We start from the raw sequence: 57,671 nt of genomic DNA, 5'->3' as shown, positions 1-57,671 counted from the left end.
ATCTGGGATATGAGCCAGTACTTCCAGGTTTGGAACGAGACCAATGAGATAGTTCAGCGAGCCGTGCAGCTGCTGACTACGGGGAAGTAGATTAAGTGAAGAACGAAGAGTGAAGAAACAACGTTCGGCGTCCGAAGGGAAAGCCAATTCAAGTGCTTTGCTCGTGTAACTATAGAAAAAACGGCTGTTAACTGTTAACCTGTTAACCCCGTGAGGTAATGATATAAGAAAAGGTCGTGAGGTTCAATCAGAAATCTCACGACCTTTTTTCGTATTTATCTTTTTCAGAAGTCATTTACTTCTTCTCATGCAGATGGTCCCATTTCAGATAGATTCCTGCAAGGATGGTGCCCGAAATGCTGTGCCAGGCGCAGCTGATGGCGCAAGGCAATACGGCGAGAGGCTGGGCTGCGAAGAAGTTGCCAGCCAGTACCGTGGCAAGACCGGCGTTCTGCATGCCGACCTCAATACTGATGGTACGCTTCTTAGCGGTATTGAATCCGGCACATTTGCCGGCAAGCCAACCGAGAAGATAACCCAGCGTGTTGTGGCAGAAAACCACGGCGAAAGTCCAGAGGAAAAGCGATAAGCCGCGAGCAACGAGGTCATCGTGAACCGTAGAAATCACACCGCCTACGATGATTGCCAGACACGTAACGCTGATGCCCGGCATCAGACTCTGGATGGTAGGGAAGCAGTCTTTCTTGCCGTAAATATAGTTGAGGGCGCAGCCGATGGCTACAGGAATAATCGTTACGATGAGGATGTTGATGAACATTCCCACAGCATCTACATGGATAATCTCGCCTGCCGTAATCTTCATCAGCAGCGGAGTCATCACCGGTGCAAGAATGGTTGAGGCGCAGGTCATTCCTACGGAGAAAGCTACGTCGCCATGACACAGATAACTCATAATGTTGCTCGAAACGCCGCCCGGACAGCAACCTACCAGCAGGATTCCGAGTGCCAGGGCTGGGTCAAGATGCCACACATGAACCAGGGTGTAAGCCACGCCAGGCATGATGATAAACTGGGCACAGGCTCCGATGAAGACATCCAGCGGGCGCTGAGCCAGAATCTTGAAGTCGTTAGTGGTCAAGGTCAGCCCCATGGTGAGCATGATGATGCCGAGAATGACGGTCTGAGTAGTTCCGCGCACCCAGTCGAAGGTATGTGGGAAGAAGAATGTGAACACTGCAACACCTATCACGAAGATAGATGTGTAATTGGCCAGCAGCTTGCTGAGCCCTTGGAATAACTTAAGCATAATTCTATTTCTTTTAAAATCCTGATATTTCTCTCTTATTTATTTCTTTCCTCGCTTTCAATATCGAGTGCAAAAGTACGTCTTTTCTATCGGATAAACAAATTATTCTGCAAGAAAATGATAAATTATAACATTTTTATGGGATAACGCTTACAAATCTGCACGAATCTTTTGGGATTGTGCAAAATCATGGGCAAAATAATTCGGCTTTTCTTCTTTAATTCCGCAACAAATGTGTAACTTTGCACCCATATTATCGATAATAGTCATAGAATGAACGAAGATTTTGATATAAGACAAGAAATGGTTTCGCCTGCCGAAAAGGAATTTGAGAAGGCGCTGCGCCCGCTGAAGTTTTCTGATTTCAGCGGACAGAATGGCGTGGTGGAAAATCTCGAGGTCTTTGTTGAGGCTGCCAAATATCGTGGCGAACCGCTCGACCATACGCTCCTCCATGGTCCACCGGGATTGGGTAAGACCACGCTGAGCAACATCATCGCCAACGAACTGGGCGTAGGATTCAAGATTACATCGGGTCCTGTGCTTGATAAGCCGGGCGATCTGGCGGGAATCCTTACCTCGCTGGAGCCCAACGATGTACTCTTTATCGATGAAATCCACCGTCTTTCGCCTGTCGTAGAGGAATATCTCTATTCGGCGATGGAGGATTACCGCATCGACATCATGATAGATAAGGGTCCTTCGGCTCGCAGCATCCAGATAGACTTGAATCCGTTTACCCTCGTGGGAGCGACAACGAGAAGCGGTCTGCTTACAGCTCCTCTGCGTGCCCGTTTCGGAATCAATCTGCATCTGGAATATTACGACCCGGCTACGCTTCAGAAGATTATCAAGCGAAGTGCGATGCTCCTGAAGGTGCCGATAGAGGATGAGGCGGCAGTGGAAATCTCCCGTCGTTCGCGCGGAACCCCTCGTATCGCCAATTCTCTGCTCAGAAGAATGCGTGATTTTGCCCAGGTAAAGGGCAACGGAACCATCACTTACGATATTGCCCAGATGGCGCTCAAGGCACTCAATATCGACCAGTATGGCTTGGACGAGATAGACAACAAGATTCTCACCACCATCATCGACAAGTTCCGTGGCGGTCCGGTAGGCGTAAGCACCATTGCCACGGCAATAGGCGAGGATGGCGGCACCGTAGAGGAGGTTTACGAGCCGTTCCTCATCATGGAGGGTTTCATCAAGCGCACGCCGCGAGGCAGAATGGCAACGCCGCTTGCCTACGAGCATCTTGGCAGAAATCCGTATACAAGCAATATTATGCAGGGAGACCTGTTCGAGTGAAGAACGAAGAGTGAAGAAAAACATGAAGATAGGAATATTTACAGGTACATTCGACCCATTTACGATAGGACATCAGAACATTGCCGAGCGTGCCTTGCCGATGTTCGACAAGCTCGTGATTGCTGTGGCGGTGAGCAAGCTGAAGCACGCCAGCGAGGAAATCTCGAAGCGTGTGGAGGATATTAAGGCTGTTTTTCCGAAGGAATGTTCGGAGTTGGTGGATGTGGAGGATGCATCTAAGGGTTATCGCCTGGAGGTGGTTTCTTACGATGATCTCACCATCGATTTGGCGCATCGCCTGGGAGCCAGGTTTCTGGTTCGTGGCGTCCGTTCTGCCAAGGATTTCGAGTACGAAAGGGAGCAGGCTGACATCAATAAGCAGTTGGGCGGCGTAGAAACCATCCTGCTGTTTTCGGACCCAAGATACAGCAGCATCAGCTCAACGCTGGTCAGGGAGCTGAGATTCTTCGGAAGAGAAGTAGATGAATTTTTACCAAAAATAAAATAAAAATAGGAGGAAGAAGCGTATGATAACATACAATGTAGACGGCGTGAAAATGCCAAAGATCAAGAAACGTGATACGAGTGCCTGGATTCGCAAGGTAGCAGCCTCTCATGGCCGCAAGGTGGGTGAGATTGGCTATATGTTTGTGGATGACGAGAAGATTCTCGAAGTGAACAACGAGTATCTGGGTCATGATTACTATACCGATGTCATCACCTTCGATTATGATGAGGATGATGTGATTAACGGCGACATCGTGATTTCGTTGGATACGGTCCGCACCAATGCCGAGCAGTTTGGCAAGACCTACGATGATGAGCTTCACCGCGTCATCATCCACGGCATTCTGCACCTCTGCGGAATCAACGACAAGGGTCCGGGAGAGCGTGAAATCATGGAGGAGAACGAGAACAAGGCGCTCGCCCTGCTCGAAGGTGCTTCAATATTGAAGAAGTAATATCCTCCAGTTTTAAGGGAAAAGTATAAAAAAACAGCTGTTAACTGTTAACCTGTTAACTGCGAATAAAAAAGGGAGATTTCAACCATCATCGTTGGAGTCTCCCTTTACTTATCTTATGGTTTCGGCGGATTTGCCATCCGCCGCAAGCAAGTCTAGATTTCTATCGCCTTGATTCTCTCTCGGCATTCTTTCAATATCTCTTTCAATTCCTCCACGGTCGTGGCTCTCAGCATGGCGATTCTCGTCTGGCGAAAATCGGGAATGCCTTTGAAGATAGGGGAGGCAGCAAGGTGACGACGGGTGTGGAGAATGCCTCGGTACTCGTCGATGCGCTCCACGTTGATGCGGAGCTGCTCCTCCAGGAGGTCAATTTTCTCATCCACGGTTAATGGGGCAGCACCCGTATTATCCAGATAATCACGTATTTCCTTGAAAATCCATGGTCTTCCGAAGGTGGCGCGGCCAATCATCACCGCATCTACGCCGTATCTTTCGAAGGCAAGCTTGGCTTCTTCCGGGGTCGTAATGTCGCCGTTGCCGATGATAGGAATATGGATGCGGGGATTGTTCTTCACCTCACCTATGAGGCTCCAGTCGGCTTCTCCGGTGTACATCTGGCTACGGGTTCTGCCGTGAATGGTGAGCGCCTGGATTCCGCAATCCTGCAGCTGCTCGGCAAGGTCGGTGATGATGAGGTTCTCGCAATCCCATCCCAATCGGGTTTTCACAGTTACCGGCACGTTTACCGCCTTTACCACTTCTCTTGTAATATCCAGCATCAATGGGATATTTCGGAGCATTCCGGCTCCTGCACCCTTTCCGGCAACCTTCTTCACCGGACAGCCGAAGTTAATATCAATCACATCCGGCTTCGCCTGTTCCACGATTTTTGCAGCTTCCACCATATCCTCTGTGGTTCTGCCATAAATCTGAATGCCCACAGGGCGCTCTTCATCGCTTATCGTAAGCTTGCTGACAGTACTCTTGATGCTTCTCACCAAGGCTTCCGCCGATACGAACTCAGTATAAACCATGGCGGCTCCGAATCGCTTGCAGAGCATGCGAAAGCCAATATCCGTTACGTCTTCCATCGGAGCGAGGAAGAGGGGCTGAGGCCCAAATTCTATATTTCCTATTTTCATGAGTTTCGAGTGAAATCTTCTTATTCCTATGATGTATATCTTCTTTTTTGCGGCTGCAAAGTTACTGCTTTTTTCTGAAAATAAAGAAAATACTACTTCAAAAGATGATACATTCCCCCTGCAAAGGTCTTGATGACTCCCTTCATCTCCAATGTGAAGAGGAGGGAAGTGAGGCGAGAAATGTCGATATTCGTCTTTACGGAGATGAGATTCACTTGCAGGTCGTTGGTCTTGGAGAGGACTTCTACGATGAGTTGCTCCTCGGGCGATAACTCGGGGAAGAGGTTGCGCTCGATGCCTTGCTGCTTGGCTCGCATCAGGGTGGCGTCATCCTGCCAGCGCATGTCCTTCACAAAGTCCTCGGCACTGGTGATGAGCGTGGCGCCGTTGTTGCGTATCAGGTTGTTGCAGCCTTCGCTGTAGTAATCACCTATTCTGCCCGGGAAGGCAAAGACATCCCTACCGTAGGATTGCGAAATATCGCAGGTGATGAGGCCGCCGCCGTGAGCTGCGCTCTCTATCAGGATGCAGGCATCCGACATTCCCGCTACGATGCGGTTGCGGCGCACGAAGTTTATCTTGTCAGCGTTTGTACGGGTAAGGAATTCGGTGAGCAGTCCGCCCTGTTCTATCATTCTTGCCGCCGTTTCCCGGTGCTGACGGGGATAGAGGTCATCCAGACCGTGAGCTAGCACGCCTATGGTTTCGTAGCCGTGGGCGAGTGCCTGGCGGTGCGCCACGATGTCCACTCCGTAGGCAAGTCCGCTCATGATGAGCACGTTGGGCGAGAGCTGCTTCAGGTCGGTGATGAAGCGGCGGATGAGGTCTTCGCCGTAAGGCGTGCAGTGGCGGGTTCCCACGATGTTGATGACGCGCTGCTGGTTGAGGTTGGCGTTGCCTTTATAGAAGAGGATGAGGGGTGCGTCATCGCAATCCTTGAGGCGTTGCGGATAGCGGTCGTCGTTCATCGGAATGGGTTCTATTCCGTAGCGTATGTCGTACTCCAGTTCTTCCTCAGCGCGTTTTCGAGCTTCTTCGCAGTTCTGGATAGCGCTCACGAGTTTATCCGAGGCATCGGGGAGAATGTCTCTGAGGTTGTTCTTATGCTCCAGGATGAGCGTAGCGGAGCCTACCTTTCTGTATAGCTCCAGCATTCCTGCCAGGCTGAAGTAATTGAGCCTTGTCAGGAGGATGGTGTTCAGTATTTCTTGTTGGTCAGCCATAATTTTTATCTTTTATCTCTTCAAGTATTCGTAACCTATCCTGCACCTCAGGCATTCCTTCCTGTCGCAGTATTCCTTCTTCAGCTGTATAAGCGCCTGGCTATCCCCGGCGTTCTCTACCGGCAGGCCGCATTCCTTCCACATCCTTACTATGTGGTTATTCTCAGCCTTCAGCTCCTCCAGAAAGTCGAAGGCGCGGTCGCAGTATTTCTCCTCGCCCCGGTGCCTGCCATAGGCAAAGAGGATGGGAACCACAGTGTTGATGATGAGCAGATTGAGCGAGAAAGGGGAGAGATGCTTCTCGTTCCGGATGCTCGTGCTGCCGAAGGTATAATGGGTTTCCCAATACTCCGTAACGCTGGTTGAGAGCACCTGCTTCGCCTCCTTCACCGTGCTTGCCTCGAGCAGCTGGCTCAGTCCCGCACGGCGGTTATAATAAAGATTGGCTAACTGCGAGATGCGGATGTGAGGGAAGTTCTGCGGACGCAGGCGCAGGAAGCGCCACTGCTTGTAATCCATCGGCTGCAGCGAGAATTTATGCGAGAGATAGAGATATTCGTTCCTCAATCGGGAGAAATACCCGTCGTTCAGCGCGTCTTTCTGATATCTTTCGGGAATGGTGTTCAGTTCCAGCAGTCCGGCTTGCCCCAGGAAGATGGCTTCTATCTGGAAGAGGTCGTCGCGATGATGGTCTACGGCTCTCAGCGGCAGATGGTAAGCCCACTGCTCGAAGGCGTCGCCGTTGATTCCGAACCCGTAGTTGCGCGCCAGGGTCACGAAGTAGGCGTTCTCCCAATCGCCGTTACATTGCTTTACGCGTGCCTCTATCGCATCGGTTTTCTGCGATAAGCGCTCGGTTTGCAGGGCGCTCATCCAACTGTGCACGGTGAGGCGGGTGAGCGATGGGATAATCTGGTAGCAGGGAGGATACTGGTCGATGTTCAGCAGCTCCTGATAATGTTTCGATACGTTTTCGGGGATGTCGAGCTGCAACTGCACGAGAGGCTCGCCTTTCGAGTTCTTGGCCTCTACATCGATGGTTCCGCAAACGTGCAGGATGACGTTGTCGTAGCGTTCATCCTTATCATGTCCGTGCACATACCAGTCGCTTGCCTTGTCATGAATCTCCACGTTTCCCACCCATAGGGTTCCGTTGAGTTTGATTTTGGCATTGAAGAAATCGGGCCCTGCATTGCGGTTGTGCAGTCCGGGGTCAATTACTTCCACAGCCTGGTGCCAGGTGGTGGTGAGTGGGGTGAGTGGGAAGAGCTTGTGCTTCCACACGTAGTGAAGGAGTTGCTCCATAATTGTTCGGCTTTATTAGGGTTATAAGATTGCCTCTTTCGGAACGCAAGTTCTAATGCTTGACCTTGGCGGATGCAAGTTCTTCGCTCGTGTGCGGAAGGGGGTATTGAAAAATCAGCTGTTAACTGTTAACCTGTTAACCTTGGGATGAGAAATATTTCTCGAATGCCTTGTCGTAGTCTTCGCTGTTGCCCAGCTTTCCGTTGATGAGGCAGACGAGCTCTACGGTTGCCTTGAGGCAGAGTTTCTCGTCCTTGGCACGGAAGATGTCCTGATGGAAAACATATCTCACGCCCTGCTTCTCCAGCCACAGACGCGAGAAGAATTCATCATCGCATTGCAGCGGAACCTTATACTGCAGGTTCATTCTCGCCACCACAGCATCCACGCCCTTGTTGTGCATTTCGGCAAAGCTGAGGCCGCATTCCTTCAGGAAGAGATGGCGGGTATGCTCCATGTAGTGCAGATAGTTGGCGTTGTTCACGATGCCCTCAATATCGCACTCGTAATCCCTCACTTCCATCTTTGTCTCAAATATGTATTTGCTCATCATTTTCTATTTTTTAGTTACTAAATGAGGCTAAAAGCCCTAAATCACTGCAAAAATAACCAAAATTTTCTATTTATTATTATAATAACAAGGATTTTTCAAGGTTTTTCGAAGAAAAATGTGTATTTTTGCATAAAAAAAGCTGCACTCGGCAATTTGAAAGCAAGCTTTCATTGCGCTCATTTGCATTTTTTTTGCCGAATAGAACAAAAAGTAAGAACAAATAAAATTTAGATAAAGATGAAAATAGCTTTGATCGGCTACGGAAAGATGGGACACATGATCGAGGAGATCGCCCTGCAGCGTGGCCACGAAATCGTATGTAAGATTGACGTGAATAACCCTGAGGATATCGACAGTCCGGAGTTCTGCTCTGCCGATGTTGCCATTGAGTTTACCAACCCTACTGCCGCTTACGGCAACTATCTGAAGGCTTTCTCTCACAACGTGAAGGTGGTTTCAGGTTCAACAGGTTGGATGAAAGACCATAAGGAAGACGTGGAGAAACTCTGCGCCGGCGGTAAGCAGACCCTCTTCTGGGCGTCTAACTTCAGCATCGGTGTGGCCATTTTCTCTGCCGTAAACCGCTATCTGGCTAAAATCATGAACGGTTTTCCACAGTACTCAGTATGCATGCAGGAAACCCACCATGTTCATAAGCTCGATGCGCCATCTGGAACAGCCATCACCCTTGCCGAGGAAATCATCGACAACATCGACCGTAAGAAGGATTGGAAGCGTGGCGTTACTTACTGGACTGAGGATGGTCATCACGATGAGGGCGATGCAAACATTACCGATGAGGATTTGGTCATCAACTGCGTACGCGATGGTGAGGTTCCGGGAATCCACGCCGTGATGTATGATTCAGATGCTGATATGATTACCATCGAGCACAGCGCCCACTCACGCAAGGGTTTCGCCCTGGGAGCCGTTCTCGCAGCCGAGTTTACAGCCAACCATTCCGGCTTGCTCACCACATCAGATTTATTTAAGTTCTAAGCAGAAGTTATGATAGATAAAGAGAAACAAAAACTCAATATGAAGGTACAGTGGGCGAAGTTCGCAGTGGTTCTCGCCCTCTATCTCCTCTTTCTGGTTTGGGTAGAAAGCTGGTTGGGACTCATTGTGGTTCCGTTCATCTTCGATGTTTACATCACCAAGAAGATTCACTGGCAGTGGTGGAAGGATGAGGAAGGTCCTATCCGCTTCATCATGAGCTGGGTAGATGCGCTGGTGTTCGCACTCGTAGCGGTTTATTTCATCAACCTCTTCTTCTTCCAGAACTATGTGATTCCGTCTTCCTCTCTCGAAAAGAGTCTCCTTACGGGCGATTATCTCTTTGTGAGCAAGGTAAGCTACGGTCCTCGCATTCCTGAAACTCCGCTCACCATGCCGCTCACCCAGCACACCATGCCGCTGGTCAACGTGAAGAGCTACATAGAGTGGCCTCACTGGGATTACCGCCGCGTAAAGGGTTTGGGCAACGTGAAGCTCAACGACATCGTGGTGTTCAACTATCCTGCAGGCGATACGCTCGTCAATGAGGAGCGCTATCAGGCGAATGATTACTATCAGATGGTTTACAGCATCGGCGACCAGCTGATGCAGCAGAACGGACAGGAAAAGGATGTGCGCGCGATGAACCCATTGCAGCAGCGCCACTATTTTGAGCAGGTTTATGCTACAGGCCGCAACTACATCAGCAGCATGCCGGGCGAATATGGCGACATCATCAGCCGTCCTACCGACCGCCGCGAGAACTATGTAAAGCGCTGCGTGGGCTTGCCTGGACAGACCCTGCAGATCAAGAACCGCATCGTTTATCTGAACGGAAAGGCGAATAAGGAGCCTGATAACGTGCAGTATACTTATAAGATGAAGCTCAAGGGCGAGTTCCCTATCGACCTTGCCGATAAGTTGGGAATCACCAACGAAGACCTGCTGATGTATAATCAGAGCGGCGTGATTCCACTCACAAAGAAGGCTTACATGGCGCTGAAGGCAAACAGAAACCTCGTAGAGAGCATCTCTATCAATACCGATGCAACCTATGGCGACCTCTATCCGCTCAACGCCTATACCGGCTGGACAAGAGATAATTACGGTCCGATTTGGATTCCGAAGAAGGGCGAGAGCATCGCTCTTACGCTGAAGAATCTGCCTGTATACGAGCGCTGCATCAAGGTTTACGAGCACAACGACCTGAAGGTAGACAACGCCGGCCGTATCTTCATCAATGGCAAGCAGGCGAAGAGCTACACCTTCAAGCTCGACTACTACTGGATGATGGGCGACAACCGCCACAACTCAGCCGACAGCCGCTACTGGGGGTTTGTGCCTGAGGACCACATCGTGGGCAAGCCTATCTTCATCTGGTGGAGCCACAGCCCAGATCATCCGGGCTTCTCAGGCATCCGTTGGAACCGCCTCTTCACTTTCGTAGACAATATTAAGTAAGAAAAAAGAAATAAGAATTGAAGACTGCCGTCAAATTCCTGATAGCATTGGTGTTGTCGCTGCTCCTGGCTTGGGCAGTGCGCACCTATGTCTTCACTATCTTCTCGGTGCCTCAGGGTGGGCTTCCGCCCCAGCTGAAGGCAGGCAACCGGGTGATAGTGAACAGGATTGACTGCGAAAATTTCGGGCGTGGCGATGTGGTTGTATTCACCGATACGGTGGTTTACCAGCCCAAGAACCAGCGCCGCAAGCGTGTCTTCGAGTCTCATTTCATAGGCAGGATAGAGAAGCTTCCGGGCGATACGCTGCGCATCGACACCGTGCAGTTCGTCATCCCAACCATCTGCTGCAAGCGCTGCGGCTGCAAGGATTGCCGCTTCTATCTCTTGAAGACGCCAACCGGCCAGCAGCTCGTCCACAAGCACCAGATGATAGGCAAAGCCCATAAGCTGTTCTAGCTTCCTCGCTCCGCTGCCCTCGTTCCGAGCGATTCCCTCGCTCGTCCCCCTCTTCATCATTAACCCTTCATAACAAAGCAGAAATTGAAAGCCCTTCTTTCTTCCACATATTTCGGCCCCATCCAGTGGTACCAGAAGCTGAATCGCTACGATGAATGCCTGATAGAGCGCCACGAGAGCTTTATCAAGCAAACCTATCGTAACCGCATGCTCATCCCTACCACCAACGGTCCTCTTGCGCTCACCATCCCCACCAATCACGATATCTCCCTGTCGATGAAGGACATCCGCATCTCCGACCACGCCAACTGGCGCCACGTGCACTGGAATGCGCTCCTTTCCGCCTATGGCGAGAGCCCTTTCTTCGAGTATTATCAGGACGACATCCGTCCCTTCTACGAGAAGAAATACGAGTTCCTCTTCGATTTCAACATGGAGACAACCGCGAAGATGATAGAACTCCTCGACATCCGTCCAAAGATAAGCGTTACTGACGAATACGTTTTAAGTGAAGAACGAAAAGTGAAGAGTGAAGAATTCAATAGCCCTGAGGCGCAAGCCCAATTCAACATTCAACACTCAACATTCAACACTCAGATAAGTGATTTCCGCGATGCGATTCGCCCCAAGAAACCGCTCCCTGACCCCGAATTCGAGTCGAAGCGCTATTACCAGGTTTACGGGCAGAAACACGGTTTTCTGCCCAATATGAGCATCCTTGACCTCCTTTTTAATGAAGGCAACGAGGCGATATTCTTCCTATAAGAGAAGAGTATCGCCTTGTTGTTTTCCCTCCCGTTAACAAAACTTACTCATAGTTTTCTGCCCCGCAACTCATAGTTTTCCGCTCTAAAAAGCCCTTTTTTCTGCATCGCGATGCATTCCCCGTTCCGTCGCGACGCAATATTTCTTCCCTCGCGATGTATGATCCATCCCCTTCGTGAGCCATCATTTATGCCCTCTTTCTGCCATCATTTATGCCCTCTTCCTGCCATCATTTAAGCCTCGTATCAGTCATCATTTATGCCTCTCTCTAGTCATCATATAAGCCCGTAAAACGGGCTGTAGCAGGGCGTTTGAACTTTTTTCTGCCAAGGCTCAGCCAGCCATCTTTAACAAGCATCGGGAGAGAGCATTCAGATGAAAGAGGGGCGCTCTGAGAGGAAAAGGTTAACAGGTTAACAGTTAACACCCCAAAAATGCATACTTCTATCCACACACTTATATAAAAATAAGTATATATATATATTATTATATAATAAGGTACGCGAGGGGACCATGCAAAAAACAGCTGTTAACTGTTAACCCTGTTAACCCCCTCGGCTTCTCCGCCCCTCTTTTAGGAAATTTAAACAAGAATGCTTGGTGGTTTCACCGAAAAACCTTACTTTTGTAACCTGACTGCAAACAAACGTAAAAACAATAATAACAACATAAAATGAAGAATCTCACATTCCATATCGTAGGACTCACCCATAATGACGTGAAAGGCCATGAGGTAGAGTATGCTAAAGAAGCAGAGGGAAGAACCATCTGCCTCGTGCCCGATGACGCCAACACCTTCGACATGCTGGCGGTGAAAGCTTATGACAAACAGCAGCTAATAGGCTATGTTTCAGCCCTGGAAGGCGAGGACGTACGCGCCCTCATCATCGCCCGCAAGGAGCGGAACCTGCGCACCCGCTGCATAGGCTGCAACAGCAAGAACGAGGGCGATAAGGCTGGATTGCAGCTCATGGTAAGGGCACTCTCTGATGTTTCTGATGAGGAGATGGAGCAGGCGCGCCGCGAAATATATGATGATAAGATTTATGATGACTGGCAATACTCCGGTCCTGTGCTGCCCATCGAACAGCTCACCCGCTTCAGCGACAGCACCATGATGCTCGAAGGCGTCATCAACAGCATCATCCGCCTCCAGAATACGCTCTCTGAAGGCGCTTCGGATAGAAATCCTTCTGCATCCGATAAAACCTCTTCTGAGTCAGAGAACCGTTCTCTTTATGCAGAAACTGAGGCGGTGCTGCGCGAGGAACTTTCTGATTGCCTTTCTGAGGCTAGAGAGCGGCTCAGTAGTTTCCTCGAAATCCAGCGCAGCGATTATTCCCGCGAAATGACGCAGGCCAGAAACCGCATTCTTCATAAACTGGAGCAGATAGACGATGAGGAACTGCAGCGCCTCCGGGCCGTTCTGCTTACCGAGATGGGATTCATCACCAGTTCGGCTTACCGCGAGCGCGCGGCCTATTCTTTCTTCGTAGAGACCCCGAATGCCATCAAAAAGAAGCAGACGGGCACCTATGATTATAAAGACCAGCTGGACGCCATAGAACAGCAGCTGCACGCCTTCCCCCACAATCTTTACCCAACGTTCAAGGCCGACCCTGTAGATTTCCTCCGTCAGGTGTTCTATAAGCGTGTGCCTAGAAAGAAGATGCTCCAGCTGCTCTCGGGCATCGTGCTGATGATTATGAACGGCAGGGTGGACGATGTGAAGCAGTGGGGCAAGCACGGCGATGAGGAGTCGCTGATAGCGATGAAGACTGTGGGGAAGAAACCTGCGATTGGAGAGCATAAGAAGGAACTCATGGCACTAGTGAAAAAGGCAGTCTTGAAGATTGCTGTTTATCAGAAGAGGGGATATTATGGCGTGTTTCTTTCAAAACAGGCCTATTGGTATCCTATTTTCCGCCTGATGGGCGATTGGGAATTACTCCCACCCAAATCTCCTCAATCGTTCTGTACATTCTTGGAAGAGCTATTTGAAGGCAAAAAGATATCCGGTCCGAAAGCTCGTCTCTGCGGTAGGGATGATTTGAGGCAAGCAGGAATCGCTCCCTTTTCCAACCATGAAGCTTTGAAATGGAAAAATCTGGAGCAGAAAGAATTGATTAATACACAAGAGGCAAAATTCAACCGTTATTGTGAGATTGTTGATATTTTTATGAAAATCCTGGGAGAAGAAGCTTTTAAGAAGGGTATTATGTTAGATGATTGGCTAAAAGAATAATGGGCGTTGGCAGCGGATTTGTAATCTGTTGCCAACGCTTTTTTCTTGTAGCCTGTTTCTTTTCTTCTCCCTTGTTTTATACCTCTCTTTATACTTGAATCTAAAAACTTTATCCCTCTTGCCCGATATTTTTATACAGCTTTTACCGGCAGAGGTATAATAATGGAGTTACTTTCTTTTTCCTTATCTTTGCATCGCTTTTCAGAATGGAAGGCGGCAGGTTTCTGCAAAAAGAGCCTGTCTTTTACAACTAAAAAAATATAGATTTATGACACAAAAATCATTAACCTTTGATGAATGCAAGCAGCTCAGCAGTCGCATCATCGCAATGAACCCTAACCGCAGAGCGAACATGGGACAGATTTCATCCCATCTCCTCGATTACTACACCGAGCTTACCAAGCAGCCTTGGCTCGCACAGCTCGTTGGTCAGATCCGTGACCTCACCGCCCAGCAGAACCAGATGATGCAGCAGGAGGAGATGAAGGCAGGCGAAACCTACCAGCAGCTCGACCGGAAGATTTCTGACCTCAAGAAGCAACTGCCTTTCCGCTCACCTCACTACTTCCACTTCCTCGAAGACCATCGCGCCCAGAAGTTCATCGACCCGGAGGCTTTCACCTTCCAGACAACCGTAGACATTGATAATCCTGAGGAGGTTGAGCCAGCGGTGAAGAACGCCCTTCTGCTGAACGGAATGTTTAATGAGCCTACAGAGAAGCTCTTCAGAGAGAAAATCTTCTCAGCCGAAGACATCGAACTCTGGAAAGGAAAGGTGCTCCACATCGAGCGCTCAGCACGCAACAAGGCCCACATCGACATCCGCATCCCGGTAGGAATGACCATCGCTGAGGCTCAGAGCGCCTTCTGCAAACTCATCCACGCCACCGAAGACCCTAGCTGCGTAACCCCGGAGCGTATCATCTTCATCACCGATGCGGCAAGTCAGATTTATACTGCCGACGACTGGTACAAGCGCCTGGATAAGGAAGCCGTGGCTGAATACCGTGAGGCTTACCGCAAGAGAGGACTGGATATTGACGGACGTCCGCTGGATGCATCTTCTGCTCCAACCGTAGACTTCGAACCCATCGAGAGCGAGGAGGAGAAGGCGAGAAGGGCTGCCAATGCCGTGCAGTATGAGCAGACCTACGACGGCGTTCCTTATGAGGAGATTGTGAAGGCGCTGGTAGATCTGATGGGCGGCGCTCCTGTCCATGGCAACCGCAACAACTTCATCTATCGTGAAGCCTGCCTGCTGAGATACATCTGTAATAGTGAGGCGGTTTGGATCAAGCAGGTAATAGAAACCTTCGGAGAAGACGAGGCGAAGGCGTTCGCCACCGTAGAGAATGCCTGCAAGGTGGCGCAATCTACCGCGATTCCGGATTTGGTAAAGCAGGCTGTAGAGACTGCCCGCAAGAATCATCTTGCCAAGCAGGCCACCGAGAAGGCGGGAATCTACGCCGATGTTCCTCCTCAGTTGCCAGCCAAGCTGCCTAAGCTCATCAAGCTGCTCACCAGCAAGGTGCCTGCCGATTTCAAGGCGGCTGTGGCAATGGCGGTATTCCCTGCGCTTGCCGCTCATCTCAAGGGCGTAACCTTCCGCTACACGGATAATCAGGTGCACGAGGCGGCGATGATGAATCTGCTCATTGCAGCCATGTCGTCAGGCAAATCGCTGGTTAACGGACCTATCGACTGCATCATCGAAGACCTGGTTCAGATGGATAAGGTGAACCGCCAGAAGGAGCAGGACTGGAAGGACGAGGTGAACACCATGGGCGACAACAAGAAGAAGCCTGTGCGCCCGGAAGACATCTGCATCCGCATCGTTTCGCCCGACCTTACCCGCGCTGCCTACATCCAGCGTCTCGACGATGTACAGAAGGCTGGAGATGCTTATCTCTACTGCAAGATGGACGAGGTAGACATGCTCAGGAAGTTTAACGACCCTAGCCAGCTGATTCGCCTCTGCTGGGACAATTCAGAGGACGGTCAGGAGCGAGTAGGAACCAAGAGCGTTACAGCCCGCGTAAAGACCCGTTTCAACTGGAATGCTTCGAGCACCATTGCCGTTACGCAGAAGTTCTTCTCGGTTCGTGAGGTGGCTGATGGAGCCGTGAGCCGCCTGTCGCTCGCCACCATCATCCGTCCCGATTTCGCTCCGCGTCCGGAGGTGGGCAGTTATGATGCGCAGTTTAAGTCGCAGCTTTCTCCTTACATCCAGCAGCTGAACGCAGCCAGCGGTTTCAAGGAGTGCCGTAAGGCTCGCCAGCTTATCGAGCGCCTGGAGAATGAGATAATGGAGATGGCTCAGCTGGCTTACAACAAGCCTTACGCCGAGTTTGCCAAGCGTGGTCTGGCGAATGGTTTCCGCCGCGCGATGGTGCTTTATCTGGCGAATGGCGAGAAGTGGGAGAAGGCAATAGAGGATTTCATCGTATGGAGCGTGAAGTATGATCTGTGGTGCAAGATGCGTTTCTTCGGCAATCAGATGCAGGAGGCGATAGATGCAGACAGCCGCTCTGTGTGTCATACTCCCGGTGTGAGCAATCTTCTTCTCTACGTTCATGACACCTTTGACAAGACTGAGATTCAGAACATCTGTCAGGTTCATGGCACCAAGACGAAGCTTGCCATCCTGCTGTGCAACTGGAAGAAGCGTGGCTTCATCATGAAGAACGAGGACGGCACCTTCACCAAGACCGCCCGTTTCATCGCCAAGTATGGGCACTACGGAACGCCAGGAATGGCTGCGTAGAATAGATTAGGCACGGATTACGCGGATTACACGGATGTTCTATGAGATTATGAATGTGTTTTAATTGACATGAGAGACTTAAATCCGTGTAATCCGTGTAATCCGTGTAATTCGTGCCTGATTTGGTAATGAGAATGTAAATGTCCTTGACCTTAATCAAGAAAACAGGGCTTTTTGATACTTTTCTCCTAAAATATTTGTGTGCGCACACAAAAAGTTGTACCTTTGCACCAGAAAAAGAAAAAAGGATAAAAGATTATGGTAATGTTCGGGATAATGACAGTAGCTGTAGTAGCATTCGCAGTAGTTGCTTGCGTAGGTATGAACCTCGGAATGAACTGCGGCAAATAAGCTACGAAGCTAAGAGAGCATAGAAATCCTCCTCCGGGAGGTAAGAAATAAAGAGAGTTAAGATTTTGTTAGGTAAAACTACAAGATTGTATATTTAAGATAACAAATTTAAGAAAGGAAAAGATTATGTTAGTATTAGGAATGATTTTCGCAGTAGTTGTTGTATGTGTAGCTGAAGTTGGTGCTATTAACAACAAGTTGGCTTAATCGGAGATTAGCCATGCGAAGGGCTCCAAAAGAGCCGAGATTAAAAAATGGCTGGCAGCAATGCACAGCTGAGTAACAGTAGGGAGCCAAAGGGGCTTCCGAAATCAGAGAGGAGAGTAAAAACTCCTTTTCATTTGAAATTCATACTGTCCCCTGAGAGTTTTCGTGATAAATTCTGATTGGGGATTTCATATATAGATTGTTAAGAATTCGTTTTAGGTTTTATAGATTTTCATTTTAGGTTTTTAGGTTTAAGTTTTTAGGTTAATTGTTAGTTGTTTTAAGAAAAAAGCAGTTTTAATTCATTAAATTACGAAGGCAACAACGAGGGAAGTCGCATGACGACCCAAGTTGTTGCCTTCTTTATTTTCTTATTACTTGAGCTATTTGTCTGAAAATCAACATTATCTGAAAATCAGCGTGGTGAGCCTGTCTTTATCAAACAACTCCTGAGCTACAGCCTGTATCTGTTCGGCAGTAATCTCATCCACCTGCTCGTAGAGACGGTCTACATTCTTCTCCCAGCCATAGTGAAGGAAGCTCTTGCCGAAGTCGAGGGCAAAGTTCTCGCGGTTGTCGCAAGCCACGCCTACCTGTCCCTTTATCTGCTTCTTGGCGGCCTTGAGCTGCGCCTCGCTCAGCGGTTTCTGCATGAACTTATCCAGTTCCTTGCGAACCAGGCGGAGGCAGCGCTTCACGTCGTGCTCATCGCAGCCGAAATAAATGCTCCAAATGCCCGTATCGCCATAAGCCACCATTGTGCTCTCTACGGTGTAAACCAGTCCGTTGTGCTCGCGCAAGGCTAGGTTCAGCTTGGCGTTCATTCCCGGTCCGCCCAGCATATTGTTGAGCAGATAGAGCGGCATTCTGCGGCTGTCATTCACATCGTAGGCGAGGGTTCCAATCATCACATGAGCCTGATGCGTATTCTTCTGCATCACAATCGTCTGCCCCTCGAAGGAGTGTTGAGTGTTGAATGTTGAGTGTTGAATGTTGAATTGAGCTTGCGCCTCTGGACTATTGAATTGGCTTTCCCTTCGGTCGCCGAACGTTGTTTCTTCACTCTTCACCCTTCGTTCTTCACTTAAAAAGCTCTTCTTCAAGAGTCTTACCAGCTTATTGAAGTCAATGTCTCCGTAAGCGAAGAATATCGCATTATCCGGCCGGTAAAGCTTTCTTGTAAAGCGCAGCGCATCTTCTGTCTTGAACGAGCGAACCTGCTCGGCTGTGCCCAGAATATTGTGGCCCAGCGGCGAACCCTTGAAGATGATATTTTCGAATTCATCATAAATCAGTTCGGCAGGAGAATCGTTGTAACTCTCTATCTCATCGCAGATTACCTCTACCTCCTTGTCGATTTCCGCTTGCGGATAAACCGAATGGAAAACGATGTCGGTGAGCAGATCTACGGCTCTTGCGATGTGCTCCTTGAGGATGGCGGAGTAATAAACCGTGCCCTCCTTGTTGGTGTAGGCGTTCAGATCGCCTCCCACGCTCTCCAGACAGTTGAGAATGTGCCACGCCTTGCGGCGCTCTGTGCCCTTGAAAGTAACGTGCTCGCAGAAGTGGGCAAGTCCTTCTTCGCCCGGCTCCTCGTTTCGGGTGCCGGCGTTAATCTGGTAACCGCAATACACCACCTTGCTGTCTGAAGGCAGGTGGATGATGCGGAGGCCATTATCGAGTATATAAGTATTGTATTTCATTTCAAGGTGCAAAGTTACACTGAAAATGTAATTTATCCGAAAAAAATAGTCATTTATTTTGCATTATCGCCAAAAAGACTTATCTTTGCTCCCAAAAACAAATATAGACATCAAAAAACAATGCGCAAAGTAATAGGAATAGGAGAAACCGTGCTTGATATCATCTTCAAGGGCGGCAAGCCGATAGAGGCAGTACCGGGTGGCTCATCATTCAATGCAGTCATCTCGTTGGGCCGTGCAGGTGTAAATGCTTCGTTTATCAGTGAGGCGGGCAACGACCGCATAGGAGAGTATGTGATTCAGTTTTTGAGAGATAATGGGGTGAATGCTGACAATGTGAGCATCTTTCCGGAATCGAAGTCACCGCTCTCGCTGGCTTTCCTCGACGAGAACAACAATGCCGACTACATCTTCTACAAGGATCATCCTCACGACCAGCTGGAGTTTGCCACACCGGAAATCAATCCTGGCGACATCGTGCTCTTCGGTTCGTTCTTCGCTCTGAATCCTGTGGTCCGTCCTCAGGTTGCCGGCTTCCTGGAGTATGCGAAGGAGCACGGCGCTATTCTTTATTACGACATCAACTTCCGTGCTTCTCATCAGAATGAAATCATGAAGATTACGCCTAATCTGATAGAGAACCTGGAGATGGCTGATTTCGTACGCGGAAGCCACGAGGACTTCGGGATCCTCTACAAGAAACCGGAGGCGGATAAGGTTTATAATGCCGAAATCAGTTTCTACTGCAAGAAGTTTATCTGCACCCAGGGTGCTGAGCCTGTAGAGGTTCGTGCCGAGAACGGCTTTGCCAAGAGTTATCCTTCGGAGAAGATGAAACCGGTGAGCACTATCGGAGCTGGCGATAATTTCAATGCCGGTTTCGTTTTCGGACTGATCAAGGATGGAATCACCCGCGAGGACATCGACCGCGGCTTATCTGAGGCGCAATGGGATAGCCTGCTGAAGAGTGCCCAGGAGTTCTCCACCGAATGCTGCAAGGACATCTACAATTATATTTCCAAGGAATTCGGAGAGCAAAAGAAGAAAGAATTATAAAATATATATAGAGATTATGACTGAGATTACAAACAAGATTTATTACGTAGGTGTTAACGACCGCAACAAGCATCGTTTTGAGGGCCTCTGGCCTTTGCCTAACGGAGTGAGCTACAACTCTTATATCATTGACGATGAGAAGGTAGCGCTGGTAGATACTGTAGAGGTTGATTTCTTCACCCAGTTCCTCGAGAATATTCACGAGGTGATTGGCGACCGAGAAATCGATTACCTCATCATCAACCACATGGAACCTGACCACAGCGGTTCTATCGCCCTCATCAAGAAATATTACCCTAACATCAAGATTGTGGGCAACAAGAAGACGCTGGGAATGCTCGAAGGCTTCTACGGCGTAACAGATGACGTGGTAGAGGTGAAGAATGGCGAAACCCTTTCATTGGGCAACCGCGAGCTGAGCTTCGTTCTCATCCCTATGGTTCACTGGCCAGAGACCATGGTAACGCTCGATGCAAAGAACAAGGTGCTCTTCTCAGGTGATGCGTTCGGCTGCTTCGGTGCGCTGAACGGCGGAATCATCGATACGGAAATCAACTGCGAGACTTTCTGGCTGGAGATGGTTCGCTACTATTCAAACATTGTGGGTAAGTATGGCGTTCCTGTGCAGAATGCATTGAAGAAACTGGCTGGCGTGGAGCTGGACTACATCTGCTCAACCCATGGTCCGGTTTGGCACGAGCATATTGAGAAGGTAATCGGCATGTATGATAAGATGTCGAAGTATGAGACGGAGCCGGGCCTCGTTATCTGCTACGGCACCATGTACGGCAATACCGAGCGCATGGCTGAAATCATCGCCCATGCGGCAAGCAAGGCTGGCGTGAAGAATATCGTAATGTACAACATCTCGAAGACTCACCACAGCTACATCCTGCGCGACATCTTCCGCTACAAGGGCCTTATCGTGGGTGCTCCAACCTACAATGCCGGACTTTATCACGAGATGGAGGTTCTCCTCTCCGAACTTGCCAACAAGGACATCAAGAACCACCTCCTTGGCTGGTACGGTTCTCATTGCTGGGCAAGCAAGGCTGTGGCTAAGATTCAGGAGTGGAACGATACCAAGCTCCACTACGAGGCAGTGGGCGAGCCTGTGGATATGAAGCAGGCGATTACTCCAGAGGTAAAGGCACAGTGCGAGGCTCTGGGTAAGGCAATGGCTGAGAAGCTGCTGGCAGAATAAAGTTTAAGGGCGGAAGAACAGCTGGGGTTAACAGTTAACAGTTGTTTTTCCGCTCTTTCTTTGTTTAAATACCTTAAATATTCCGTGTAAATTACGATAAAACTTGGTGAAGTCGAGTAAAAAGTGTACTTTTGCTGCAAAAATATGTGTCTTGACACTAAAATTTTCAGTGAAATGATGTATTTTGAGCGAAAGGAATATCTAGATAAGCTCATCTCTGCCGAAGGCAATGGGATGATAAAGATTATCACTGGCATCCGCCGATGTGGTAAATCTTTTCTTCTTTTCAACATCTTTTGCAAGTATTTGCTTGAAAGAGGTGTTGCGGAAGACCATATCATACAAGTAAATCTTGAAGACCGTAGAAACAAGAAACTCCGTGACCCGGATGCACTCTTAGAGTATATTGATGCTCAGATGGTAGATAAGGAGAAGTATTACATTCTTCTTGATGAGGTTCAGATGGTAAAGGAGTTTGAGGATGTGCTCAACTCTTATCTCCATGTAGAGAATGCTGAGGTGTACGTAACTGGTTCCAATGCCCGGTTCTTGTCAAAGGATGTAATCACGGAGTTCAGAGGGCGAGGATGGGAAATCCGAATTCATCCATTGAGCTTTTCTGAATACTACGAGGTTGTAGGAGGAGAGGTGCAACAAGCTTTGGAAACCTATTATCTTTATGGTGGATTGCCTGCTGTGGTGCAGATGGAAAGTCCTGAAGCCAAGCAAAACTATCTTCGAGAGATTTATGAGACCGTTTATCTGAAAGATGTATTGGACCGAAATCGCTTGAAGAATCCTGAGGGAATGAAAGAGCTGGTACGTCTCCTTGCATCTACGATAGGTTCTTGTACCAATGTCTTGAAAATCTCCAATACGTTTAAGTCGGCTGGTGGAGTAGAGATAAGTGGCAATACTATCAGCAAGTATTTGGAGAACCTTCAGGATTCCTTCATCATCAGCGAGGCTTTGCGCTATGATGTGAAAGGTCGCAAGTACATAGGTGTTGGTACCAAGTATTACTTCGAGGACTTAGGTATTCGAAATGCTGTGCTTGATTTCCGACAGATAGAATTCACTCATATTATGGAGAACGTTATTTATAACGAGCTTCGCAAACAAGGCTATGGTGTGGATGTCGGTGTAGTGGAGAGCTTCAGGCGGGATGAGAATGGCAAGCTGCAGCGTAGGAATCTTGAGATTGATTTCGTGGTGAACCGTCATGATGAACGCCTCTATATTCAGTCGGCTTACGCCTTGCCGGATAAGGAGAAGGTAGATCAGGAGCAGGCTTCTCTTTTGAATGTAAACGATGGCTTTCGCAAGCTGATTATCCTAGGGGATAGATATCGTTCGGGTTATAATGAAGAAGGCATTCTGATGATGAGCCTCTCCGATTTTCTCTTGGGGAAAGAAAATAAGAGATAGATTGTCTTGAAGAAATATCAAGAGCGGAAGAACACTGGGGTTAACAGAGTTAACAGTTAACAGTTGTTTTTCCGCTCTTTCTCTTTAGTTCAATATTTATGCAAATTAAGCATGTTGAAACATGCTTAATTTGCAAACCTTGTTTTTATTATTGATATTCAGTAAGTTATAAGCGTAAATTAATATAGGAAATGAGAAAATATGAGCATCTTTCTCCTTAAATGCACATTTTAGCCAGCTCTTCCAGGTTATCCGCCACTTCTATCACATCTTGCCAATTGCCACGAATCATGCTTTTCTCTGCCATGTCATCCAATAGGGCGATGGTGGAGTTCCAGAAGCCTTTCATGTTGTAGAGAATCACCATTTTGTGATGGTAGCCGATGGTGTGGGCGGCGGCGATGGTGAAGATTTCATCCAGGGTGCCGACGCCGCCAGGAAGGGCTACGAAGATGTCGCTCTGGGCAAGCATCAGGTCCTTGCGGTCGCTGAGATTATCACACGGAATCTCGATGTCGAGGTCAGAGAAGGTTCTGCCGCCTCGCTCTACAAGCGTAGGAACCACACCGATGGTTCTGCCGCCATTCGCCTTCACTGCCTTGCCGATGCAATCCATCAGACCGGAGTTGCAGCCGCCGAAAACCAGGTCGTGGCCGTTCTCAGCCATCCACTTTCCCATCTCTTCAGTCAGCGTGAAGAAGTCGTGGTCGATATTCTTATTTGCTGAACAAAAAACTGCTATTTTCATATTGCTTTATCTTCTATTTGATGATGTTTTATCTGTTGTTATGAATGTTTTATCCGTTATTTATAAATGTTTTAGGCAAAGGTACGCAAAAATATCGAGATTATTGGGCTCTTTTTGCGGATAATTTCTTAATTTTGCAAACAATAACTAATCTTATAAACAGGAAGAAAGATTTCTAACAAAACAAGACAAGAGAATGAAAAGGATTATCACATATAGTATTATTGCATTGTTGCAGGCGTCGGTGGCGTTTGCTCAGACCTCTCCGAAGCCGAAGCTTCAGAAGCGGGAGAAGTATGAATGGCAGGGAGAGATTCCTACCTATGTAGAAACGCTGAAGAAGGAACTGACCTATCCGATGGCTTGGGGAAACAGTCCTATCAGAAACTTCAAGAAGTGGAAGAAGGCGGCAAGGGCAAAGGTTCTCGAATGCATGATGACGCCTCCGAAGGCGGCTGCGGCTTGGGATATGGAAGTTTTGGGCGAGGAGCAGAGAGACGGATATAAGGCGCAGAAAATCGCCTTCAATATCAATGCCTATTCCCGAATTACGGCTTATCTCCTGATTCCGGATGGCAAGGGACCATTCCCAACAGTCAATGCGCTTCATGATCATGGTGCCCATCTCTTTATCGGAAAGGAGAAGATGATTCGTCCTTTCTTTACTCCGGAAGAACAAGATTCCCCTACGAAGCAGGTACTCTGTCAGGAGATCTTGGATGATGCGGATGCGTGGGCAAGGCAGCTTTATGATAATCAGTACGTGGGCGATTATCTGGCGAAACATGGCTACGTAGTCTTTTCGGCAGATGCTCCGATGTGGGGAGAACGAGGCCGGAAGGAGGGCGTAGATAGAAACAAATACGACCTGATAGCCGGCAACATGATGATGCTGGGTAGAGACCTCTCTGCCTTCATGACTTACGATGATATCGCCAGCACCGAGTTCCTGGCTTCGCTGCCGATGGTGGATGCGAAGCGTATCGGGTGCGTGGGGTGTTCGATGGGAGCCTATCGTTCGTGGATGCTCTCTGCTTTATCGGATAGAATCAAGGCGGGTGCTTCCATCTGCTGGATGATTACCACCGATGCTCAGCTTACCCGGAGATTCGGAAGAAAGGAGAATGGCGGTTTTGCGAATTGCATCCCGGGGTTGAGGCAATATCTCGATTATCCCCACATTGCTTCCCTCGCCTGTCCGAAGCCGATGCTCTTCATCAATGGCACAAAAGATAAGCTCTTCCCTGTGCCTGGTGTAAAAGATGCTTTCGCCGAAATGCACAAGGTTTGGAAGAGTCAGGGAGCAGATAATCTGCTGGATACGGAGCTTTGGGAAATTCCTCATTCCTGCGGATTGAAAGCGCAGGAGAAGATATTGGAGTTCTTGGATAGGAATCTGAAATAAGAAGTAGGTAATTCTTTGGTTGAAGAACAGAGGAAGATATATTCTTAAAAGAGCAGAAAGTAACTGGATTCCAGTTTGCTTTCTGCTCTTTTCATGTTGTCTATTGCTTTTGAAGTGTCATAGTGTAAAGGGTATTATTTTATTGGAATCCATGAATGTGCTGACAATGTGGCTGTTCCATCTTTATGAAAAGTAATGTTTTCATTGTTTTATTATTTTACGAATTATACTTTATAATCAGAAAGACATACAGACATTTACGCCAACTTTACCATCTGCATAGAAAGGTGTGCTTATCGTATGAAAGTTAGAGTGATGGCATTTGGATTTAGTGAATACTTTCGGATAAAGCCAATATGCAAACTTTGTACTGATAATACCAATACAAGCTCCTGCAACAACATCATTGAGATAGTGGCGATTATTGTAGATTCTTAAATATCCAGTAGTAGCTGCAATCAAATAGCCAGAATATCCTATCCACGGCGAAATATCTTTGTACTCTTGGTATAGAAATTCAGCTCCCATGAAGGCTGTTGCTGTATGTCCAGATGGGAATGAATTACGGGCATTGTTGTCAGGACGCTTTTCTTTAAAAGCATATTTCATACCATTTACGATTATTCCCATGGTGGCATACGAAAAGGCAAGAATACCAGTTCTGTCCCAAAATTTATGCTTTCCGTCAATACCTAATAAGTTGAGACCATAGACGGCAAGCATGGAGGAGTACTGCATGTAATTGTCGATTTTTACCTTATGTTTCCCCTTGGCTGATAATTTGTCTTGTATGTTCTCACGTTGTTTGGTCAACCATCCGTTATGAACATAGAAGGCGGAGGTTCCAGTGAGGACAATGGGTACAACTAATGTTTTCAACTTGAGACGATGAGTGTTGTCTGAGACAACAGAATCTGATAGTGTTGTATGGTACAAGCTATCTTGTGCATGTACGGATACAACACCACCAAAGAGGAAGAGTATGGATACAACTCTCCCATCTAATGAATGGAGTCTTTTCATTTTGAAGCGCTAATTGGGCGAAAAACTATCTTAGCGGTGGAATCGTGGGATTTCTTAGGTGGACTATGGAAAAGATAAAATGGCGTGAACGGCAAATTATCTGATTCCAAGGCCCTGAGAAAGCCCACACATACCGATAAGTCCCGTCCACACCAAAGCGCAGACGTTTACAGACTTATTCTTTCGGTAGGTGTTTCTATGAAATTTCTCAGGTTTCAGGAATCAACCGAATAAATAGCAAACGCGATTTCTTATTATGTTATTAAAATGTATTTTCTTATGCTCTTTTATTTTTTAATATTTAATGTCTTGTAAGAAAGGATAGATGCATAGTCTTCCAATCTGTTGCAAAAATACAAAAACTTTTTGAATAACAAGAATGTTTTCTAAAAAACTTTTTATTCTCAAGGAATCATATTGCCTAAGCTTATTGTTGAATATGTGCGATAGATACTGATTAATCTGTCTTAGATTTTAACTTTTTGCCTTTAAATTCCCCAAAAGTATGTTTTTGTTTGAGATTTAGGGATTTTGACGACAAAATATTGTATCTTTGCACAGTTTATTTAACACACATTAATTTAACGGCTGTTACATTATGAAGTTTTATGATCGGAAAAAGGAGATAGAGATACTGCGCAGGAACTGGGAAAAATCGGCTAAGCATTCCCTTTTCACTGTGATGATAGGCAGAAGGCGTATCGGAAAGACGCTTCTCTTGCTCAAGACTGAGCAAGAGCAGAAGTGTTTTGCTTGTGTCTTTATTCCATTACTCCCGATTATGCAGCTTGGTTAATCGAGCGCAGGGATTTTTTTAATTAGTGATTTTGAAATAACTAACTGAGAAAATACTAAAATAAAAAAGAGCGGAAGAACAGCTGGGGTTAACAGAGTTAACAGTTAACAGCTGTTTTGCCGCTCTTTCTTCTCTAAAACTTCTTTTAAATATTAAAAGTCTACTACGCTAACCCCTAAAAAAATGACGTTAGCGTAGTAAACTTTTGCGTTTTTGCTTGTGTTTCCCGAGAAAAAGTTGTATATTTGCACCCAACAAAATATAAAGTTTGCAAGTATGGGTACTTTTAATGGAATTATAGGAAGACAGCGTGAGATAGCTCTGTTGCAGGAGATTTACGAGTCTCCTAGGGCGGAGCTCGTGGCTGTTTATGGCAGAAGACGTATCGGTAAGACCTATCTTATCGACAAGTTCTTTGGTGATAAGTACGACTTTTATATGACGGGTATCTATGAGGGTACTCGTAAGGAGCAGTTGGCAAACTTTGCCCATCAGCTGGAGTTTTATTCTCATAAGGAACAGAAAACTCCAAAAGACTGGATGGAGGCTCTGTTTATGCTTCGCAAGTATCTGGAGACATTAAAAAAGGAAAAATCAGTGCTCTTGTTCTTTGATGAAATGCCTTGGCTGGATACTCGCTATTCTCGCTTTCTCAAGGCTTTCGAACTGTTTTGGAATGAGTGGGCTTCGAAGCAGGACAATCTGAAACTGATAGTTTGTGGTTCGGCAACCACCTGGATGACGAATACTCTGCTGGGCAACAAGGGTGGGTTGCACAATCGTGTAACTCGCTCCATCTATCTCCGTCCGTTCAACCTGGCAGAGACGGAGGAGTTCCTGGCTTCAAGAGGATTCTCGATGGAGCGCTTCCAGATAGCCGAGTTGTATATGGCGATAGGTGGAACACCTTTTTATCTCAATATGCTGAATCGTTCGCTGAGCGTGGCTCAGAATATCGACGAACTCTTCTTCTCATCCAGTGCCCCTTTGAGGAGCGAATATGGCTTTCTCTTTAAATCGCTCTTCAAGGAATCCACGCTCTATAGAAGGGTGGTGGAGGCATTGGCTAAGAAACTGAAGGGAATGACTCGCCCGGAGTTAATAGAGGAGCTGAAGGTGGAGAATTCCGGATATGTTTCTACCGTGCTCTCCGACTTATGCAACTGCGATTTCATCCGCAAGTATTCGGCTTTTGGCAAGACGGATAGGGATTTCATGTATCAGTTGACCGACCTGTATTCGCTTTTCTATCTGAAGTATGTGAAGAACTATCATGGTGAGGATGAGCATTATTGGAGTCATCGCCAGATGGACATTTCCAGTTGGGAGGGCTATGCTTTCGAGCAGGTTTGTCTGCATCATGTTCCTCAAATCAAGAGGAAGTTGGGTATTGATGGTATTCTTTCGAATATCTGCACGTGGTCGTGCCGTGCTTTTACGGATGCAGAGGGTAATAAGCAACCTGGGGCACAGATTGACTTGATAATAGATAGAGGAGACAAGACCATCAATCTCTGTGAGATGAAGTTCGTCAATCATCCTTATTCCATCACTCCCGATTATGCGGCTTGGTTAATCAAGCGCAGGGAGTTGTTCAAGCAAGCTACAGGAACGAAGAAGACCCTCCATCTGACGATGATAACTTCGTATGGTGTGGAGCATAATGCTGGCTGGCAAAACATTCAGAACGAGGTGGTGCTGGATGATTTATTCAAAGTAGAATAACACGATTTTTATGACTGTAGTATTTCTTTATTGCAAGCAATTTTTAAATTAGTGATTTTGAAATAACTAACTGAGAAAATACTAGAATATAAAAGAGCGGAAGAACAGCTGGGGTTAACAGAGTTAACAGTTAACAGCTGATTTTCCGCTCTTTCTTCTATAAATCTGTAAAAGTCTACTACGCTAACCCCTTAAAAAATGGCGTTAGCGTAGTGAACTTTTTGAGTATGCTGAATGCATCTTTACCACAACTCCTTAGGAGACAGGTCTTTATCCTTTCTACCCATCAGGTAGTAATCGGCAAGGAACTGGAGGTTTGCCTGCGTAATCTTCAAGCCTTCTTCCTTTACATATTGGCTTGTAAAGATGTTTGCGTCAGGAATCAGGTTGTTTTCTATCAGTTTGCAGACAATTTCGTAAGGGAATGGGAGACCATTGCCGCTGATAATGCCAAAGCTGTCGGTCTCAGCACGCTCCTGTACATAGTATGGGTTCTCAGGCGATGCGATGCAATGAGCTAGACCGAAACTGATGTTGATGCCTGTATATGGACTTCCGCTTAAGATGATGCCCTTCTCGTATTTCTGAGGAAATCGGATGTCCTTTGGCAACTCGAATTCAATCTCCTTGAGGAATTCCTTCAGCGTCTTCACATCTTCCAGGAAGATGAACTTGTCTTCGTATCCCTTCGCCTTGAGCAGATTGTAGTCGTGAATCGCCTTCTCATGATCCACCTTTTCATATTGCTCAGTAGCCTTCTTTCTGAATTCCTCATCCTCCCAAAGCTTATGGGTAGGCATGTTCCTGCAAATCTTGCAGAGCCATTCGTAAGAAGTGAGCGCCAGAAGATTGTTTCTGCCGACGATGGTCATTTCCATCTGCACAGAATAAGCGAGCGGTTCGGTGAGACCCTGAGGCGAGTTTGCCATCTGCTGGAGGGTAAACTGCAGGCGCTTCTGGTTGCCTACGTTGAAATAGCAACCATAATGGAACCACGCCAGGGTGTCGCGACGGTGAATCTCATCCAACTCCTTGTTCTTCTCGATTTCCTCTTCGGTCGTTTCAGCGTTGCCCTCTATCTCAGGCATTTCGCTGAGATAAGTCAGAAGACGCTCGTTTTCCGGAGCCGTTTCATATTCTCTGTCGAGAATGTTGTAGGCAAGTTTGGCAGCCAGTTCCAGGGTTCCGAAGAGGAAAGGAACGGCTTCCTGTACAAAACTGCTCTGCTGGTAATGGTGCCAGAGCAGGAACTTGACATCAGCGATGTTGATTTCCTCAGGGTCGTAAGCCGGATCATCTTCGTTGAGCGTACTCTTGATGAATTCGCTTTCTTTCTCATAGAAAGGAATGTAGGTGCCGTAGCGCTGTTTGCATTCTTCCGTGAAAGTTTTCCAAATGCCTGTGCCCGAAATCACATCTTCGAAATAACCGGCAATGCTGAGTGCCAGCTGCTTGGCTTCATCCATATTCTTGAAGTTATGGGTGTAGCACGCCTCGTCAAGAGCGTGGTATATTTCGTTGGCGAGTTCTGTATAATACAGATCTGTTTCGTCTGCTTTTTCGTATGGATGCAAAGCAATCCATTCTTGGGTGAAAATAACTTTTTTCATATATTTCAAGTTTTCTTGGTTATCTGTTTGTTGTAACTTTCATGCAAAGGTAATAAAATATTGCAGAAATCTGCAAGAAACTCACATTTTTTTCGTATCTTTGCACCCGAATTTAGGCAATCTTAATAAATGCGTGGGATTGCCGCAAGCGTTTCGGAAGGATTTTGCACCCTAATTCATGGCTGGGAGGGTGAATTCGGCCTTCCATTTAGATTATAATGAATTAAGGTTAAAAAGATTTGAAGACATTTGAAGAATTAGGCGTGAGCGAGGAGATTCGCCGTGCCATTGAAGAGCTTGGATTTGAGAATCCAATGCCAGTTCAGGAAGAAGTTATCCCATATTTGCTTGGTAATAAGAACGACGTGATTGCGTTGGCGCAGACCGGTACGGGTAAGACTGCATCTTACGGTATTCCGGTTATCCAGAAGACTGATGCCGGCAGCAAGCAGACACAGGCTATCATCCTCAGTCCTACACGTGAGCTCTGCCTCCAGATAGCAGACGATTTGAACAGTTTTGCCAAGTACATCGACGGTTTGCATATTGCCGCAGTTTATGGCGGTACCGACATCGGAAGCCAGATTCGCACCCTGAAGCATGGTGTGCAGATTATCGTAGCTACCCCTGGCCGTCTGCTCGATTTGATTAATCGTGGCGTGGCTCAGTTGGAGAACGTGAACAATGTGGTGCTTGATGAGGCTGACGAGATGCTGAATATGGGCTTCTCAGAGAGCATCAATGCCATCTTTGAGAACGTGCCTGAAGATAGAAACACCCTGCTCTTCTCGGCTACCATGAGCAAGGACATCGAGAAGATTGCCCTCAACTACCTGCACGACCACAAGGAAATCGTAGTGGGTTCGCGCAACGAGGGTGCTGAGCATGTAAACCACATCTACTATCTGGTAAATGCCAAGGACAAGTATCTCGCCCTGAAGCGCGTGGTGGATTTCTATCCACGCATCTTTGCAATTATCTTCTGCCGCACCAAGCTGGAGACTCAGGATATTGCGGATAAGCTCATCAAGGATGGTTATAATGCAGAGGCGCTGCACGGCGACTTGAGTCAGCAGCAGCGTGACCTCACCATGCAGAAGTTCCGTAACCATACTGTTCAGTTCCTGGTGGCTACCGATGTGGCTGCCCGCGGTCTGGACGTAGATGATCTGACTCACGTTATCAACTATGGTTTGCCTGATGATGTGGCAAGTTACACCCACCGAAGCGGTCGTACGGGTCGTGCCGGAAAGAAGGGAACATCCATCTCTATCATACATACCAGAGAGAAGTTCAAGGTTCGCCAGATTGAGAAGCAGATTGGCAAGGATTTCGTGGATGGCGTTTTGCCAACTCCAGAGGAAATCTGCAAGAAGCAGCTCTTCAAGACGATGGACGACATCATGAAGACCGATGTGGATGAGGATCAGATTGAACCATACATGGCTGAAATCAACCGCCAGTTTGAGTACATCGACAAGGAGGACATCATCAAGAAGATGGTAACCATCACCTTCGGTAAGTTCCTCGATTACTATAAGAATGCTCCTGAGATTATCAAGCCAGAAACCGGCAAGGGTTCCCGTGGCGGCGAAGGTCGTGGAAGCCGTGGCGAAGGCCGTGGCAAGGTTTCCAATGGTCGCAGAAAGCACGAGACTGAGGCTGGTTTCAAGAGACTGTTCATCAACCTGGGTAAGGCGGATGGTTTCTATCCGGGCGAAATCATGCAGTATCTGAACAAGCATGTGAAGGGTCGCCAGGAGGTGGGTCACATCGACCTGCTGAGTAAGTTTGCCTATATCGAGGTGCCTGAGGAGGATGCGAAGCGCGTGATGAAGGCATTGAACGGTACTGAGTATAAGGGCAGAACCGTAAGATGTAACGATGCTGATGAGGAAGGTCATGGCAGAGCAGCCCGTGGAGGCCGCAGTTCTGAGGGCAGAGGCGGTCGTTCTTCAGAAAGAGGCGGACGCAGCCGCAGAGGTTCTTCTGATGATTCTCGTGGAAAGGGAGGACGTGGAAGCCGTGGCGAATCTCGTGGCGGAAGAAAGTCTCGCCCTCAGGAGGATACAGGCGATTGGCGCCAGTTCTTCCAGAACAACGACAACGTGAAGTTCAAGGGCGAGGAGCCAAACTTCGAGGAAGAAGGCTGGGCTCGTCGCAGACCTAAAAAGAAGTAATTTAGGCAGCGATTTATAATAAGATGAAAGCCTGCATCAAAGGGATGTTTTGATGCAATATCCATATTTTGCGGTAAAAATACAGCAATTTCTTTGGTAAATTGCGGTGTTTTTACCGCATTTTTTGTATATTTGCAGCCGTAAACATCAAATTTATTGTATCTTTATACGCAATTTTAACCCTAAAAGATATTCTGTAATAAGTTAATGAAGAAATCTATTCTTATCGCTTGTCTGGGACTGGTAAGTCTGGGCTTGCAAGCACAGAGCATTTCGCTCGCTGGTGAATGGAATGTGGAGTTGGGAAAGAGCGGTAGTGCTTTTGCCAAGAGTAAGCGTGCCTTCCAGGGTGAGGTGAAGCGTGCCATCCTCCCAGGCACCATCGACACGAACCATCTGGGATTCGCTCCGAAAGATACGATGGAGACTACGCATCTTACGAGACTCTATGCCTATAAAGGAGCTGCAAGATATTCCAGAACCATCAATATCCCGAAGGACTGGAAAAAGAAGCCAGTAGAACTCTTCCTGGAACGTACCCGACCGACATGGGTGTATGTGGATGGAGAACTGGTGGATTCCTGCAACTTCATCTTTACTCCCCAGCGCTATCTTCTGCCAAAGAAGGTGAAGCCGGGCAAGCATCTCCTGGAAATCGTGGTGGATAATGGAAGAGGTGTGCCTGATCAGGTTTACGGCTCCAGCCATGCTTATACAGAAGATACGCAGACCAACTGGAATGGAATTATCGGAAGGATAGAACTCCAGCTAGCCAGCTCTGTAGAGAGCAAATCTGCAGAAACTCTAACAGGAGCAATCCCTAGCCGTTCTGTAGATTCTCCTTCCGCCCTTCAGATGCCTGATTTCGCCAAGGATTTTCATATCAAGGGCGCTCACTTCTACGCCAATGGTCATAGGATATTCCTCCGTGGCAAGCACGATGCGGCTGTATGGCCGCTGACGGGACATGTAGAGATGAGCGTGGAAGGCTGGATGAAGTATCTCGGAACCTGCAAGGAGTATGGAATCAATCATGTGCGCTTTCATTCCTGGTGCCCACCGGAGGCGGCTTTCGTGGCAGCGGACAGTCTGGGAATCTATCTCCAACCGGAACTTCCTTTCTGGGGTTCTTTTGACAAGAAGGATGAAAGGCTGATGGCGTTCCTGCATCAGGAAGGCGAGAACATCCTCAGAGAATACGGTCATCATCCATCTTTCAGAATGATGGCGTTGGGTAATGAACTCTGGGGAGATATTGACAAGATGAAGGAGTTTGTGGATGATTTCCGCAAGATTGCGCCAGATAAATACTATACCTTCGGAAGCAATTACTATCTCGGTTATCAGGGAATAAAAGAAGGAATGGATTACTTCACCACTTGCCGCATCGGAGGCGAGGGATGGGGCAAATACAATACCTATACCCGTGGTTCTTTCTCGTTTGCCGATGCCTACGATGGAGGAATGATCAATCATTTCCATCCTAATTCTACGATGAATTTTGATGAGGCTTGCGATAAGGCAGGAATCCCAATCATCTCTCACGAAACAGGCCAGTTTCAGACCTATCCTGATTATCGGGAAATGAAGAAATACACCGGAGTGCTTCATCCTTATAACTTCGAAGTGTTCCGCCGCAGGCTGGCTGCTGCCGGAATGCTCTCGCAGGCAGATGATTTCCACAAAGCTTCGGGCTTATGGAGCGTGAAACTCTATAAAGCGGATATAGAGATGGATTTGAGGACCCGGAATATGGCGGGCTTCCAATTGCTCGATATTCAGGATTATCCCGGTCAGGGAAGTGCTTTCGTAGGCATCCTGGATGCGTTTATGGAGAGCAAGGGAATCACTACGCCCGAGGAATGGCGCCAGTGGTGTTCGCCTGTGGTTCCTCTGCTGGAGGTGGAGAAGTTCTGCTTCGAGGACGGCGAGAAGATTCAGGCTAAGGTAAAGGTTGCCAACTATGGCGGTTCTTCGCTTTACGGAAAGAAACTGAAGTGGAAGATAGGCGATGCTGAAGGCGTGATGAATATCTTTACTTATGATGAGGGACTGATAGATGTGGGCGTCTTGGACGAGGAAATTTCTGCAGATAAACCAACCAAACTGAATGTTTCGCTGAATATCGAGGAAACAGAGGCAAGAAACTCGTACGAATTTTGGGTTTATCCGAAGAAGGCGTTGGAAAAGAAGGGCGTTATCATAGCCAAGGATTTGAATGAGGAAGTGGTGAAAGTCTTGGAAAATGGCGGAAAGGTGCTTTGGATGCCTACGGCTTCCAGCCATTTCGTGGCTGCCGATGATACGCTTTCGCAGGTAGATAATGCTACGCCTTATACCGTGGGTGGACTCTTCCAAACCGATTACTGGAACTATCGCATGTTCAAGACCATCTGCGAGAACAACAAGAAGAAAGTTTCTCCAGGAACCCTGGGTATTCTGACGAATCCGGAACATCCGATATTCAAGGGATTCCCTACGGAAATGCACACCAACTGGCAATGGTTCCCAGTTATCAAGGAATCGCATCCGCTGGTGCTTGACAACTTCGCCAAGGATTATCGCCCGATTGTTCAGGTGATAGATAATATCGAGCGGAATCATAAGTTGGGTTTGGTGATGGAATGGAAGGTGGGAGCCGGAAAACTCCTCGTCTGTATGAGCAATTTGGAGAAGGCTGCCAGATATCTGGAAGGCAAGGCTTTCTATCAGAGTGTAATTGATTACATGCGCTCTGCCGATTTCAATCCATCTGCAGAAATAACGGTGGATAAATTGAAGAAGAAACTTGCCGAGAAGCCTCGTCAGGTTTCATTGAAGGAGCTGAATAATATCTCGCAATATTAGTTGCGAACCTATAAGAAAAAATAAGAGCGGAAAGCCAGGAGTTAACAGGTTAACAGTTAACAGCTGATTTTCCGCTCTTTTCATATCATTTCTGTTGATTCAGAGATAGAATTTACTTTGCATTGATTTCCTTCAAGAGGCGGTCTGCGTGGCCCCACTTATCCATCAGGTAGAGCACATAGCGGATATCCACACCAATGCAGCGAGCCAGGCGCTTGTCGAAGTTGATGTCAGAGCTGAGGCTGTCCCAGTTGCCATCGAAGGCAAGACCAATCAACTCACCCTTACCATTGAACATAGGGCTACCAGAATTACCACCGGTAATATCGTTGTTGGTGAGGAAGCAGAGCTGCATCTTGCCAGTCGTCTTATCCTGATACTTGCCGAAATCCTTCTCAGAGAGGAGTTCGTGCATGATAGGCTCAGCGTAGTAATCGATTACCTTATCGCCCTTCTTCATCTTCTCAACAAGACTTTCGGCTGTTGTATAGTAGCCTGATGGCTTGCCACCGAGGTCGAAACCGCCTACCTGACCGTAGCTCAATCGCATGGTGAAGTTGGCGTCGCTGTAGTGAGGCATGTCCTCCTCCATACGGAGCTTGGCAGCACAGAGATACTTCTCCTGCTCGGCGATGCTGTCGTTGATGCTGCCCATCTGAGCAGCGAAATCTGCAAATACATCGTTCAAATCCATACCGAAGCTTACGCCTGGATCCTTCTCATATCCCTTCTTGTTGAAATAGAGCTTGGCGCCCTTCTTCATGATGAGCGACTTCTCCCAGAGATAATCCACATACTTGGCGTAGTTGCCGCCAAACTCAGTATCGATAGTCTTGTAGAACTTAGGCAACCACTTGGCATCTACGTGCTCCTTGTAGTTCTTCAGAAGGGTAGCGAGCACCTCCTTGTCGAGCGCCATATCCCATTCTGCAGAGTTATCTTCAAACTCATGATACTGCTTCTTCTTGTTCTTCTCAGGACCCTTCACCTCCATATTGGTCTGGAGCTTGATGGCACGGGTAGAGAACTCAATGTTGCTTCTTCTGGTGAAAGATTCAGAGAAGTTGGTCCAGGCATACTTCACGTCTGCGCTCTCCTTGTAGAGCTTGGCGAGCTTGTCGAAATCTACCTTGTGGGCGAGATCGTTGGCTGCCTTGGCTGTATCCTGCCAAGCACGGAGACGGGTTTCGTACTCACGCTTCAGATTCACGATGCCGATAGAGTCGATACACTTGTTCATACCGATGGCATTCTTCCAGTAGTTCGAAGAGCTGGCGTACTTGCTGTCGTACTTGATGCGGACAGCCTCGTCGGCACGCATGTGCTTCTGCATTACCTCCTGCTTTACGCCACGAACCTGGGCACGAGGCGCATTCTCTGCATCGCGCATGGTCTGGATTCCGTAGCTTGAAAGATAACGCTCTGTGCTGCCTGGGTAACCCATGGTCATCGCATAGTCGCCATCCTTGTAACCCTGGAGAGAAACCTGAGCCCAACGCTTTGGATGATAAGGCACATTGTCCTTACTGTAGGCAGCAGGACCATTGGTCTTAGGGTCGGCATAGATGCGGAATACAGAGAAGTCGCAGGTCTGGCGAGGCCACATCCAGTTGTCTGTATCGCCACCAAATTTACCCATAGACTTTGGTACGGTGAAAACCAAACGTAGGTCGGTGAAGTCGCGGTAAGTAGTAGCGTACCACTTGTTGCCCTCGTAGAAAGGCTGAACGGTGATATGGAGGGTAGAATCGTTCTTCTTCGCCTCTTGGGTCATCTCGTTCTCCAGAGAATCGATGAGTTCATCGCGCTTCTTGTTGTCGAGTTTCTCGTATCCGAGGCTCATCACCTTATCGGTTACATCCTTCTGTTCAACCATAAAGCTGACGAACATATTCTCGTTAGGCAATTCCTCTGCGTAAGATTTAGCAAAGAAACCGTTGAGCATATAGTCGTGCTCCACGGTAGAGTGGCTTCTGATAGCCTCGAAACCGCAATGGTGGTTGGTAAATACCAAACCGTCTGGAGAAACGACTACGCCTGAGCAATAGCCAGAGAAGTTAACCACGGCATTCTTCAAGGCGTTCTCGCCATTGTAGAGCTGGTCGTAAGTCATACTGAAGCCTTCGCGCTGCATCATCTCATATACAGCGTTAGGCAAGTTGTAAATCGTCCACATTCCCTCGTCAGCGTGTGCGGTGTTGATTCCGCAGAACGCCATGATAGAGGTGATAAGGACCGTTGCTTTTTTCTTCATTACTTGTTTTTGTTTTCTATTTTTATTATGATGTTATTTATTCTTTTTCTCATACCATTCTTTCCAAGTCTTTGCCTGTTCTGTCATTCGATATTGCTGGCGTGGATGTCTTGGGGTGTTTGGATATTTCATCTCCAAGGCTCCTTCGGCTAGGGCTGGGGTAATGTATTCCTTTCTAAATCTGGTTCTGTTCTTTAATCCAAACAGGTTCATTATATCGCCGATGGATAGATAATCTTTATTTATACGTATTATGAGTTCTTCTACTTGGGACGAACTTGGGACGAACTTGGGACAAGCTTGGGACGAACTTGGGACATTTTCTTCTCCTTCTTTATTTATGAAGTTGTTTTTCTGTCCACTTCCTGTTTGAGAATTTAAGTTCGGCTGCTCTTTCCAATCATCAGTCGGCCGGATATGCAAATACCTGTTCTTGAGAACCCAACCATCTTTTAGGAGTAAGTTCCTGAAGAAACGAACAAGGTAGATAGGAGAGTAATCTATGCCTTTCTGAATATTGCGATAGTTGGCACGAACCAGGGCATTGCGGAAATACCAGGAGTGTTTGGCAAACATTTCGTTGTTCACTTCATATCCTAACGAACGGAGATATTGGATGGTGAAAATTGCCGTGGTTCGGGTGTTTCCCTCTCTGAATGCGTGGATTTGCCAGATGCCTGAAATGAATTTGGCAATATGCTCAATCTTCTCATCATCCGTCAGACCTTTATATGAGAAGTTCTTCTCCTGCTCAATATCCCAATCCAATGCTCTTCGCAAGTCTTCCCAATTCAGGTAGTTTACGGAATCTCCTTCGAGCACCCATTCTTTCTTGGAAATATCATACTGGCGGATTTCGCCTGCGTGCTTGAATACCCCCTCGAAAATTCTTCGGTGCAGGGAAACATATCCGTTGGTATTGAAGGCAAAGGTCTTGCTGGCGAGAATCTTTGCGATGTTGGCTGAAACCTTATCTGCCTCTTCCTCGTTTTCATCCTTAGGTGTACGGACTGTCTTGCTCTGATAGTAAGAGTCAATCAGTTTTCTGGTTTCATCCAGAGTGATTTCTCCTTCGATGTTTCGTTTAGCCACATCTATGAGATACGCCGACGGTTGCAGCCCATCTACAGCCTGCAATCCGATAGCCGTCTTCCAGTTCTCGGCACTTTCCTTCTGCGAAGGTTCTCCTTGTCGAAGATACTCATCGAAGGATGCGAACTCGTTGATATTATCTTTATTCATAGATGTAATGCTTGATATTTAACTTTGCAAAGTTACGACTATTTCCCGAATTTACCAATGATTTAGGGTAAAATATTAAAGAATTGCCCATTTATAGCTTACTTGTGTGCCTAAACATTAATTTTCTTAGAAAAAACTTATTTAAAATGATGCGATTTTCAGAAATAATCACTACCTTTGCATTCGAGTTGGAGCGGCATGAAAAGACTTGCCGTGATGAAGACTCAATTTTATATAGAGCGTTTTGATATTATCTCCTGTTGAAATCTGGACAATTTCACTCCTTGAGATAATGGCAATACTGCTCACGCTTAGGATTATTGTACCCTTTTCTGAAGGGCGTAATATATCGTATAGGCGTGGGCTATTGCTTCATTACTAAGGAGTGGGCAGTCCAGAGCCTCAACAGAGTAATAAGCAATAGTTCCCACGCTTTTCCTATTATTAACCGCTTACTTCAGGGAAACAGTTGGCAAAAGGCCTAAGGGCATAATCTTATATTTATGAAGAAATTTTTATTGGCAGTACTTTGTGTAATTTTTGTCTTGGTGTGTATTGGCACATGTGGTAGTTTGATGTCTTCAAATTCTGTAAACTCATCTGTCGATTCAGATACTGTTGCAGTTGATACGTCGACATTAATGACAGAAGATCAACATCCTACTACAAAGAAGTCTTGGGACTTGAGCACAAGTCAAGATGATATGGATGATAGTAAGAGCTATTGGTATTCTCTTCAAAGTGATAATTATGCTAATTTTGATTTTCCTTATGAAGGTAATTCTTATTTGACTATTACTGTAAGATGGATGAAAAAATATGGTTATGATGTCCTTTTGGAAATTACAAAAGGTCAAATGGTAGGGAATGAATATAATGGTACAAATTATGTAAGAGTACGTTTTGATGGCGGAAAAGTACAGAAATTTTATTATAATGAGCCTAATGATGGATCTTCTAATCTTGTTTTCTTGAAAAAGGCTCATACATTTATAGAAAAATGTAAAAGTGCAAAGGATATTATTATAGAGCAAGAGTTTTATCAGGAGGGTGTTCATCAATTTAAATTTCATGTAGACGAGCCTCTCCCTAAGAAATTGAAATAATAAATAGCGTTCATAAGAGGTGGCACACTTCTTATGAACGCTATTGTCCTTTCGAATAATTTGGCGAATACTTTTTGTAAGTATCCAAGCCGTTATCGTCTGACAGGAAGATGATGGTGTCTATGAAATAGTAGTTGCCGTCATCTCCAACCAATACATTATTGGGCACGGCATCGAAGATGTCGTGAATGCCATTGGTGAAATATTCTCCATTGTCTTCTGCGTGGAAACCGATGCGCTCAAACTCTGCCTTGATTTCTTCGGGAGTAGCTTCCCTCGCATTTACAACAAGCTGTTGGCGAAGGACAGCACAAATCATGCCGTCTCGATTCTGTGAGAAACCGATGAAATCGTAGGGGCATGCTGTGAAGTATTGGTTGTGAGCCACAATTCGTTCAAAGAAAGGAGTAAGGTTGTCGTCAGAATAACGGAAGTCGTTAAGTTTATAAACGTGTATTCCATCATAGGCCATATAAACCTCGTTCTCTGAACCTCGGTCAGAGAACACACCTAATGATTCCGGATTTTCAATCCAGCAATCATTCTCCTTAGCCCAGTCTTTTAACCTTGCAATTTGGACTCCCTTGCAAGCCGTTGTTCCCGCAAGCGCTTGAATTGAGCTAAGCACTCCTCCAGCGAAAGCGGATGCTCTCGCCAATAAGCCATGCTCTTTTGCATCTGGGCATTGACTTTTTTGTGATAATCGTTCAGTTGTATCTCCATCCATTTATGTATTATATTGTTAGAATATTACGTTTGCAAAGTTACGACTATTTCCCGAATTTTCCAAGGCTTCGCTTGATTTTCTTCATAATTTGCTTTTTTGCCGATAACATTCCTGGTGATAGAACCTCTTGCTCCAGCATATCCAGAGCCATTCTTAACTCTTCGAGGAGTTCGGGATAGTATTTCATCTGCTCGTAGGCGAGCTTCATGCAGTAGCAGCGGATGGCGTAGGGCTGGGAACAGGCAGTAATCTTGGCGATGCAGAAATCGATGAAGTCGGAACGGAGTGATTCTTCCTCGAAAGGCTGACGGAGAAGGAGTTGGAGCATCAGGCGGCGCTTGGTCTCATTCTTCTCTACGAGAACTCGGTCTATTAAGTCATCGTGTTTGGCATAGAGCCACTCGTTGTTCTGCATGTCGAAATGAGTGAATACCCACAGGGCATTTGTGGATATTCGCTCGTCCTCATCAAATGTTAGTTGATAAAGATGAGCTTTTTTACGGTTATTACCATGGGTAAGAATACAAATCTCATAGATGTCATCCATGCAAAGTTTCTTATTCAGTTTCTTCCTCATACTTCTATGGCTTATTTGATGATGAAACTCTTCTCTACCTTGTGTTTAACAAACTCTCTTGCTGCGAATAGTGGTACATTTTCCATCCATTTTTGGTCTTGGAAACCTCGCATGGAGAAACGGATACCTTTGAGATGATAGGAGGCAAAATCGTGAGTGATAAATGCTGCTAGTGATTTTGCCTTTACATTCTCCTCAGCCTTTACTTCTATTGGTAAGATTTCGCTGCCGGCTTGTACTATGAAATCAATTTCTTGGGTAGAGCTTGGCTTACTGTAATAATATATGGGTAAGTAAGGAAGAGATTTCAGCTGTTGAAGCACGAAATTCTCAGTAAACGCCCCCTTGTATTCGCTAAACACGTTGTTGCCAATGAGAATCTGGTCAGGTTGTGCCATTGTGAGTGCTCCCAACAAACCTACATCAAGCACATATAATTTGAAAGCATCCATGTCTGCATAGAATTTTAATGGAGATTTGGCATCTCTTGTTCTTTCTACCTTATGGACGAGTCCTGCGTCAGTGAGCCATTGTATTGCAATCTCGAAATCTTTAGCCCTAGCTCCTTTTCTTATTGCACCATAGATGAACTTCTTGTTCTCGCGAGCCAGTTGGGCTGGGATTGATTGCCATATCATTCTTACTCTTTGTGTCTGTTCTTCGGTGTGTTTGCTGATATCTGCCTCGTATGCATTCAAGATGTTTTGTTGAATTTGCCTTACTTGCATTGGGTTGTGATTTTGTGTAAATTCCAATACTGCTTCGGGCATACCTCCAACAAAGTAGTATCGTCGAAGGTATTCTATGAATTTTGGGGCGAGGCTGTTGATAAGTTCCTTATCTCCGCTTTGCAATAAATCCAAAAGTTGTTTCTCTCCATTGGCAAGTAGAAATTCCTCATAAGTCATGGGGTAGAGGTGCATGATGTCAACTTTACCGACAGGGAAGGATTCTCCTTTCATGTTCATGACACCGAGCAATGATCCTGCTACGATGATATGCAATTCTGGCTTGTCTTCACTGAAATATTTCAGCGAGGACAAAACAGGTGGAATCTCTTGTATCTCATCGAGAAATACAAGGGTCTTGCCAGGAGTGATGTCTTGGTGTGCATAAGCAGCAAGGCCGATGGAAAGTCTTTCTGCATTTGCGTCACCTTGAAAAAGTTGAGCAATGCTTTTGTTTTTGTAACAGTTGATGTAAACCATATTCTCAAATTCGTTGTCGCCAAACTCTTTGATGATATAGGTCTTGCCAACTTGTCTTGCTCCATACATGATGAGTGGCTTCCTGTTACTGGATAATTTCCAGTCTTTCAGATGGTTGTATATGAATCTTTTCATGTTTGCTACACTTTTGTGAGGGAATGATATTTGTGTCTGTACATTTTTGTGAGGGAATAATACCTTATTACCAACACTTTTGTGAGGGAATATTGCTGCAAAGATACTGATTTCTTTTGAAAAACCACAAAAAACGTCCTTAAAAATGTGTAAAACCACAAAAGGTCGTCCTTAAAAGTGTGATATTTTACAACAAGTCGAACTAAAAAGTGCAAAAACAGCTGATATGCAAGTGCGCATACCAGCTGCTTTCTTAGTATGCTCGGCAGACCTGCTGACTGCAGTGAGCAGACCTGCTGACTAGGCTCAGCAGAGCTGCTGAGCCTAGTGGCAACTTTCCAGAAGCAGTCTCCTTGAACTCCATATTCTATCTCTTTGAACCTGATCAGACGTCTTCTTTCACTTGCGCAGTCATATTCTTCAGCTTACGGAGCCGTATCCTTCGGTTAACGGAGCCGTATCCTTCAGCTTGCATAGTCATATCCTTCAAAATACTCAGTCGTCTCGTTTCGTTCACTCAGCCGTTTGCTTTAGCTCTTACAGGGCGCCTTGCTGGCTGCTATTATATCCTGAGTATTGCTCGGGACCAGGAACATTGGGTCCTTTTGTCTATTCTTGAACCGCATGCGAAGGTTCTGTATAATATAAACAAAAGAAGTCCGTGGACTTACACATTGTCCACGGACTTCTTGGAATATAATCTCAATGATTGGAATCTCTTACTTTCTAAAGTATTTTCCCACCACCGGCAGACTCTTCAATGGGAAATCCTTCTTCACGAGATAGGCGGCGAAGATGAGGATGAGCACCGTGTTGATGAGGCAGGCAATTCCACTGGAGAAGTATCTGTTAGCCTCGGTCATTCCTGCGAAGAGGATGAGGGCGAGAACCACATAAATCATAATCTCCTTCACCGGATAGTTGATAGGATACTTCTTCTGACCCACGAAGTAGGAGAGAAGCATGGCTGTTCCATAGCCTATGAAACCAGCCCAGGCACAGGCGATGTAACCATAAACTGGTACGAAGATAACGTTGATGGCAATCAATACCGCACAACCGATGCCCGAGAAGTAAGCACCCCAGATGGTCTTGTCGATGAGCTTGTACCAGAAACTGAGGTTGAAATATACTCCCATCATGATTTCGGCAGCCATTACGATAGGCACTACCTTCAAACCATCCCAGTAGTCGCGACCGATGATGTGGCGCAATACATCCAGATAACCTACTACCACCAGGAAGGCGAGCAGGGTGAAGATAACGAAATATTTCATCGCCGAAGCGTAAGTCTGTCGGTTGTCCTTATCTTTCGCCTTGCCGAATACGAACGGTTCGTAAGCATAGCGGAAAGCCTGGGTAATCATCGCCATGATCATCGCAATCTTGCTGGCTGCTCCGTAGATTCCGAGCTGTGCATGAGCATCGCCCTTCTCATAGATGTAAGGGAAGAGAATCTTATCGGCTGTCTGGTTCAGAATACCGGCAATACCGAGCACGAGGATTGGCCAACTGTAGCCCATCATCTTCCTGACGAGCACCTTACATTCGCTCCAGGAGCATTTCTCGCCCATGAATCCTTCCTTCAGTTCCTTGTAGAAACAGAAGGTGATGGAGCCGGTACAAACCAGGTTGATGTAGAAAGCATAACCCACATCGTGACCATCCATGATGACGTAGTAAACCAGGTTGAGCGCAATGTTCAGACCGATGAAGAGCAACTTGAAGGCAGCAAACTTCAATGGGCGCTTCTTGTATCTGAGGTAAGCGAACGGGATGCACTGGAAGGCATCAATAGCCACGGTTACGAACATGGTCCATACATAAGCCGGATGGTCGGCGTAGCCCATCGCATCGCTCAAAGGCGTAATGAAGAGGAGTACCAGGGCGATGAAGAGCAGGGAGGTGAAGCCCACCATGCTCAAAACCGTGTGATAAACTTTTTCTGAGTTTTCTCCCTCCTTGTTGACAAAACGGAAGAAGGTGGTCTCCATTCCGTAGGTCAGGATAACGAGGAGTAACGCCGTATAGGCGTACATGTTGGTGATGACACCATAACCACCACTTGCGGCGCTGATCTTAGCCGTATAGAGTGGTACAAGCAGATAGTTGAGGAATCTGCCGATGATACTGCTCAAACCATAGATGGCGGTATCCTTTGCTAGTGATTTTAAACTTGCCATTATCTTTCTTAATGTTGAATGTTAAGTATTAAATGTTAAATTGGACTTGCGTCGTCATTCAAAGATTATCTGTGTAAATCTGTGAAATCTGTGGGAGACTCTTATCCGAAGAATAAATATGCAACAGCGATTGCTGCGATGACTCCAGCCAAATCGGCGAGCAAGCCGCAAGCCACGGCGTGGCGGGTATTCCTAATGCTTACGCTTCCGAAATATACTGCCAATATATAGAAGGTGGTGTCGGTGGAACCCTGGAAGATGCAGCTCAATCTGCCCACAAACGAATCAGGACCATAGTTCTTCATCGCCTCCAGCATCATGCCTCGTGCACCACTTCCCGACAGCGGTTTCATGATGGCGGTAGGTAGGGCGCCTACGAAATCGGCGTTCAAGCCGCATTGTTCTACCGACCACGAAATGCCTTGAATCACCATATCCATCGCTCCCGAAGCACGGAACACGCCGATGCCCACAAGGATAGCTACGAGATAAGGGATAATCTTCACCGCAGTAGTAAAACCTTCCTTCGCTCCCTCGATAAATGCATCATATACATTCACCTTCTTCCAGAAACCAGCCAGGATGAAGCAGAGGATGATGCCCAGGAGAATCATGTTAGAAGCCAAGGTGGTAACCGTGTTCATCGTATCCTTGTCCATCTGTCCGAATCCCCAGATGATGATGCCTACGAAGGCGCACATTCCCAACAGAGTAACGAGCAATACCGGCTGCAGGATGTTGATGCGCTGCCAGAGCGAAGTGATGATGATTCCGGCAAGCGTAGCCACGAGCGTAGCCATCAGGATAGGGATGAAGACATCCGTAGGCTGGGCTGCACCATAGGAGGCACGGAAGGCAAGGATGGTGGTAGGGATGATGGTGAGTCCTGAGGTGTTCAGAACCAGGAACATAATCATCGGGTTCGTCGCCGTATCCTTCTTCGTGTTGAGTTCCTGCATCTGCTGCATCGCCTTCAATCCTGTAGGTGTTGCCGCATTATCGAGTCCCAGCATATTCGAAGCGATATTCATGAAGATGCTTCCCATCACCGGATGGTTTTTCGGAATGTCAGGGAAGAGACGGGTGAAGACCGGGCTGAGTGCTCTTGCCAACACATTCACTACTCCCGCCTTCTCTCCAATCTTCATGATGCCAAGCCAGAGGGCGAGCACGCCCGTCAGTCCGAGAGAAATCTTGAAGGCATTCTTGGATGAGTCGAAGGTGGAATCTACAATCTTCTGGAAGATAGTCGTATCTCCCATTGCCAATCCGATGAGTGCGAAGATGAACGCAATCACGAAAAATGCTATCCAAATGTAATTTAAAACCATAATTGTTTCATCTTGCGGTTTTTTCAACCGCTTTTATTGTGATAATGTTCTTGTCACAGAATAATATAATACCTGATATCGGGTGCAAAAGTACAACTTTATCACAAAATTCCAAAGGAATTCGGACTGAAAATCACAAAATTCCTATTGTTTTAAGGCGTTTTATCACAAAATTCCATGCTTTTCTCTCTTCGCTATCACATTATTCCTCATTCGTTATACTTTTTTAATCTCTCTTTTTATCCGATTTCAGAAAAAAGATGTACTTTTGCCGCTCAATTCATGAAAGACAGGAATTTGGTTATACAAAAACATTATTAAGGAAGCAAAGGACTTCTGTTATATTTTATAGTATGGACAAGAATGAGAGAATAAATAACGAGCAAGAGATGCCCGCAGAAACGAAAAAGAATCATTCCGCTGATGCGGATAGAGTAAAGGAAGTATATAAGGTGACGATAGCGGGAAGCATCATCAATGTGGTGCTGCTCGTGCTGAAGTTTGCTGCAGGTATTCTCGGACATTCGGCAGCCATGATAGCGGATGCCATCCACTCGCTTACCGATTTCGCTACCGATGTGGTGGTACTGGTATTCGTAAAACTGGGCAATAAGCCGATAGATAAGGACCATGATTATGGTCATGGCAAATACGAGACGCTTGCCACAGCCATCATCGGCATTTCGCTCTTCGTGGTGGGTGTGATGATCTGTTATTCTGGCGTAACCAAAATTTATCGTGCCATCTGCGGCGAGACACTCCAGCAGCCGGGCGTTGTAGCCTTGATTGCTGCCATCATAAGTATCGTGATGAAGGAATGGGCTTATCAGTTTACGGTTAAAGCCGGAAAGAAATATCATTCTGAGGCTGTAGTGGCGAATGCCTGGCATCATCGCAGCGATGCTTTATCAAGTATCGGAACGATGTTCGGTATTGGTGGGGCCATCATCCTGGGAGAAAAGTGGGCGGTGCTCGATCCGCTGGCTGCCATCATCGTGAGTGCCTTCATCATCAAGGCTGCCTGGGGACTGGTGATGCAGTCTGTGAAAGAACTGACGGATGCCAGTCTTCCGGAAATGGAGGAAGATGAAATTCTGAAGATTGCGAACGAAGAGCAGGGAGTAGGAGAGATTCATAACCTGCGTACCCGTCGCATCGGAAACAAGATTGCGATAGAAATGCACGTTCGCCTTCCGGGTTCTCTTTCGCTTTATGAGGCGCATGAGCATGCTACTCATATAGAAACAAAACTGAAGCAGCACTTCGGTGCAGATACCCATGTGGGAATCCATCTCGAACCGATAAAAGTGAACGGAAAATATCAGAAACCGGAATAACTGAAATAAAAGGAAATAGCCGGAATAAAAGGAAACGAGCCTTGACGGAAGGAAGAAACCTCCATCAAGGCTCGTTTTTTATTTGATATCCGAATCGTGTTTCGGATATTTATCATCTTTTGGGATGATTATTATCTGATTATATTATCGGCCGAGATTTACGCTGGCTCCTGCCATAATCCACAAACCTGGCTGCTTAACAGCTGTGAGGTCGTAGTAGCGGTGGCAAGTGATATTGTCGGCCTTCACGAAGATATTGTATTTCTTCTCGTCCCACATCAGTTTGCAATCTACCTTGGTGTATGGATGATAGCCATTCATTCTCTGCTGCCATCTTACGCTCCAGGAAGCTGAAAGCTTGCTCCAGATCTGATGATCCAGTCCGAACACAGCCTTGTGCTTCAGATACTCCAATGCATAGAGTGATTTCAGGATGTTGGTCTCGGTCTTATGATCCTGATAGATGTAAGCATAACCCAACTTGATGCGAGTAATGAAACTGTTTGGTACCAACTCTCTCATGTAGATAGTAGCATCTACGTTGTAGCCCATGTTGTTGAGCTTTCCGATGTTCATCACGTGGTACTTGCTGTCATTCTGCTCGGTCACGGATGTCTGAACCCAGTCAATCATGTTGGTGCCGTGTGCGTAGAATCCGCTAACGGTTGCTGCAAAACCAGTCTGGCGATATTGAGTTCCCACCTTGAAGGTTGAGTTCTTCTCCGGGTTCAGGGTGAGGTCGCCCTGTTGCACCGCATTACTAATGTATAAGTCGGTGTAGGTAGGCATTCTCAATGCCTTGTTCCAGGAAGCGTAGAACTTCCAGTTGTCGTTAGGACGATAACTCATATCCACACCAGGATAGAAGCGGAAGTCGTTGTCCAAACCTGTATTCTTGTTAGCCAAGACACCTGCCGACAAGGTGAAGCCGCCGAAGATGAAGTTGTGCTCCAACATGATGTTGGTGTTGGTGCGCTCACCCTTTCGGGTATATTGACGGTCAGAACCCGAGATGTTCTTATAGTCTTTCTCTGCGAGTTCCTCGCCCAATGCAGTAGAGTAGATGCGCTCCTTGCTGAGGTCGAAACCTACAGCAGTCTTACCCAAAGCCCAAGCCACGTTGGCATTCAGTCCACCACCATAAACATCGAGGTCGTGATAGTTTTCGCCTGCTGCTGCTCCAGCCTTTCCACGAATCAGCTGATAGTGATCCTTGAATTTGTTATAATAGAATTGAGGCGCAATCTCCCAGGTCTTCTCCTGGTTGTGCAGACTCAGATTGAGCGAAGCCAGACCGTGGTCTGTCTTCTCATATTGGTTGTTGTATTTGGCGCTGTAGAAAGTATTGGCACCATAGCTCTGGCTAGCAATACCCAACTGGGCGTTGATGTCGAAACGCTGGTCGTAAGAGAAAGAGAGATTGCCGTAGCCCTGTCCTTTCTCGAAGTCGCTGTTGTCTGTTCCGCCATCCGAGCGCTTGTAGCCTCCGCTTACAGAATAAGCATGAGTCCACTTGCCTGTCTCAAAAGCCGTCTGCACACGTCCCTGTGCTCCGAAGCTTCCAAAGCTTCCGCCTTCTACACTTGCAGATACCCCCTCACTCTTAGCTTTCTTGGTTACGATGTTGATGGCACCATTGAAGGCTGAAGTTCCGAATAAGCGCGATGCTGCCCCCTCGAGCACTTCGATGTGGTCGATGTCAGCAAGAGCTACAGGAAAATCAGAAGCATTGTGACCAGTCTGAGGATTGGAAATGTTGACGCCATTCAAGAGAATGGTAATCTGGTCGAAGGTTCCACCATTGATGGAGATATCCGTCTGAACACCAAAGCCACCACGCTGACGGACATCCACGCCGGTAGCTAATTTCAATACATCGTTGATAGTCTGCGCAGCCGCACGATGAATATCGTCGCGGGTAATGACAGACACAATCTTAGGTGACTGCTCTACAGTCATCGGCGCACGAGATCCGGTAACGCTCACCGCATCCAACTCGTAAGCCTTTCCGCCCTTGTAGAGGGTAGAATCAACCTTGGCTCCCTCTGTGCTTACGCCTGCTGCTTTAGCATGGCTCAGGGTAGCAACGCTGAGTGCACCAACAAGTACCTCTCTTCCCAAAACTGCGAAGAGTGAGTAGTTCTTGTTAGAGAATCGGTTGAACTTCAGGCTGTTGCGCTTGTTGAAAATTGTTTTGTACATTAAATTAAATGTTTATAAATGAATAATAAATCGAAGCCTTCCGCCTTCCCGGCTTTCGGCATTCGGGGTGCAAAGGTACTGACTTTTGGGCAACTGACAAAATAAAATGTGAATTATTTTTTCAACTGCTGATGCAAAGTTAATGTAAATCAAGGTCGGTTTCCTACCTCACAAATCGTATTCAATTCAGCCTTCTTGTGGCATAAAAAAGTATTAATTAGGCATAATCCTCAATAGAGTGATGCGATTTTCTTAAAGAAACATTCGCTTTTTCAGATTATTCTTGTATCTTTGCAGTTGATATGGGCAGCATTCAGCAATCAGAATACTGCTGTTGCAATTTTATGGTAATTAGAAATTAAAAAGAAAGGAACAGATAAGATGGAAAAGATCAACGTAAAAGAACTGAATGACAACGTCTTCGAGACTATTGGTAAGGAGTGGATGCTGGTATGTGCCGGCAACAAGGAACATTTCAATATGATGACCGCCTCTTGGGGCTGTTTGGGATGGCTTTGGAACAAGCCGGTGGCTGTGGTCTTTATCCGTCCGGAGCGTTTCACCCACGGCATCATCGAGGAGAATGAATTCATGACTCTCTCTTTCCTCGGCAACAGCGAGGAGGCTCGGAAGATTTATAACTTCTGCGGCTCTAAGAGCGGACGCGATTTGGATAAGGCGAAGGAAACAGGACTGATTCCTGTAGAAACAGATAACGGTAGCATCGCCTTCGAGCAGTCACGACTCACCCTGGAATGCCGCAAACTTTATAAGGACAGTATGACCGCCGAGAAGTTCCTCGACAAGGACCTGCTCCAGTGGTATGGTGCCAAGGGTGGATTCCACGATGTTTATGTTGTGGAGATTACCAATGCTTATAAAAAGTAAGAATTAAAATATGGCTCAAGAACAAACAGCAATTCGTGAACGCCAGAAAACCAGGCTCAAGGAGCCGGGGCGTTACGTGGTAATGATGTTCAACGACGACTTCACACCGATGGACTTCGTGGTAGAAATCCTCGAATCCATCTTCTTCAAGTCGCAGGCTGAGGCTGAAGCAATCATGCTCAAGGTTCATCACGAAGAGAAAGCCGTGGTGGGCACCTACAGCTATGACATCGCCAAGAGTAAAGTGGAGAAAGCGATGGAGAAAGCCCGTACGCAGAAGTTTCCGCTTAAACTCACTTATATGCCGGAATAGGCGTTGATTTCGGGGAAATATCCCCAATATATGCTAAGGAAAAGAAAGGAAAAAATAGAATGGACAGTATGGGATTGACCCGATATATGAGTGTTCTGATGGACGATGCCATGAAGCAAGCCCGGTTCTTCGACCACGAGTTCGTGATGCCCGAGCACATGCTGCTGGCGTTGCTCAGGCAGTATGCATTCTGTCAGGCGCTGCAGGAAGAAGGCGTAGACAGCCTCAAGATGCACGAAGACTTGGTGGGATGGCTCGCCAAGCAGGAGCGTGTGCCTGAAACCATCAAGTATCTGCCAGAGCCGTCATCGCTCTTCAAAAACATGTTTGGAACGGCGTGCGCCCTGGCTGCTGCTGCCGACAGACAGCTGGTGAATGTACCCCATTTTGTGCAGGCGATGTTTGGCTTGCAGAATTCAGAAGCCGCCTTCCTGCTGTGCAAGAATGTGGGCGACCGGCAGGGCGAGTTCCTGGCGAGCGTTGACAGTTATTATCCTATTGGAGAAGATACTGGAGAGGCTGGCATGGGCATGGGAGCAGACTTTGATGATGACGATTATGTCAACGAGTATGACGACGACGAGGAAGAAGGCAGAAGACAGGTTGTACAGGATTGGCATCAGCTGGTTACCTGTATTTCTGACAAGGTAGAAGAGCACAATCCGCTCATCGGAAGAGAACAGGAACTGGACAGAACCATCCAGGTGCTCTGCCGTGCCGAGAAGAACAATCCGCTCCACATCGGAGAAGCTGGAGTCGGCAAGACAGCTCTGGTCTATGGTCTCGCCAAACTCATCAACGAAAACCTGGTTCCTGAACGCCTCAAGGGGGCTCGCATCTACGGCATGGATATGGGACAGATGCTTGCCGGTGCCCAATATCGCGGCGACTTCGAGAAACGCATCAAGATGGTGATGGAGGGAGCCGTGAAGGAAGGCAATACCATTATCTACATCGATGAGATTCATAATATGATAGGTGCCGGTCGTGGCTCAGATGGCGGACCTGATGCATCCAATATGCTGAAGCAATATCTGGAGGCAGGCGATATCCGTTTCATCGGCTCTACCACCTACGAGGAATATAACCGTTACATGGCTCAGAGCAAGGGCATCGTGCGCCGGTTCCAGCAGATAGATATCAAGGAACCTACCGAGGAGGAGGCTATCAAGATATTGGAGGGCTTGCAGTATAAATACAACAAGTTCCACAATGTAACCTATCGCAAGGACGCCCTGGAATATGCCGTCCGTGCCAGTGCCAAATATATCAGCAACCGCTGTCTGCCAGACAAGGCCATCGACCTGATGGATGAGGCGGGTGCTTATCTGGAGGTGCATCCGGTAGAATCTCGCCAGCGCTCTTATGTTACCAAGTCTATCATCCAGCAGATTCTGATTAAAGTCTGCAAGATTGATGCGGCTGCGATGAAAGATGAGAATAACGATGCTTTGGCCACGCTCCGCCAGCGCATACTCGACAAGATTTACGGTCAGGACAAGGCTGTAGACAAGGTGGTTGAGGCTGTGATGATGGCAAAGGCGGGATTGACAGATGATGACAAACCATTGGCTTCGCTCCTCTTCGTGGGACCTACTGGAGTAGGAAAAACCGAGGTGGCACGACAGTTGGCCAAGGAACTCGGCATCGAACTGGTACGCTTCGATATGAGTGAATATACCGAGAAGCATACCGTGGCAAAACTTATCGGTTCGCCAGCCGGATACGTGGGTTATGAGGATGGAGGACTTTTGACCGATGCCATCCGCAAAACGCCAAACTGTGTACTCCTGCTCGATGAGATAGAGAAGGCGCATAGCGATATCTACAACATCCTGCTCCAGGTAATGGACTATGCCCGTCTGACTGATAACAAGGGCCAGAAGGCTGATTTCCGTAACGTGATTCTCATCATGACCTCAAATGCCGGAGCGCAATATGCTTCACGGGCTAGCGTAGGTTTCAATGGAAACGTAAGTCGTGGCGAAGCGATGCTGGCACAGGTGAAGAAGACTTTCAAGCCTGAGTTTATCAACCGACTTTCCGACATGGTGGTGTTCAACGATATGGATAAGCACATGGCAGAACTGATTCTTGCCAAGAAACTTCGTCAACTCGATGCGAAACTGGCAGCAAAGGGAGTTACCGTAACGTTAACCGATGCTGCGCGTGAACAGTTGCTGAAATGGGGCTTTACCAAGGAATATGGTGCCCGCGAGATGGACCGTGTCATCGGTAACCGCCTGAAACCGATCCTGATGAAGGCGCTGCTCTTCGGCAAACTCAAGAAGGGTAGCAAGGCGCATGTCGACTTTGACGGAAAGGAACTGGTGATTAATTATTAGAATGAAAGTCTAGTCAAGAATATTCTTGATAAAAGATAAGCGTATGATATTACAGATAGATGATACTGCGGACGAGATTTACTTTCCCGATCCGCATTATGGCGATGAGGATGGATGCTTTGCGATTGGTGGCGATTTGAGTATCGACCGCCTGTTGCTGGCTTATAGCAATGGCATCTTTCCCTGGTATAGTTTCCGTGACCAGCCTGAAATACTCTGGTTCTGTCCGATGAAGCGTTTCGTCATCTTCCCTGATGAAATCCACATCAGTCATTCCATGCGTACCCTGATGAGAAAGAACCGATACAGCGTAGGAATCAACGAAGATTTCGATGGCGTGATACGGGGATGCAGTAAGACCAACGGACGGTATTGGGAAGATGGCGCATGGCTGGGCGAGAACATCATCCAGGCATTTACTGCCCTCCATAAGCAGGGCTTTGCGGCGAGCGTAGAGGTATGGGATAATGAAACAGATGAACTGGTGGGTGGACTTTATGGTGTCACCATCGGTAAGGTTTTTATAGGGGAAAGCATGTTCTCCAGGGTTCCGTCAGCTTCTAAGATTGCCCTCATCTTCCTTGCCAGATACTTGCAGGAGCATGGTGGCAAGATGATAGATTGTCAGTTGGAGACTCCTCATCTCAAATCGATGGGTGGCAGATATATTTCTTACGAGGAATATATGAAGATTATGAACGAAGAATAAGAGATGTTCTTCTCGGAATAGAAAAACATCTTCTTTTGAATAAAAAAATAAAGGCTAGGTTTCCAGAATTGTGAACCTAGCCTTTGTTATTATCTGGCTTTTTGCTTTTTATTAGAATATCGGTGTGCCGATGCAACCGTTAGGTGCTTGGATATGCAACATCGCACATACGGTAGCGGCTATATCTGTCATATAGTGAGGCTGGGCACTCTCGCCGTGCTGGATGCCCCAACCCATAAACAGGCAAGGAATATGGATATCGTATGGATTCCATGCTCCGTGGGTAGTTCCCTTGCTGCTGTAATAATCGTAGTGGCCTGGTTTCAGTACAATTTGAACACCTCCGCTGCGCTCGCGGTTATAACCGTTAATGGCGCGGAACTTCAGCTCTTCAGGGATGCTCTCGATAGAGGTCTTCTCCATGTCGAAGGCATAGTGCACGTCCTTGTCCTTCTTCAGTCTGTCTACTACCACCTGCTTGATGGCTGTATAATCCAAACCGAGTTCCTCGATGGTATCTGTGTTGAAGAACACCTGGTAGTTCATGATGGTTTTCACGAGATCCTTGTCGGTATTGAACTTAGCCTTCAGAATCTGATTCAGCTCTTCTACCAATCCCTTTTTGTTCCAGATGCCGGCAGGGATTCGCTGATCCTGCAGGAAGGTGGCGTTGTTTACACCTCCATGGTCGGCGGTGAGGAAGGTGAGATAATTTCCCTTGCCTACGGTCTGGTCGAGATAAGCGAAGAAATCTGCCAATGCCTTATCTAATCTGAGATAGCAATCCTCTGTTTCGATGGCGTTCACGCCCACCTGATGACCGATGTAATCGGTGCTTGAACAGCTGATGGCCAGCACGTCAGTATCTGTGTTCCTACCCAGGTTCTCACCCTCGATGGCAGCCTTGGCAATATCGAAAGTCAGGTTGCAGCCGAATGGGGTGTTGCGGAGAATCTTGTAACCATACTTTTTATATAAGGTAGGCAGATCGAGTGGCAATACTGCCTTTTCGCCTTCAACAATTCCATTCTCGTAGTTGTTGTCATCGCTGGTGCTCTCCTTGTAGGAATCGATAGGGTAGAGCGTCTCCCATTTCTTGGAAAGATACTTGTTTGGGAGTTTCTGCTTGTTGAACTTGTTCACCCACTCTGGCAACTTATCCATATAGAAAGTACTGGTGATGAACTTGCCCGACTTGTCATCAAACCAGAAAGCGCCATTGGCGTGATGGCCCGCAGGGAGGATGGATGCTCTGTCTTTCAAGGCTACACCAATCACCTTAGAGCGGTTGTTGGTAGCCAGACGGAGTTCATCGCCGATGGTGGTTACCCACAGATTGCGAGGTGACATCTTGCCAGCCTTGCTGTCAGAACCTACCGGGTTGACGGTATCGTCGGCAGTACAATACACTACCTTTCCATCTTTCACGAAGTTATTTCCTGCAATTCCGTGGATGGAAGGAACGGAACCGGTCCAGATAGAAGAGTGGCCGATGGCTGTAACCGAAGGAATGTAAGGAATCTTGCAGTTTTCTACGCTGAATCCTTCTCCGAGCATTCTCTTGAATCCGCCTTCGCCGTAGCGGGCGTAGTAGCGATAGAGATAATCCCATCGCATCTGGTCGATAACGATGCCTACAACGAGCTTAGGGCGTTGAGGCTGAGCCTGTGCAATGCCACAGAAGCAGCAGAGCACGAAGATGAGTTTGATAATCTTATTCATAGTCAAAATGTCTTTTTTATACATAACCATTCAGTATTGTATATTGCTATTCGTTTGCAAAGATACAACTTATTTTGGTATTTAACGATAAAAAAGGCGATTTTTACCCAAACTTCTCATGGCGTTCAATACAGCCAGTACCGTAACACCTACATCGGCAAAGACAGCCATCCACATGGTGCCGAGACCAATGGTGGCGAGAATCAGTACGGCAACCTTTACTCCGATGGCAAATATCACGTTCTCGTGAGCGATATGAATGGTTCTTCTGGCTATCTTTACGGCAAGGGCAATCTTTCTAGGGTCATCATCCATCAGTACTACATCGGCAGCTTCGATGGCTGCATCGCTACCCAGTCCACCCATGGCAATGCCCACATCGGCACGCTTCAATACAGGGGCATCGTTGATTCCATCGCCTACGTAGGCGAGTGTCTTGCCTGCTGTTTTTGTCTTCAGCAGTTGTTCTACATGCGAAACCTTATCGGTTGGCAGCAGTTCTGCGCGGCACTCGTCCAGTCCCAGTTTGTGGGCAACATCTTCTCCTACTTCTCTGCGGTCACCCGTCAGCATTACCGTTTTCTCTACTCCCAGTTCTTTCAGCTCTCTGATGGCATGGGCGCTTCCTCCCTTAAGGGTGTCGTTGATCACAATATGTCCCGCATACTTGCCATCAATGGCGACGTGGATGATGGTTCCCACCTGGTTGCAGTCGTGCCATTTTGCGCCGATGTTTTCCATCATCTTCTTGTTGCCCACGCAAACCACCTTGCCGTTCACTTTTGCACGGATACCCTGTCCTGCAATCTCCTCTACATCGGTCACCTCGCAGCCATCCGTAGCTTCTTGCGGGAAGGCAGTACGCAGGGCTGCTCCGATAGGGTGGGTAGTGAAATGTTCAGCATGAGCTGCCAGATGAAGCAGAATCTTCTCCTTGTCAGAATATTCACCAATATGTATATTATCAGCATCGTGGGATGGATGGTCTGGGCAGGAATCATCAGCATGAACAGCTGCCACGGCAAACTCTCCGTGTGTCAGAGTTCCGGTTTTGTCGAACACAACGGTTCCCACCTTGGCTAAAGCATCCATATAGTTGCTGCCCTTGATGAGAATACCGTTCCGAGATGCTCCGCCGATGCCGCCAAAGAAGGTGAGGGGCACGCTGATGACCAGGGCGCAAGGACAGGAAACTACCAGGAATATCAGGGCGCGGTTGAGCCATAATGGGAAGTTCTCGCCAAAGGTTCCTTCGCCAACGATTCCCGTAGTTGCCAGGAATGGAGGAATAACCGCCAGGGCAATGGCTGCGAAAACAACGATAGGAGTATAGACTCGGGCGAAACGGGTGATGAAAGCCTCGCTCTTCGACTTGTTCTTGTCTGCACTCTCTACCAGAGAAATAATCTTGGATACGGTACTTTCACCAAAACTCTTGGTGGTGCGTACACGAACTACTCCCGACAGGTTGATGCAACCGGACATGATAGTATCGCCTTCATTCAAATCCCGTGGCATACTTTCACCTGTCAGGGCAATGGTATTCAAGGCTGAGTTTCCCTCAACAACAATACCATCCAAAGGCACTTTCTCTCCCGGACGGATTACGATAGTTTCTCCTATCTTGACGTCTTCCGGCGAAACGGCCTCTACTTTTCCGTTTCTTTCAACATTCGCTACATCCGGTCTAATATTCATCAGATGCGAAATACTGTCGCGGCTCTTTCCTTCCGCATATCCTTCGAAGAGTTCGCCCACCTGAAAGAAGAGCATCACAAAGACTGCCTCCGGGAATTCTGTATCTGATCCTGGGAAGAATCCGATGCAAAGTGCTCCGATGGTTGCAATAGCCATCAGAAAGTTTTCGTTAAACATATCGCCCTTGGCAATACCTTCTGCAGCTTCGCCCAGCGTCTCATGTCCTATCAATAAATAAGGAATGAGATAGACGAGGAGTAACTGCCAGGTAGCCAGACTGTATTCCTTTTCGATGAAAACAGCGATAATCAGGAGGATGATGGTTGCTCCTATCAGAAAGAGTTTGGATTTCAAACCGCCTTCTTCATGGTGATGATGGTGGTGGCAACCGCACCCCTGGTGCTCATGTTCTTCTGTGCCGCATGAGCATTCATGATGATGTTCGTGAGAATTTTCACAATGGCATTCAAGATGATGTTCGTGAGAATGTTTCATTTCTTCCATAATTTTGCAATACTTTTAGTTCTATATAACCAGATAACCAGGAACATTCAGTTCCTTTTTCTATTTCGGTTGCAAAATTACGAAAAGGTTTCTGCAACTTGGTTGCAAAAGCTCCAAATCGCCCTCTTAATGTATTTCTTACGCATAAAGTTTTTTTTGAGAAAAAGTATCAAAGTCTCATTATTTGGTGAAAATATTCTTGTAAGGAGTTGATATATAGTGATATGTAAAAATGAGACTTCCTAATATTTTTACAAAAAAGTATCATAGAAGTATCATAAAATCGGGAGAAACATCATGAAAACGGCGTTGGGTTGATGTAAAAGACTAAAAAAAGCGTCTATTATTTCAGTTTTTAGTATCAGTAGTAGTGTCTACTTTTCTAGTTTATAAAGTAAAAAAGTGTCTGTATGGAATATGAGAAGGGCAACTCTAGATATGGCCATCTATTAAGG

43 protein-coding genes (1 of these 43 running past the window's edge) are annotated in these 57,671 nt (G+C 47.0%); 24 read left to right on the top strand and 19 right to left on the bottom strand.

Going from position 1 to position 57,671, the window contains the following annotated elements; translation table 11 throughout:
• Positions 1-90 carry the 3' portion of a S41 family peptidase gene (locus RCO84_RS13055; protein ID WP_153085292.1) on the top strand. Its footprint begins 1,494 nt before the window's first position, so only the last 90 of its 1,584 coding nucleotides appear in the window; the start codon falls outside the window, past its left edge; the stop codon is at positions 88-90.
• Between the two features lie 205 nt (positions 91-295).
• Here the strand turns inward: RCO84_RS13055 and RCO84_RS13050 are convergent, their stop codons facing one another.
• Positions 296-1,267, bottom strand: coding sequence for a bile acid:sodium symporter family protein (locus tag RCO84_RS13050; RefSeq protein WP_006848929.1), 972 nt, complete (start codon positions 1,265-1,267; stop codon positions 296-298).
• Between the two features lie 273 nt (positions 1,268-1,540).
• Here RCO84_RS13050 and ruvB point away from each other — a divergent pair, with 273 nt between their 5' ends.
• Genes ruvB through ybeY form a run of 3 tightly spaced genes read left to right on the top strand, consistent with a single transcriptional unit; the run spans position 1,541 to position 3,537 of the window.
• Positions 1,541-2,575 (top strand): Holliday junction branch migration DNA helicase RuvB, encoded by a 1,035-nt coding sequence (gene ruvB / locus RCO84_RS13045; protein WP_317585338.1) that lies wholly within the window; start codon positions 1,541-1,543, stop codon positions 2,573-2,575.
• A gap of 22 nt (positions 2,576-2,597) precedes the next feature.
• Positions 2,598-3,083: a pantetheine-phosphate adenylyltransferase gene (gene coaD / locus RCO84_RS13040; RefSeq protein WP_118416948.1), complete on the top strand. Its 486-nt coding sequence runs from the start codon at positions 2,598-2,600 to the stop codon at positions 3,081-3,083.
• Between the two features lie 19 nt (positions 3,084-3,102).
• Positions 3,103-3,537: an rRNA maturation RNase YbeY gene (gene ybeY / locus RCO84_RS13035; RefSeq protein ID WP_006848933.1), complete on the top strand. Its 435-nt coding sequence runs from the start codon at positions 3,103-3,105 to the stop codon at positions 3,535-3,537.
• 155 nt (positions 3,538-3,692) lie between these two features.
• Here the strand turns inward: ybeY and dusB are convergent, their stop codons facing one another.
• The 4 genes from dusB to RCO84_RS13015 all read right to left on the bottom strand — a co-directional run bounded on the left by dusB (position 3,693) and on the right by RCO84_RS13015 (position 7,760).
• Positions 3,693-4,682, bottom strand: coding sequence for a tRNA dihydrouridine synthase DusB (dusB, locus tag RCO84_RS13030; protein ID WP_218414280.1), 990 nt, complete (start codon positions 4,680-4,682; stop codon positions 3,693-3,695).
• A 92-nt stretch (positions 4,683-4,774) separates the two neighbouring features.
• Positions 4,775-5,905, bottom strand: coding sequence for a DNA-processing protein DprA (dprA, locus tag RCO84_RS13025; protein ID WP_317585337.1), 1,131 nt, complete (start codon positions 5,903-5,905; stop codon positions 4,775-4,777).
• A gap of 12 nt (positions 5,906-5,917) precedes the next feature.
• Complete coding sequence (locus tag RCO84_RS13020; protein WP_317585336.1) at positions 5,918-7,210, bottom strand: DUF2851 family protein; 1,293 nt, start codon at positions 7,208-7,210, stop codon at positions 5,918-5,920.
• Between the two features lie 136 nt (positions 7,211-7,346).
• The gene (locus tag RCO84_RS13015) at positions 7,347-7,760 is read right to left on the bottom strand and encodes an acyl-CoA thioesterase (protein ID WP_317585335.1); all 414 of its coding nucleotides are present in this window, start codon (positions 7,758-7,760) and stop codon (positions 7,347-7,349) included.
• Positions 7,761-8,000: 240 nt separating this feature from the next.
• Here RCO84_RS13015 and dapB point away from each other — a divergent pair, with 240 nt between their 5' ends.
• From dapB to RCO84_RS12985, 6 genes are all read left to right on the top strand, one after another.
• Complete coding sequence (gene dapB, locus RCO84_RS13010) at positions 8,001-8,762, top strand: 4-hydroxy-tetrahydrodipicolinate reductase (protein WP_317585334.1); 762 nt, start codon at positions 8,001-8,003, stop codon at positions 8,760-8,762.
• Positions 8,763-8,771: 9 nt separating this feature from the next.
• Complete coding sequence (lepB, locus tag RCO84_RS13005; protein WP_287819440.1) at positions 8,772-10,220, top strand: signal peptidase I; 1,449 nt, start codon at positions 8,772-8,774, stop codon at positions 10,218-10,220.
• Between the two features lie 17 nt (positions 10,221-10,237).
• Entirely contained in the window at positions 10,238-10,678 is a 441-nt protein-coding gene (locus RCO84_RS13000) for a S26 family signal peptidase (RefSeq protein WP_147350926.1), read from the top strand.
• A gap of 84 nt (positions 10,679-10,762) precedes the next feature.
• Positions 10,763-11,443 (top strand): WbqC family protein, encoded by a 681-nt coding sequence (locus RCO84_RS12995; RefSeq protein WP_287838494.1) that lies wholly within the window; start codon positions 10,763-10,765, stop codon positions 11,441-11,443.
• Positions 11,444-12,116: 673 nt separating this feature from the next.
• Positions 12,117-13,688 (top strand): hypothetical protein, encoded by a 1,572-nt coding sequence (locus tag RCO84_RS12990; protein ID WP_317585333.1) that lies wholly within the window; start codon positions 12,117-12,119, stop codon positions 13,686-13,688.
• Positions 13,689-13,956: 268 nt separating this feature from the next.
• The gene (locus tag RCO84_RS12985) at positions 13,957-16,452 is read left to right on the top strand and encodes a hypothetical protein (RefSeq protein ID WP_317585332.1); all 2,496 of its coding nucleotides are present in this window, start codon (positions 13,957-13,959) and stop codon (positions 16,450-16,452) included.
• 962 nt (positions 16,453-17,414) lie between these two features.
• Here RCO84_RS12985 and RCO84_RS12980 read toward each other — a convergent pair.
• Positions 17,415-18,713, bottom strand: a complete 1,299-nt coding sequence (locus RCO84_RS12980) for a M16 family metallopeptidase (protein WP_144152778.1) — start codon at positions 18,711-18,713, stop codon at positions 17,415-17,417.
• Between the two features lie 120 nt (positions 18,714-18,833).
• On the opposite strand from RCO84_RS12980, the gene RCO84_RS12975 reads away from it, so the two are divergent.
• The 3 genes from RCO84_RS12975 to RCO84_RS12965 all read left to right on the top strand — a co-directional run bounded on the left by RCO84_RS12975 (position 18,834) and on the right by RCO84_RS12965 (position 22,401).
• On the top strand, positions 18,834-19,769 hold the full coding sequence (locus RCO84_RS12975) for a carbohydrate kinase family protein (RefSeq protein WP_264952092.1): 936 nt from the start codon (positions 18,834-18,836) through the stop codon (positions 19,767-19,769).
• Positions 19,770-19,785: 16 nt separating this feature from the next.
• Positions 19,786-20,973 carry an FprA family A-type flavoprotein gene (locus RCO84_RS12970; RefSeq protein WP_317585331.1) on the top strand — a complete coding sequence of 396 codons (1,188 nt, stop codon included), beginning with the start codon at positions 19,786-19,788 and terminating at the stop codon, positions 20,971-20,973.
• A gap of 177 nt (positions 20,974-21,150) precedes the next feature.
• Positions 21,151-22,401 carry an ATP-binding protein gene (locus tag RCO84_RS12965; RefSeq protein ID WP_317585518.1) on the top strand — a complete coding sequence of 417 codons (1,251 nt, stop codon included), beginning with the start codon at positions 21,151-21,153 and terminating at the stop codon, positions 22,399-22,401.
• A 217-nt stretch (positions 22,402-22,618) separates the two neighbouring features.
• Here the strand turns inward: RCO84_RS12965 and RCO84_RS12960 are convergent, their stop codons facing one another.
• Entirely contained in the window at positions 22,619-23,149 is a 531-nt protein-coding gene (locus RCO84_RS12960; protein ID WP_317585330.1) for an LOG family protein, read from the bottom strand.
• A 196-nt stretch (positions 23,150-23,345) separates the two neighbouring features.
• Between RCO84_RS12960 and RCO84_RS12955 the strand changes: the two genes are divergently transcribed.
• The gene (locus tag RCO84_RS12955) at positions 23,346-24,554 is read left to right on the top strand and encodes an alpha/beta hydrolase family protein (RefSeq protein ID WP_317585329.1); all 1,209 of its coding nucleotides are present in this window, start codon (positions 23,346-23,348) and stop codon (positions 24,552-24,554) included.
• 237 nt (positions 24,555-24,791) lie between these two features.
• Here the strand turns inward: RCO84_RS12955 and RCO84_RS12950 are convergent, their stop codons facing one another.
• On the bottom strand, positions 24,792-25,577 hold the full coding sequence (locus tag RCO84_RS12950; RefSeq protein ID WP_317572907.1) for a phosphatase PAP2 family protein: 786 nt from the start codon (positions 25,575-25,577) through the stop codon (positions 24,792-24,794).
• Positions 25,578-26,175: 598 nt separating this feature from the next.
• Here RCO84_RS12950 and RCO84_RS12945 point away from each other — a divergent pair.
• Together RCO84_RS12945 and RCO84_RS12940 are read left to right on the top strand one after the other, a co-directional pair.
• On the top strand, positions 26,176-26,373 hold the full coding sequence (locus tag RCO84_RS12945; RefSeq protein ID WP_287611341.1) for a hypothetical protein: 198 nt from the start codon (positions 26,176-26,178) through the stop codon (positions 26,371-26,373).
• 276 nt (positions 26,374-26,649) lie between these two features.
• Positions 26,650-28,098, top strand: a complete 1,449-nt coding sequence (locus tag RCO84_RS12940) for an AAA family ATPase (protein WP_317585328.1) — start codon at positions 26,650-26,652, stop codon at positions 28,096-28,098.
• Between the two features lie 242 nt (positions 28,099-28,340).
• Here the strand turns inward: RCO84_RS12940 and RCO84_RS12935 are convergent, their stop codons facing one another.
• A complete protein-coding gene (locus RCO84_RS12935; RefSeq protein WP_217312938.1) occupies positions 28,341-29,708 on the bottom strand; it encodes a DUF3843 family protein in 1,368 nt (455 codons plus the stop codon).
• Positions 29,709-29,947: 239 nt separating this feature from the next.
• On the opposite strand from RCO84_RS12935, the gene RCO84_RS12930 reads away from it, so the two are divergent.
• Entirely contained in the window at positions 29,948-31,888 is a 1,941-nt protein-coding gene (locus RCO84_RS12930; protein ID WP_317585327.1) for a DEAD/DEAH box helicase, read from the top strand.
• Positions 31,889-32,095: 207 nt separating this feature from the next.
• Positions 32,096-34,735 (top strand): beta-glycosidase, encoded by a 2,640-nt coding sequence (locus tag RCO84_RS12925; protein ID WP_317585326.1) that lies wholly within the window; start codon positions 32,096-32,098, stop codon positions 34,733-34,735.
• A 112-nt stretch (positions 34,736-34,847) separates the two neighbouring features.
• Here RCO84_RS12925 and RCO84_RS12920 read toward each other — a convergent pair whose 3' ends face one another.
• Together RCO84_RS12920 and RCO84_RS12915 are read right to left on the bottom strand one after the other, a co-directional pair.
• Positions 34,848-36,989, bottom strand: a complete 2,142-nt coding sequence (locus RCO84_RS12920; RefSeq protein WP_317585325.1) for a S46 family peptidase — start codon at positions 36,987-36,989, stop codon at positions 34,848-34,850.
• Between the two features lie 33 nt (positions 36,990-37,022).
• On the bottom strand, positions 37,023-38,231 hold the full coding sequence (locus RCO84_RS12915) for a Fic family protein (protein WP_317585324.1): 1,209 nt from the start codon (positions 38,229-38,231) through the stop codon (positions 37,023-37,025).
• 503 nt (positions 38,232-38,734) lie between these two features.
• Here RCO84_RS12915 and RCO84_RS12910 point away from each other — a divergent pair.
• On the top strand, positions 38,735-39,337 hold the full coding sequence (locus RCO84_RS12910; protein ID WP_308228810.1) for a hypothetical protein: 603 nt from the start codon (positions 38,735-38,737) through the stop codon (positions 39,335-39,337).
• A 40-nt stretch (positions 39,338-39,377) separates the two neighbouring features.
• Here RCO84_RS12910 and RCO84_RS12905 read toward each other — a convergent pair whose 3' ends face one another.
• From RCO84_RS12905 to RCO84_RS12885, 5 genes are all read right to left on the bottom strand, one after another.
• The gene (locus RCO84_RS12905) at positions 39,378-39,965 is read right to left on the bottom strand and encodes a putative polyvalent protein kinase domain-containing protein (protein WP_317572899.1); all 588 of its coding nucleotides are present in this window, start codon (positions 39,963-39,965) and stop codon (positions 39,378-39,380) included.
• Positions 39,966-40,107: 142 nt separating this feature from the next.
• Positions 40,108-40,641 (bottom strand): hypothetical protein, encoded by a 534-nt coding sequence (locus RCO84_RS12900; RefSeq protein ID WP_264902086.1) that lies wholly within the window; start codon positions 40,639-40,641, stop codon positions 40,108-40,110.
• Positions 40,642-40,652: 11 nt separating this feature from the next.
• Complete coding sequence (locus tag RCO84_RS12895) at positions 40,653-41,984, bottom strand: ATP-binding protein (RefSeq protein WP_287867160.1); 1,332 nt, start codon at positions 41,982-41,984, stop codon at positions 40,653-40,655.
• A 719-nt stretch (positions 41,985-42,703) separates the two neighbouring features.
• Positions 42,704-44,167 (bottom strand): lipopolysaccharide biosynthesis protein, encoded by a 1,464-nt coding sequence (locus tag RCO84_RS12890; protein ID WP_317585323.1) that lies wholly within the window; start codon positions 44,165-44,167, stop codon positions 42,704-42,706.
• A gap of 101 nt (positions 44,168-44,268) precedes the next feature.
• Positions 44,269-45,498 (bottom strand): nucleoside recognition domain-containing protein, encoded by a 1,230-nt coding sequence (locus RCO84_RS12885; RefSeq protein ID WP_317585322.1) that lies wholly within the window; start codon positions 45,496-45,498, stop codon positions 44,269-44,271.
• A 353-nt stretch (positions 45,499-45,851) separates the two neighbouring features.
• On the opposite strand from RCO84_RS12885, the gene RCO84_RS12880 reads away from it, so the two are divergent.
• Positions 45,852-46,835 (top strand): cation diffusion facilitator family transporter, encoded by a 984-nt coding sequence (locus tag RCO84_RS12880; protein WP_373690126.1) that lies wholly within the window; start codon positions 45,852-45,854, stop codon positions 46,833-46,835.
• 144 nt (positions 46,836-46,979) lie between these two features.
• Here the strand turns inward: RCO84_RS12880 and RCO84_RS12875 are convergent, their stop codons facing one another.
• Entirely contained in the window at positions 46,980-49,037 is a 2,058-nt protein-coding gene (locus tag RCO84_RS12875; protein WP_317585321.1) for a TonB-dependent receptor plug domain-containing protein, read from the bottom strand.
• 381 nt (positions 49,038-49,418) lie between these two features.
• Between RCO84_RS12875 and RCO84_RS12870 the strand changes: the two genes are divergently transcribed.
• The 4 genes from RCO84_RS12870 to aat all read left to right on the top strand — a co-directional run bounded on the left by RCO84_RS12870 (position 49,419) and on the right by aat (position 53,292).
• A complete protein-coding gene (locus RCO84_RS12870) occupies positions 49,419-49,925 on the top strand; it encodes a flavin reductase (RefSeq protein ID WP_317585320.1) in 507 nt (168 codons plus the stop codon).
• Positions 49,926-49,935: 10 nt separating this feature from the next.
• The gene (locus RCO84_RS12865) at positions 49,936-50,238 is read left to right on the top strand and encodes an ATP-dependent Clp protease adaptor ClpS (RefSeq protein WP_006849241.1); all 303 of its coding nucleotides are present in this window, start codon (positions 49,936-49,938) and stop codon (positions 50,236-50,238) included.
• Positions 50,239-50,348: 110 nt separating this feature from the next.
• The gene (locus RCO84_RS12860; protein ID WP_373690155.1) at positions 50,349-52,583 is read left to right on the top strand and encodes an AAA family ATPase; all 2,235 of its coding nucleotides are present in this window, start codon (positions 50,349-50,351) and stop codon (positions 52,581-52,583) included.
• Between the two features lie 43 nt (positions 52,584-52,626).
• Positions 52,627-53,292, top strand: coding sequence for a leucyl/phenylalanyl-tRNA--protein transferase (aat, locus tag RCO84_RS12855; RefSeq protein WP_117694924.1), 666 nt, complete (start codon positions 52,627-52,629; stop codon positions 53,290-53,292).
• Between the two features lie 111 nt (positions 53,293-53,403).
• Here aat and pafA read toward each other — a convergent pair whose 3' ends face one another.
• Together pafA and RCO84_RS12845 are read right to left on the bottom strand one after the other, a co-directional pair.
• Positions 53,404-55,014 (bottom strand): alkaline phosphatase PafA, encoded by a 1,611-nt coding sequence (gene pafA, locus RCO84_RS12850; RefSeq protein WP_287827801.1) that lies wholly within the window; start codon positions 55,012-55,014, stop codon positions 53,404-53,406.
• Positions 55,015-55,095: 81 nt separating this feature from the next.
• A complete protein-coding gene (locus tag RCO84_RS12845) occupies positions 55,096-57,066 on the bottom strand; it encodes a heavy metal translocating P-type ATPase (RefSeq protein WP_373690154.1) in 1,971 nt (656 codons plus the stop codon).
• Positions 57,067-57,671: the final 605 nt, after the last annotated feature.

The organism is Segatella copri (assembly GCF_949820605.1).
GTDB lineage: Bacteria > Bacteroidota > Bacteroidia > Bacteroidales > Bacteroidaceae > Prevotella.
The sequence above is the reverse complement of the archived record's forward strand: the minus strand, read 5'-3'. Positions and strand labels throughout refer to the sequence as shown.

What these genes read in the sequence shown, in the direction of transcription:
- RCO84_RS13050 (WP_006848929.1), bottom strand. Translation starts at nt 1,267, where the DNA reads ATGCTTAAGTTATTCCAAGGGCTCAGCAAGCTGCTGGCCAATTACACA.
- ruvB (WP_317585338.1), top strand. Translation starts at nt 1,541, where the DNA reads ATGAACGAAGATTTTGATATAAGACAAGAAATGGTTTCGCCTGCCGAA.
- coaD (WP_118416948.1), top strand. Translation starts at nt 2,598, where the DNA reads ATGAAGATAGGAATATTTACAGGTACATTCGACCCATTTACGATAGGA.
- ybeY (WP_006848933.1), top strand. Translation starts at nt 3,103, where the DNA reads ATGATAACATACAATGTAGACGGCGTGAAAATGCCAAAGATCAAGAAA.
- dusB (WP_218414280.1), bottom strand. Translation starts at nt 4,682, where the DNA reads ATGAAAATAGGAAATATAGAATTTGGGCCTCAGCCCCTCTTCCTCGCT.
- dprA (WP_317585337.1), bottom strand. Translation starts at nt 5,905, where the DNA reads ATGGCTGACCAACAAGAAATACTGAACACCATCCTCCTGACAAGGCTC.
- RCO84_RS13020 (WP_317585336.1), bottom strand. Translation starts at nt 7,210, where the DNA reads ATGGAGCAACTCCTTCACTACGTGTGGAAGCACAAGCTCTTCCCACTC.
- RCO84_RS13015 (WP_317585335.1), bottom strand. Translation starts at nt 7,760, where the DNA reads ATGAGCAAATACATATTTGAGACAAAGATGGAAGTGAGGGATTACGAG.
- dapB (WP_317585334.1), top strand. Translation starts at nt 8,001, where the DNA reads ATGAAAATAGCTTTGATCGGCTACGGAAAGATGGGACACATGATCGAG.
- lepB (WP_287819440.1), top strand. Translation starts at nt 8,772, where the DNA reads ATGATAGATAAAGAGAAACAAAAACTCAATATGAAGGTACAGTGGGCG.
- RCO84_RS12990 (WP_317585333.1), top strand. Translation starts at nt 12,117, where the DNA reads ATGAAGAATCTCACATTCCATATCGTAGGACTCACCCATAATGACGTG.
- RCO84_RS12985 (WP_317585332.1), top strand. Translation starts at nt 13,957, where the DNA reads ATGACACAAAAATCATTAACCTTTGATGAATGCAAGCAGCTCAGCAGT.
- RCO84_RS12980 (WP_144152778.1), bottom strand. Translation starts at nt 18,713, where the DNA reads ATGAAATACAATACTTATATACTCGATAATGGCCTCCGCATCATCCAC.
- RCO84_RS12975 (WP_264952092.1), top strand. Translation starts at nt 18,834, where the DNA reads ATGCGCAAAGTAATAGGAATAGGAGAAACCGTGCTTGATATCATCTTC.
- RCO84_RS12970 (WP_317585331.1), top strand. Translation starts at nt 19,786, where the DNA reads ATGACTGAGATTACAAACAAGATTTATTACGTAGGTGTTAACGACCGC.
- RCO84_RS12965 (WP_317585518.1), top strand. Translation starts at nt 21,151, where the DNA reads ATGTATTTTGAGCGAAAGGAATATCTAGATAAGCTCATCTCTGCCGAA.
- RCO84_RS12960 (WP_317585330.1), bottom strand. Translation starts at nt 23,149, where the DNA reads ATGAAAATAGCAGTTTTTTGTTCAGCAAATAAGAATATCGACCACGAC.
- RCO84_RS12955 (WP_317585329.1), top strand. Translation starts at nt 23,346, where the DNA reads ATGAAAAGGATTATCACATATAGTATTATTGCATTGTTGCAGGCGTCG.
- RCO84_RS12950 (WP_317572907.1), bottom strand. Translation starts at nt 25,577, where the DNA reads ATGAAAAGACTCCATTCATTAGATGGGAGAGTTGTATCCATACTCTTC.
- RCO84_RS12945 (WP_287611341.1), top strand. Translation starts at nt 26,176, where the DNA reads ATGAAGTTTTATGATCGGAAAAAGGAGATAGAGATACTGCGCAGGAAC.
- RCO84_RS12940 (WP_317585328.1), top strand. Translation starts at nt 26,650, where the DNA reads ATGGGTACTTTTAATGGAATTATAGGAAGACAGCGTGAGATAGCTCTG.
- RCO84_RS12935 (WP_217312938.1), bottom strand. Translation starts at nt 29,708, where the DNA reads ATGAAAAAAGTTATTTTCACCCAAGAATGGATTGCTTTGCATCCATAC.
- RCO84_RS12925 (WP_317585326.1), top strand. Translation starts at nt 32,096, where the DNA reads ATGAAGAAATCTATTCTTATCGCTTGTCTGGGACTGGTAAGTCTGGGC.
- RCO84_RS12920 (WP_317585325.1), bottom strand. Translation starts at nt 36,989, where the DNA reads ATGAAGAAAAAAGCAACGGTCCTTATCACCTCTATCATGGCGTTCTGC.
- RCO84_RS12915 (WP_317585324.1), bottom strand. Translation starts at nt 38,231, where the DNA reads ATGAATAAAGATAATATCAACGAGTTCGCATCCTTCGATGAGTATCTT.
- RCO84_RS12910 (WP_308228810.1), top strand. Translation starts at nt 38,735, where the DNA reads ATGAAGAAATTTTTATTGGCAGTACTTTGTGTAATTTTTGTCTTGGTG.
- RCO84_RS12900 (WP_264902086.1), bottom strand. Translation starts at nt 40,641, where the DNA reads ATGAGGAAGAAACTGAATAAGAAACTTTGCATGGATGACATCTATGAG.
- RCO84_RS12895 (WP_287867160.1), bottom strand. Translation starts at nt 41,984, where the DNA reads ATGAAAAGATTCATATACAACCATCTGAAAGACTGGAAATTATCCAGT.
- RCO84_RS12890 (WP_317585323.1), bottom strand. Translation starts at nt 44,167, where the DNA reads ATGGCAAGTTTAAAATCACTAGCAAAGGATACCGCCATCTATGGTTTG.
- RCO84_RS12885 (WP_317585322.1), bottom strand. Translation starts at nt 45,498, where the DNA reads ATGGTTTTAAATTACATTTGGATAGCATTTTTCGTGATTGCGTTCATC.
- RCO84_RS12880 (WP_373690126.1), top strand. Translation starts at nt 45,852, where the DNA reads ATGGACAAGAATGAGAGAATAAATAACGAGCAAGAGATGCCCGCAGAA.
- RCO84_RS12875 (WP_317585321.1), bottom strand. Translation starts at nt 49,037, where the DNA reads ATGTACAAAACAATTTTCAACAAGCGCAACAGCCTGAAGTTCAACCGA.
- RCO84_RS12870 (WP_317585320.1), top strand. Translation starts at nt 49,419, where the DNA reads ATGGAAAAGATCAACGTAAAAGAACTGAATGACAACGTCTTCGAGACT.
- RCO84_RS12865 (WP_006849241.1), top strand. Translation starts at nt 49,936, where the DNA reads ATGGCTCAAGAACAAACAGCAATTCGTGAACGCCAGAAAACCAGGCTC.
- RCO84_RS12860 (WP_373690155.1), top strand. Translation starts at nt 50,349, where the DNA reads ATGAAGCAAGCCCGGTTCTTCGACCACGAGTTCGTGATGCCCGAGCAC.
- aat (WP_117694924.1), top strand. Translation starts at nt 52,627, where the DNA reads ATGATATTACAGATAGATGATACTGCGGACGAGATTTACTTTCCCGAT.
- pafA (WP_287827801.1), bottom strand. Translation starts at nt 55,014, where the DNA reads ATGAATAAGATTATCAAACTCATCTTCGTGCTCTGCTGCTTCTGTGGC.